Raw genomic sequence first — 54,802 nt, forward strand, 5'->3', positions numbered from 1 at the left:
TTATATATGGATTGAGAGCGATATTTGCTGAAAACAGTAAAAAGCAATTAGAAAAAGTTGAAGAACTTTATTTTGCTAAATCTAAACAAACGCTCTTTACCAAAAAAGAACTTGCAGAGAAATGGGGATGTACAGTCGTTACAGTAAGCACCTATTTGAACGCTAGTGGTGTGGAACCTGTCGACAAATCAGGAAGAAAGTTTCTGTTTGATCTTAATCAAGCAGAAGAAGCGAAGCGAGATTACACTAAAAGAACTCTTGTTAAACATAAGTTGGAAACACGAGCACGAGCAATGTAACTCATTAATAACTGCCTGCTAAAGCAGATGCGGAGGTGAACAGAATTATCGAATCAATTATTGTTATGTATGAACTATAGAAAGAGGAGGATCTTTTATGATTAATCTAGCTTTAGTCAATTTAGATGATTTAAAGATTTTGTTATCAGAGCATTCCATTCCAAATGAAGTCTGGAATTCGAAGCAAGCAGCTGATTACTTAACAGTCAGTGTTCCAACTTTGCATAAAGAAGCTGAACTTGGAAAAGTTCCTGGAGTGCGAATTGGCAAAGATTGGAAGTTTTCTTCAATCGCTTTATATCAATATGTATCTAAAAAGGAGGAATCAAAATGAAAATTACAATTGAAGCAACACCAAAGGAAGTAAAAGACTTAATACAAGGTATTGCGAGTAGCAATGAGGAAAATACTACCCAAGAAAAAAAGGGTATTACGGATGTGCTTCGAGGAGTTGACGGAGGGTTTGCGATCGGCGGGATCGAGTATGATCCAGGGACAGGTGAAGGAGCTTTGGAAAAAATGGAAAGTAAAGAGAAAGTCGAAATTACAGTGAACTCGCAAGTCGATACATTTGAAAAATCAAAAGAACTCCTAGCCGACCTAGAAGTTCTAAATGAAAAGTATGACATTGTAGCCACTGTCACTGTTAATAAAGAAGTTGATTGCGATTTTACCATAGCACAAAAATTTTAATTACTGATTTAACCAATGGTGATACTCTTCCAAGAGCCTAAGCGACATGTAAAAGGATACGCCTGCAATTTCTTGATGATTATCTTTTCTTTCTAAATTTTTTCTACCTTTTTGGAAATCATCATTAGCTTTAGTAGCGATTTCAAATCGTTTTTCGGAATTAAGAGTTGCAATAAAATCTTCAAATTGTTTCGTGTCGTCCACCCTCCTTATCAATTATTTCAGCCGACCACTGACTGATAAGGAAATTATACCAAAAATAACCCCGCACGGAAGGAAGGACCGAATATGACAGTAATCTATTTACTTATTTTAATCTTACAAATAGTCAATTTAGCTATGTTAATTAAAATTTATAGGAGGTAATTTGATGGCATACACAGTACAACAAGAACACCAGATTCTCAATCTTATAAGGCTACGTAGAAAAGAATTACAGGATGATCGTGCAGCACTCAGAAAAGCCGATGAGCTTTCAGATAGACAAGCAGAGCTGATTGCGATGGAGCTTGAAGATTTACGAATGTTAGAAATTAAAAATAGGGAGATAAGACTATGAAAAAGACAGACACGCTTTTTATCGGAGTCATCTTAGGTTTACTCGTACTAGTAGCGCACTACAGCGTAGTGGGAGGGAGTATTTTCGCAAGTTTAATGGTTTTGATGAACCTATTAGATTCCAAGGAAAGGAGAACATATGAAACGAAAAGAAGCTTTGAAAAAAGGAAAGGTGATTGCTGACCGATGGTGGTATGACAATAAGTCAACTATTTTAAGCAAACAGCTAATCAAGAAACAAAAAGAATGGATACAAATAAAAAAGTGACTCCGCCGGCAAGCAATGAGTCACATACAAAACATATCTAAGGAGATTTTAGCATATGAAGAATGAACTTTCCAGTTTAGATCAATATTTGACTAATCAGAAAACTGATTGTTCCACAGAAATTGAAGCATTTGATTGGCAAGGAGAACCTCTTTATTCGGGAGAAACGGTTTATTCAATTGATAATGAATATGTTCGAGAAGATGATTTAAAAGCGTTTATAGAAAGTAGTGTCGGAAAGCCGGTGGAAATATGAAAGAGATGAATGAAATGTCTTTCAACGAGAAAGTGATCTCTGTACAAAATGAGCTGAAAGCTCCTAAAAGTCAGTATAGTGAGTACGGCAATTATAACTATAGAAATTGTGAGGACATCCTAAAAGCTGTTAAACCATTAAATCAAAAAATGGGATTGTTACTGACACTTACAGATGAACCTGTTGTAATTGGGAATCGTTTCTATATTAAAGCAACCGCACTATTAACAGATGGAAAAGAAGTGCTAAGTATTACTGCATATGCGAGAGAGGCTGAATCAAGAACAAAGATGGATGATAGCCAAGTAACAGGATCTGCTTCTTCATATGCTCGAAAGTATGCTTTAAACGGTCTGTATTTAATTGACGATGCTAAAGATGCTGATGCACTGCCACAAGATAATCCTGAAATTGAAAATTTACATGATGAATTTGTCAAAACCTTTAATAAGTATGTTGATCAAATAGCTGAAACAACAGGTTTACAAAAGGATGTAGTCGCTGCAAATTCACTTGGTAAACATGGATTTGAAAACATAGAGCAAGTAACTAATGAATTCTATTCAGAACTAATTGGTTACTTAAAAGTTTCAGCTAAAAAAGCAAAACAAAAATTCAAAAATGAACCACAAGAAAAGTTAACGACAAAACCATCGTGGGAGGATTTATAAAATGAGCAATGAACTATCAACAGAAGTCATCTTTGATGTCAATTATCAACCAAGTGTAATTGAAATTATCAATGAAGATCAACTAGCGAATTTAATCAATGCAACTGTTAAGCGTTTTGAAAATTTGATTTTTAAAGAAGAGGATATTGCAGATGCTAAGAAAGCAAGAACGGAACTAAATCGAATTTTTGATTTGATCGATTCGAAACGAATAGAAGTGAAGAAGGAGTTTAGTGAACCTCTTACTGCATTTGAAAAACAAATTAAAGCCTACAGCGATGAGATCAAACTAGCATCTAAAGGTATCGCTGACCAAATTAAAGAATTTGAAGCTAAAACAAAGGAAGAACGAAAAACAATTGTTTTGGCATTCATCAAAAAACAAGCAAATAAGGCTGAGATTGAACCTAATGAAATCAGCCTCCAAAGTAATTGGCTGAATGCTTCAAGTTTTACAGCCAAAAACAATTTAACGAAAAAAATTGAAGAAGAAATAATTGCTGAATGCACAGCCATAAAACAAGAAAAAGAAAACTACGAACAGCAAAAATCGTTGGTTGAAAGCTATGTAAAAGCTTATGGTCTTGAGCCAATGGCTTGGATCTCTTTAATTGATGAAGGACTAACTGCAGCACAGATTTTCCCAAAGATAGATCAAGCTGTCAAAGAATTAAGAGAAAAAGAAGAGAAAGAAATAGAAAAGACAGAAAAACAGATCAAACAAACAGCAACTCCAGAAAGGGCTGTGGGAACAACAAAAGAAATAGACACCGATGAACCAAAGTATTCCTTTGCTCTAAATATTACAGGCACTGCTAAACAATTGTCAGTTATCAAACAAACGATTGAAAGCTTAGGTGTAGAGTACTCCGTTGAGATGAATTGATCAACGAATCAGAAGAAAAAGAAGTGATTTAATTGTTTAAACCGCTAATCGATTCATATTCTGCGATATTGAAGCATTTCAAAGGACAAGAAATTAGCGCAACGATCAACGAAGAAGTAAACATCGAACGACTTAAAACAATGTACGAAGGCTATGAAGGCGATCGGATTATTGAAGTACGTTTCATCGATCCACGTCGCTTCACAGCCCAACAAAGAAACTTCATCTATGCGCTCATAGGGGATATATTCATCGATACAGGCACACCAACGGACTTCTGGAAGGAATTCTTCTACTCTCGTTTTGAAGGTATCACAGGGCGAAAAATAAGCCTCAAGGACGAATCGGATACAACCGTGAGCGATGTAAATATCCTAGCAAATATCATCTTAGATTTCATCTTTGAACATCATATTCCATTCAAAGAAGGTTATGAGATTTTACCAGCGAATCAAGAATACTACTTGTACAAGTGTATTACGAAAAGAGTCTGTTGTATCTGTGGAAGAACAGGAGCTGACATTGATCATTTTGATAAAGCATTGGGTAGACGAAAACGTAAGAAAATTGATCATTCAGAATACACTTACGCAGGACTTTGCAGAATACACCACACAGAAAAACATCAATTAGGTGTAACTAATTTTAAGAACAAGTATCAAATAAAAGGGATTAAGTTAAATCAAGAGACAATCAAAAAACTTAATATAGGTGGTTAAAGTGAGCAGACGTTACGATATTGAATCTCATTTGGAAGAATTAAACAAAACCGAAAGACGGTTGCATGAAGAGATAAATACGCTAGAGAGTGAAATAGATTCTCTAGAAGAAGAATTAGAAGATTTAGAGTCAGATTATTGGGATATCCAAAAAGAAATCGATGTTCTTAAATTTGAATTAAATAACTTATCAGACGAAGAAGATGATGAAGAATATATAGCTGAAAAGTGGTTAAACCAGGAAGAAAGTTTGTTTGATAATTTTGAATTAATTAAGGAGGAATAGTCTTGGCAGAAAGAAGAATGTTCGCAAAGACGATTATTGATTCTGATGCGTTCCTAGATATGCCTTTATCAACACAGGCATTATATTTTCATCTATCAATGCGCGCAGATGACGACGGATTTATCAATAATCCTAAAAAAATACAACGTATGGTTGGTTGTGGCGATGATGACTTAAAACTGCTTATGGCAAAAAGATTCATCTTAGTTTTCGAGAGTGGTGTGATCGTAATTAAGCATTGGAAAATACACAACTATATTCGTAATGATCGCTACAAACCTACGTTATATCAGGATGAGAAAGCTTTACTAGCGGATAAAGATAACAAAGCATACACCTTTGCAGAAGAGCTTCCTAATCGAGATGAAAATCTTGGTATACCAGATGACAACCAAACGGTATACCAAATGGATACACAGGTTAGGTTAGGTAAGGATAGGTTAGGTAAGGATAGTAAAGATATAAGAGATGTAACGCCTCCGAAAAAATCGAAGGCTAAGCCCATCCGTCATAAATACGGAGAGTATAAAAATGTTCTCTTGTCAGATGACCAAATGGAGAAACTCAAAACAGAATTCCCTAATGATTATCAAGAAAGGATTGAACGGTTATCCGAGTATTGTGAATCAGCTGGTAAAACTTATAAAAACTACTTAGCCACTATTCGAAGCTGGGCAAGGAAAGAAAAATGTGAGCCTAAGAAGATGAATAGTAGCTACAAGCGCACAGGAAGACGAGAGACACTGCCTGAATGGGCAATCGACCAAGAAGCTTATCAAAAGAAAAAAGCGCTAGAACGATCAAATAAGCCCCGATGGGATGAAGCGTAAGGGGGAGAAGATTTGGATATTAATTTTGACTACTTAGGATTAATCAAAGAAATCGCTAAGTATAAAAAAGATGAGGAGTACGACATTTTAGGAATCGTACATGATCAACTGGCAGCAGTTAATCTCGAACAGATCAAAAATGATCGTAGATGTTGGGCGAAATTACGTCATTATTATGCTTTTTACATTGATCGTACAAAACTAAGGGAAACAGCTTATATGAAATTGCTTTTTTGGGAATGTATCAAAGGATTAAAAGCACATTTAAGAGAACTCGAAAGACAAGGGTACTGTCATGGAAATTAATGAGTTGAAAGCTCAAGTGGAGCTAATGCACAAAGAAGCGATGAGGCAAAGCGCTTCGTATGAAGACAAATGGTTAAATACATTTCACGGCGGACGTGAGAGTGCACTTGATCAAGTACTCAAATTATTGAAAGGAGACTGTCAGGATGGATAAGAAAGCAGCAATGAAACGAATTGCTGAATTAACCAGTACGGAATCTTGGCAAGAAGATGAAAAAATCATCGTAGAAGTACAAAAGCTTGGTAAACAGATATGGACTGAGAAGCTTAGAAGAAAAACGCCGAGGAATATTGCAATTTGGCATGGTGACAGAATTCTAGTTACAGGCACAGCTGAACAGCTAGCAGAAATTACTGGGCTAACAAAAAACATCATATGGAGCAGAGCGAAGCATATGGATATTGACTCTAAAGGTCGTCAATTTAAATACATGGAGGAAGAAAAATGAACGAACTGACAATGAATATTGAGAAATGGGCTAAAAATAAAGGATTGGATCAGGCTCAACCAGAGAAGCAGATGTTGAAGGTAATTGAGGAACTTGGAGAGGTCGGCGCTGGCATGGCTCGTGGCAATTTAGAAGCCATAAAAGATGGTATCGGAGACACGCTTGTTACTCTTATCATTTTAGCTATGCAACATGGGTTGACTGCTGATGAGTGCTTAGAACAGACTTGGAACGAAATCAAAGGACGTACTGGGCAAATGATTGATGGGGTGTTTGTGAAGTCTAGTGATCTGGAGGACAGCAAATGAAAAAACTAATTATGCTCATTGTGACTATAGGAATGGTTTTTAGTTTATCGGCATGTCGTCAAGCTACGAAAGTGTCTCATAACGTAAGCCAAGAAGCAGATAACTTCAATGTAATTCGTCGTGTCGCTGTTATGAACACATTATCTAACACAGTAGAATTTGAGGTTATTGGAAGAATTTCGGTAAATACTAGTAATTCTGAAAAGCTCGAAATACTAGTCGAAACGGAAGAAGGAGTTTATAAAAAGCATTTAATCAATATGACGCAGTTCAATATGTACGTGATAGAAGATCTTGCAGGCGCTGAAGTGAACCAATACAAATATGAAGTCAACTATATGCCTGAGAGCATTGTACCTTTCACCATGACAGAAAATAAGTAGGAGGGACAGCAAGTGGATGCACCAAAAGAATTATATTCAGATGCATTAAGAGGTGCTCGAAATCACCTAAAGGGTGCAAAAAGAGCATATAAAATACAACCTACGCTCGAAAATGAACGCAGAGTAAAAGCAATTCGTCGTAGATGTTCCATTTATGGTGAGTTACAGAAAGGGGACAGCAAATGAAACGAATATCGATCAGTAAAGCCATTCGTCGATTAAGAAGCTATCTATACGCATGCGCTACTGGCGAAGAACGAAAAGGCATAGAAAAAGCTATTGTTATTTTTGAGAGTATGGAGGAGGACAGCAAATGATACCGAAACTTAGAGCATGGGATAAACGACAGAATGTAATGAGAGACGTAGCAGTCTTACATTTTAATAAAAGCGGAAAGGTCAACTCTATTGAATATTGGAAAACTCCTTCTGAATTGAAATCGTATCATGTGAGAAATATTGAATTAATGCAATCCGCAGGACTGAAAGACAAGAACGGTGTAGAGATTTTTGAGAGGGATATTATAAAAAACTCAAATGGATTAACCGGCTATGTAACTTATCTGCAACAAGAAGCTGGCTTTGTAGTTGTATTAAAGAAAAGTGATTACAGATTAGGTCATAGAAATACTGGGGAATCATATGCAGAAGCAACTAACCATGAAGTCATCGGAAATATATACGAGAATCCAGAGTTGTTGGAAGAAGTGAAGAAATGAGATTTTTAGACTTATTCGCAGGCATCGGCGGATTTCGATTAGGTATGGAATACGCTGGACATGAATGCGTAGGCTTCTGCGAGATCGATAAATTCGCAAGAGCTAGCTACAAAGCAATACACGAAACAGAAGGAGAGGTGGAAATGAATGATATCACAACAGTATCAGATGAGTTTATTCGAGGAATCGGAAGTGTCGACGTTATCTGTGGAGGATTTCCGTGTCAGGCTTTCTCGATTGCAGGAAAGCGGAAAGGTTTCGAAGATACTAGAGGAACTCTCTTCTTTGAAATTGCAAGGTTCGCATCTATTCTCAGACCACGCTATCTATTCCTTGAGAACGTCAAAGGACTCCTCAATCACGAAGGAGGGGCTACGTTCGAGACGATCCTCAGAGCCTTGGATGAACTCGGGTATGACTGTGAGTGGGACTGTATTAACTCTAAAGACTACGTTCCACAAAACAGGGAGCGAGTATTCATTATCGGATATCTTAGAGGAGAACGTACCAAAAAAATATTTCCTTTCGAGAGAGAAAACCGAACAGCTATTGAAAACAATATAAAACCAATTAATGATTTAAAGAAAACAAGAGAACTATTAAATTTTGATAGTACAAATAGATTTTATGATGTATCAGGAATATCCCCTTGTTTGAACACGATGCAAGGCGGAGATAGAGAGCCGAAGATTGCCATTGTAGGAAATATAAATCCTAGTGGAAATGGAATGAATGGACAAGTATATTCATCGAACGGATTAAGTCCTACATTAACTACAAATAAAGGTGAGGGGACAAAAATCGTAGTTCCAGTATTAACGCCGGATAGATTTGAAAAGAGGCAAAACGGAAGACGATTCAAAGAAGATGGGGAAGAGATGTTTACTCTCACTGCTCAAGATAGACATGGAATCCTAGTCAGAGAAGCAACTACAAAAGGATACGCTGAAGCTTTACCAGGTGATAGTGTAAATATCTCTCATCCTAACTCGGAAACTAGACGTGGTCGAGTTGGTAAAGGAATAGCAAATACACTACTAACTGGTGAGGAGCAAGCAGTTGTTACAGAAAACTATCGAATCCGTAAACTTACACCTCGTGAATGTTGGCGTCTACAAGGTTTTCCAGATTGGGCATTTGATCGAGCAAAACAAGTAAACAGCGATAGTCAACTATACAAGCAAGCTGGAAATAGTGTGACGGTTCCAGTGATTGCAGATATAGCAAAGAGATTGTGAAGGAGGAACAGCGATGAATAAACAAGGTTTGATTGAGAAATTAGAAAGTTTATCGATTGTAAAATCAGGCGAATCGACCTACGATGAAGGATTTTATGATGGCGTCTATGCTTCGATTGAGTCAGCAAAACAACTAGACGAACCGCAGAAGCCAGTGGTGCCTAAGTTTGTGGCGGAATGGTTAGAAAAGATGCGTAAGCAATTAGTTTCATACCATTTTGAATCAGGCGCAAGATTTATGATGTTTATAGGTATAGACTATCACCAAAGAAGAGGGCTACTCACGCTTAATGAAAAAGTTCGACGTTGGCTTGAAAAAGATGGAAATGAAGTAAAACTATCTAACGCTATTGATTATGGCTACGAGGTCGAGCAAGAGCCATTGTATTATGTTTATTTTCCAGAGATAACTGCGTCAGCAGGCATTGGAGAAGCTTATCTAATGAAAACTCGTAATGGAGTTGAATTAGCCGATAATAATGACTTCGACGATATGAAATTCACGGAACAAGAAATCAAAACAATCGACGAGAGATACTGGGCGTTTGCTGTGCCAGTGGAAGAGGTGATGGAAGGATGAATATAGAAAATACAGCATTACCTGAAAGTGGGTATTTGGAAAAAGTGATTAATGTCGAGAGATTGCAAAATGGTAATTTTCAAGTGATGGTAAGAGCATTTCCAACTAGAAAAAGAAAAGTCCAAACTATTAAAATGGAATTTTCTCAAAACGGATTTAATGCATTAGTAGGATCACTAATGGCGATGGCGCAAGCGGAAGAGGTGGCAGAAGGATGAGTAAGCTTAAAGTTGAAGATAATGTTTTTTACAAAGGCGATGAAGGCATCATCCGAGAAGTTATGATAGATGGAAAAGAAGATTTTTATAGGGTAGATGTTAGCAAAAAATCTATACACTACCTATATGAAGACGAATTAGATTTAGTTACTCAAAAACTCAACGACAACCAGAAAGTCGTGTTGGAATGGTTGAAAGAAAAATACACATATACGGATATTGGAGCTATTGAACTATTTTGGAGACTTAAAGTCAATTCCACAAAAGAAAAATATCGCTATAGAGATGTTTATATGAGCTACAAAAACATGACGAATAGCGAACAACTGCAAATTTTAGCAGCATTCGCTCAATGGGCATTAGAACAGGAGGCCGTCAATGAGAAATAAATACCCGGGCTATTGCTATCGATGTGGCGGCTTCGTTGATCGTAGTAAAGGACATTTCGAGAGGAAAAACGGATATTGGAGGATCCAGCACGCAGATTGCGCCATCAAATATCGAGGCACTAAAGTTCAAGGGAATGGGCTACAACCTAAACAGGAGGAAGCGGGATGAAAAAATGTCCAATATGTGAAAAGGTGTTTCGTCAATTTGAGGATGTAGTAGAAATAGAAAGTAAGTTTTATCACGAGGGTTGTTTAGAAATCGTACCAGTAAAGTTTTGTGCTTATAATCCAAACGAGGATGATTACGAGAATTTTATTGGTCAATTCGATCCTGATGACAAGTCTTGGGTAAGCGATATGATGGGTGACGGTGATTATTTAAAAGAAAAACGCTTTAAGGTTTCATATACCAATGTGTTGATTGAAACAGGTGAAATTGAAACTATAGAGATCTTTGCGCTTGATGCTGAGGAAGCAAAGGAAAGATGGTCATCACCATTTCGTCAGGTTTTAAATGCAGAAGAAATAGAAGATTAATTCCACAATCGACAGAGATAAACAACTGAAGGAGGCGATATTATGTCTGGTAATGACACACATGAAGTTACACAAGAATGGTTGAATCAACATGAGTTTCTACTGGCTTTCTACTTTATCCTATGGAATCAAAGTTGGGTTTCCACTGACAAAGTATGGGAATGGACGAAACAAGCAGAACAAGATACAGGCTATAACGCAGATGGTGAAGTAGTCAGCTATCCGACGAAATAGCAGAAAGCGAGTAATGAATGTGAGTGAAGAATACAAAATTACTACAGGGAAAATCACTGGTGAGACTTTAAAGATAGATCTAGAATCGTCAATAATAATTGATGGTAAAAGCTATACTTCCAATGAATTTAATGAAGCGGTAGAAATGTTAAAACAACCGCAACTCAACGAGAATCAGCAAAACTTGATCATCTGGATGAAAGAAAATGAATGTGAAACGAATGATCCGCTAGAGTCGATATCCGACTTGTTTTTGAATGGCACACCAAGTAAGTATTTTCCTGATTTACCATTAAGTTGTTTGGAAGCAGCTTACCAAAGTTTAAACAATCAACAAAAAATGGAATTGGTAAGTGAGTATTTAAAACAGTATTCGGAACAGGAGGAGTAGGAATGGAAAAAGATAAAAGTTTAATCATATGGAATAAAAACGGATCAACCATGAAATTTGAGGAAGTAACTAATTTTCGAGATGAATGGCAAAAAGAACAAATTTCTTTTGAATATTTTGGGGTTAGCACCCAAGTCCGTCGGAAGGCAGTATTCTACACCAATAATATTGCTGGCTATGCTTTAGAGCAGGAGGAAATCAAATGAAATTTTATGTAATTGAGTTTGGTGAATATTTTTATAGGAAAGATGATCGATATATGGGTGGTGCTTCATTAAGTGTGGTTCACGCATTACAAGATGCTCGGTGGTTTCGTAATTATGAAGAGGCTGAGGAAACTACGGAAAAATTCGGTGGTGAAGTTAAAGAATGCAGTGTATCGGGATTGGAAGCGGCTGAGGAGGAAAAATGATGAATCACATTGTGGCTATCATATTTATAGTATCATTCTTATTCCCGAGCATACGTTACTATGACAAAAGTGGTAAAAATCGTTTCATGGCTGATGGAATACTAATATGTTTAATCAATTGTTATCTAGACAGTCGTGACACGGATTGAGGCGACGAAATCAAAGGATTTTACTTATTGCAACTTTAATACAAGTATAGAGTAATTTTTGCAACCGTCAAAAATGAGTGTCACAAATAAAATGGAAAAGGAGGCTTGATGATGGATCTACCAACTAAAAATCCTATAAAGCAAGAGGAATCAGAATTTAAAGTCGGCGATATGGTTCGTTGTACAGCAGAAGAGTTCATTTATCCAATCAGAGGGTATGTAGAACGTGTGTACAATCATTCAGCAGTTATTCGTATTGAGAATACGATGGACTGTGACAAAGAACTAGCGAAGAGCAAAGCGAATATTGCGGTTGCTCGATTAGTGGATATGGAAGTTATGAAAGCTTAGTTTTGCTCTTTAAACTTTCTTACAAATATGAGTATTTTTCTACAACTGGAAGGAGAAGGAACAATGGCAAACCCTTTGGAGAATATAGATGTTAAACAAACAAGAAAAAATGCAAGGGCAGTATTAAACAACTATAGAAATTTAGAACGTTTAGTCGGACCAGTGAAAGTGGACTTTTCCGTGATGATGATTACTAAGAAGTTTAAACCTATAAATGACAGTCAAAATGAAGAAATTATTGAAGCGGTAAGCATTCGAAATTCGGTTATTGATGCGTTAGTGCGGTTAAGTAAAATTCATTTTCAAGTTCTTTATTATAGCTTTTGTTTTCCTAATAAGATGACCATGTATCAAATTGGGGAAAAGTTAGGATATTCTGACAGAACTATTGAGAGAATGAAATCCGTAGCTTTGATCGAATTCGCTGAGGCATATAAATCGGGTGAACTTATTTCACGTACAAAATAAAAAAGCCGGATTCCTCCGACTTTAATTAATAATTCTGACACAATTATTATATCATAAATGGAGGAATCAATGGATGGTACTTTTCGATGTAAAGAAATATGAGACACCAGAGGCAAAAGATGTGGATATGGATAACACAAAACATAATGTTGGTGTTTTTCTTTCAGCATATCTGTCAGCTAGATGTAGGATAGGACAACCTCGGGAGCCTAAAGTAACAGCATCTTACTCCTTGGTTCCACCTTCTACAGCAAATAATACATTTGAAGCAGAACGAATGATGATTGAGAGAGAGGAAGCGCAAGAAGAATTTGAGTACTTGCACAAATTATTTGTTCGTGGCTATTCAGCAATTCAGCATCCGCATAAACCTGATGTAACAGAGAGGCGGAAAAAGATATTCTATGATCGCTATATCAACGGTATGTCAATTTATGTAACTGCTCAAAGAAATAATACGAGCGAAGAATCTGTAAAAGCAGAATCGAACAAAATCATCATTCAATTTGCTTCTTCCTTAGAACTGGTTGCTTTTAAGTAGCCAGTTTTTACACTTTTTATACCCATTTACTACCCAAATGCTTTCCTTTTTATACCTTTTTTATACCAATCAACTACCTAGAAAATGATTTATTATGATAGTGTCGAAAGATTAGTAAACAGGACATCGACAAAAACAATTTGAAGGGAGGAAATCTCCCTCATCGTTGTAATTAAGCTTCGATAGACAGCAACAAATAAACTAAAGGATGTGGGGTTCAGCTCCTGCGGATAGTTCATATGTTGCTGTCTATTAATTTATGTGTGGGAAGAAGGACAAAGAATGGAAATCACAATTAAAGCAACGCCAGAAGAAGTAAAAGAATTGCTCCAAGCTATTAGGAGTAGCAAGGAGCAAATTGATATTCAAGCGATTTTGGGTAAAAAAAGTAGTAATGACGGTTAATAAATATTTTCATTGATAAATTTCCAAGATTCTGTATAGAGCCACCCTGAATGATCGTTACCTATCTCAGTTACAAAAATCAAATCATTGTCATCAAGCGCATGTTTTTTTAAACTATCTCTCATTTGTTCTGCAGTCATACTGGTATTAATTAGCCAGAAGGATTCTAATGGCTTAATATGCCAGCAATTCCAGGACTCAATTGTTTCGACAACTTTTTGATACTTTTGGCCGGGAGAGTGTAAATCATATGATAGAACATAGGATTTCATTCGAGTTCACCACCGTTCCTTATTATTTTAGCGGACCACTCGCTAATAATTAAAATTATACACTATGTATGCTTGTTCACAATGGAATAATGTCGCTGTGGCGGAAAGGGTAGACGCTATGGATGAGTCCTATACTGCACTTTGGTGTGGTTGTGTAAGGTTCGATTCCTTGCCAGCGACTTTGGGTTTACGGTGATCCATAACTGCCAGTCAGTAAAACCGAATGACAACCGAGGAGGACGGCGAAAAGGGCGAAATAATACAAATTTTTCGTGTGTAGGTTGTTTGAAAGAGCTATAACTGCATCTCATTGCTGAGATGTAGTTTTTACATATGAGATCACTCGTTGAGTGGTCTTTTTATTTTGTGAAGAGAGGTCATATTGTGAGAGAGGGAAAAACTTTTGGCGAAACGCTAGGTGACCTTACCCAAGCTATGGATAGATTCAAAATAAGGTTTGGTATGATACTTCGCTTAGATAAATTTATGAATTGGTTAATAAAAACTATAAATATAAACTAGCAAGCAAGGAGGTTACATAATGAGAAACTACTGGTACGTTTCACTATCTAATAGATATCCACCACCAAATGAAGATGATCCATTAAGGGTCGTCCAGTCAGTTCAGATCAAAAAGAAATACTCCATTGTAGAAATGACCAGAGAAGCTACACCGAAAGAAATTGATAAGTGCAAACTTGTTTATTGTGGTCATGGTTATTGGAAAGATGATTATATCCAACAAAATATAGGGAGGTATTTATCATGAAGAATTTTAATGAAGCGGTTTTAAAAACTAATGTAAGCAAAGAGCTATCAAAAGCTTATAAGAAGGCATTGGAAATGGAGAATGGACGTAAGTGGGTAGAAAATCCAATGACTATAAATGGAGAAACTACAACTAACGTGAAACCAGTTTGGGGTGGCTGTTATGCGAATGTAGATATCACAGAAAGCCAAGAAGAAGGTAAAGCGGAATTGATCCTCACTTTAGTATCAAGGACTCTGCCGAATTTAAAAGAGGCTGTCAAAAGCTATGAGCGAGATGGATTCGAAGTTATTCAGACTAATTACTAATTTTCAAACCACATGAATTTGGAAATAGTCATTAAGAAAAAGGCTTTTAGAAAGAAGGTGAGATTGCATGACAAAAAATGACAAATACAAACCTACTCCAGCTGAGAAAAAACTATTAGAAGTCTTATTAAATGCTGAAAATGTTGGCAAGTCTGTTCAAGAGTTATGTAATCTCGCTGGTGTAAGTAGAAATAAGTATTATGATGCGATGAAGAAACAAGAATTTGTTGATTTGGTAAATAAGACGACAATGGATCTTATTAAGGGAAAGGCTGCTAATGTCTTGAATGCGGCATATAACTTCGCGCTTACTGAAAAAGGTCACCAAGACAGAAAAATGATTCTTACAATAGCTGGTATCTATGCTGAGAAACAAGAAACTAAGATTACTGGTGATATGAAAGTCAGCAATCCATTTGCTAATCTTTCCGAAGAAGAATTGCGAAAGTTGGCGAGTCGTGATGGATAAAATTGCTTTAGGTGCAAAGATTGAATTAGCGAAACGATTCTTTTTTGATTATTGCCACTTGATTATGCCTGCTTTCTATAAGACGGATAGAGAATATCTAATTTCAGTGTGCGGAGAGTTCCAATCATTCCTCTATGATAATGAACATGATGTCCTGATACTTAATATGCCACCTCGTCACGGTAAATCTTTAACATTAGGGAGGTTTGTTGAATGGGTACTAGGAAATGATCATAGCAAGAAAATTATGACAGGATCATATAACGAAACTCTATCGACAGTATTTTCCAAGAATGTGAGAAACACGATTCAGGAAGTGAAAGCTGATAAAGATATGATAGTGTACTCGGACATATTTGATGCAAATATTAAATATGGCGATGGAGCTATGAACCTTTGGAGTTTAGAAGATGGCTACAATAATTACTTAGCGACATCGCCAACAGGAACCGCTACGGGTTTTGGTGCAGATATCATCATCATTGATGACGTTATCAAGAACGCTGATGAAGCAAATAACACTACAGTTCTAGATAAGCACTGGGAGTGGTTTGTAAATACTATGCTTTCTCGATTAGAGAGTAAAGGCAAAATTATTATCAATATGACTAGATGGCATAGCAATGATTTAGCGGGTAGAGCGTTAAAAGAATTACCATTGAGTGGATATAAGGTTAAACACATCAACTTCCAAGCTTATGATGAGAAGAATGGTAGGATGCTTTGCGAAGAGGTCCTTTCTTTTAAAGATTATCAACGTAAAGTGAAGACAATGGGGGCCGACATCGCTAGCGCCAATTACCAACAGGAGCCTATCGATATTAAAGGCAGATTGTACAGAGAATTCAAAACTTACAGCAATCAATCTAATTATAAAAAGATTTGGCATTATTGCGATACTGCCGATACTGGTAAGGACTACCTTTGTTCGATCGTTTGGGGAGAAACGCTAGATGGCTATCAGGACGTTTTAGACGTCATCTATACTCAACAGCCAATGGAATACACAGAGAGTGCGGTTGCAAATCAGTTGATTAACTTCAAAGTGAATACATCACGTATCGAGCGCAACAATGGCGGTCGGTCTTTTGCTCGTTCTGTAAGAGAGAAAGTAAAAGGGAAATGTGCAACTGCTATATCTGACTTCTTCCAAAGCGCCAATAAAGAAGCGAGAATCTATTCCAACAGTCACTGGATTGAACAATATGTACGAATGCCTAATGACTGGAGAACAAGATTTCCTGATTACTATAAGGCGATGACTACTTATCAGAAAGAAGGAAAGAACAAGCATGATGATGCTCCGGATGCTACAACAGGCATCGCCGAAACAATGAACACGAACACAACAGAAAAAATAGATGTCATGAAGACAATCGACACATTCAAAAAACTAGGATTGTAGAGGTGATATAGTGGAAAAGAATATTCAGCTATTAAGTGGCAAGCGATTTGATGATGAATCGAACCTCATTTATAAAGTGCCGGTTAATCAATTACCGAAAAGAGAGATGCTGAATCAGCGTACTGGCGAAGTTGAACAGGCAATCGACTTTGAACATGAAGACGTTTGGAAGATGATCGTTGAGTTCATCAAACACCATCGAGCCAAGCAAGTGCCAAGGTTGCAGGAATTGAAACGCTATATGTTAGGCGACAACAACATCAATTATCGTCCGAACAAACCAGAAGGCAGATCGGACAATCGTATAGCGAGTGGCTTTGCAGATTTTATCGTCTCATTTAAGTTAGGTGTATTGCTAGGGAATCCATTGAAATACAGTGGGGATCAGGCGATTGCAGAAAAAATCAACACATTTGCTAGTCAATCGAACGAAGACTACCACAATCAATTGGTGGGTCGAGATATGATCGGATTAGGTAGAGCGTATGAGTGGATTGGTCGTGATGAATACGGCAAGGAAACATTAGCTAAGTTTGACGCAGAACAAACATTCGTAGTCTACGACAATACCAAAGATCGCAACTCGTTGTGTGCTGTTCATTACTACAAAGAACAGTTTCTAGATAAGTCATGGACACGAGTTGAACTATATACAAACAGCGGATTCAATTATTATCTAATCGCAGAAAATGATGATTTAGAGCATGCCAAAATTGAAGATGGTGGCAATATAGAGAGTTACTTCGACTCAGTTCAGATTAATGAATGGATCAACAACGAAGAACGTTTGAGCGACTTTGAGCGTGTACTTGATTCTATAGATGCCTATGATCTTTCACGTTCAGAGATGGCCAACTTCCAACAAGATTCATCAGAAGCTTACTTGGTTATTAAAGGAAACTCTGATACTGCTGTTGACCCGAAAGGTAAAAACAGCCAATTAGAAGTACTTCAAGCTATGATGCGAGCGAGAATGCTTGTTTTAGGTGATAAGAAAATCTATGACGGTAATATAGCAGGCGCTGAACCTGATGCATATTATCTAAAGAAAGAGTATGACGTTGCTGGAATGGAAGCTAACGATAGTCGAACAGTTGCGGATATCTTACGCTTCACATCTCTAATTGACTTTACAGACGAGAACATAGGGTCCAACCAGTCAGGCATCGGATTCCGTTTCAAGGGTTGGGGGTCAGACAACGATCGCAAAAATAAAGAGCGCATGGTCAAGAAAGCTATTATGCGCCGTCTACGATTGCTCACTCACTCATGGAGCATCAAAGATGAATTGAATAAACCTCAAGGCTTGATTGACACAGTCAAAGCCTTTTTTGTTTCCGATGAACAGCAACAAGAGCAACTTTACAACAAAGTGAACGAAATCCAAATTCAATTTACACCGAATGTCCCGCAATCAGATGAAGAAATCATGAAAGTTATTGCAGGAATGGTTGGCATCGTATCAGATCAAACGTTGTGCGAAATGGCTGAGCGCTTGACTGGGGTTCCGTTTGAAGAAGAACTGAAGCGATTGAAGGAACAAGCTGGTTCTGGTGTGTTTGATAGTGACAAAGAAACTAATACGGAGGTAGAGGAAGATGAACGAGAAGAAGATGAAGCAGATAATCGAAGCAATTGAAGCTATGGATAAAGGCGACCTAGGAGAAACGGCTGAAAAGCTCCATAACTATTTAGACGGAATATATGGGCTAACCGCAAGAGCATTGCGGGTTTTAATGGATAAGTTGGTTGAAGAAGGATTCTCAGAAGAGCAGGCCTTTCAATTGGCTTTGGTTATGTCTAAATCCTAGGAGGATATTTATGTTAAAAGATAGATTGAATCGGCTTAGTTATTCCGATGGATTTAGGGTTTTTAAACTTTTTAATTTTGCGTTAACCGTCATATTCTATCGCCTTTGTGGAATTGAGTTGGCGCTTATCTATATTTTATCTAACATCTCGGTATGCCTTATTGCGTTAGAAATTCACACGAGACCAAAGGAGGTTTCCAAAGATGAATCTCAAAGAACAGATGATCAATGAGTACCAAAAAAAAGATATTGAAAAGCTTAAAGAGGCTATCGCTGCAACGATGAAAATGGGAAAAACTGAGATGCATTATAGAGCAGATCAAATCAACGATGAGATTCGAAAAGAATTTCAAGAGGGTGGTTTTACTGTTGAAGACTATTCCGATGTACATTCAGAAAAAGCGGAATTAAAGCTAGTTAGATTTGCTTGGTAAGGAGTGATTAAGTGAAATCACAAGATTACTTCATCAAACGTGAGAAAGCTTGGCAACAGCAACAAATTAAAGATGATAAGAAACGCATGAACGAGATCAAGAAGCGCCTGCAATACGCGCAGGATGCGATACAGAAAGAGATAGACGCACAGTGGGACAGTTTTTCTAATGGACAGAAAATCACTCGTAGCGAAGCGATGAAGCGAGCTAACGAAATGGATGTAAAAGCATTTGCTCGAAAGGCTAAGAAGTATGTTAAAGAGAATGACTTCTCACCTACAGCAAACAAGGAATTAAAGCTATACAATCTTACAATGCGTGTTAATCGATTGGAATTGCTAAAAGCGAATATCGGACTTGAGCTGATAGCTACGTTTAACGATATGGACAAGTATTTTTCGGGAGAACTTACCAGTGCTGGATTGAAAGAGTTGCAACGTCAAGCGGGCATCTTAGAAATGACGATCGCTAAAAGTGGTTATGCCAAGCTAGTAGAGCAAGTAATCAATAGTTCGTTTCGAGCGGATGCTTTCGCAACGTTTAGCGAACGGCTTTGGATGTACCAAGCAGAGCTGAAAGCTGATTTGGATAAGTTGCTAGTACGTAGTGTGACTTTAGGACGTAATCCAAAACAGTTGGCACCTGAACTAAAGAGATTCCTTACTGAAAAAGGCAGAGAGAATACTCGTTTCAATACTGAGCGTTTGATGGTCACAGAAACTACTAGGGTTCAGATTGGTATCCAAGAGCGAAGCTATCGTGATGCTGATATTACAAAGTACACATTCATTTCTGAGCCTTCCGCATGCCGTTTATGTTTGCCGTTGAATGGGAAAGTTTTTGATGTTGATAAAATGGAACCAGGAACAAATGCGCCGAATATACATCCATTTTGTAAATGCAGTACGGCACCTTATGTTGATCGTATTGCTTTTGAAAAGATGTTGAAAGAAAGAGGGTTATAAAATGTCTGAACAACTGTTTGTTTGCAATAAGTGTGGCAATTATACACCGCTAGTACAAAAAAGTGACAGATTACCAGACAATGTAGAGCATCATTATGCTGAATGTCAGTCATGTGGGTATCGGTCAACTTTCTTTTATACAAATCCTAAAATCAAAGCTTTGTTGAATAAACAAAAGAACACCCCATTCCTTACGAAGAAGAAAGAACGATTAACCAAGGAAATCAAAAAGCATATGGATGAATTAAGAAATAAAATTGAATTAGAATAAGTATGTGAAAATATTTAAAGCGAAGCCTTAGTCTATTGGGGAAAGGCTTCTTTATTATCGGGGGCTTTGGTAGGTGACAGGCGGCACCTAGGTTCGAATCCTAGCATTCTCGCCCATGTACACCAGAGATAACCGCCTAATTTTTTTTAATATCAGGAAAAAGTATATAATTTTAGATTAATTAAAGCCTGAGTTTGTTAACTAAAGGCTTTTTATTATGCCCTCTACTGCTCGGGGCAATATAAATTGAGCTGTTCCGGCTGACTGGCGTAACTAGTTAAATTATCGGGTAACGGCGTAACCGTGGAGGACTAATCATGAAGGAAAAACGTTTGTTAATGCCAATGAACTTACAATACTTTGCTGGAGAAAAGGGTAATGATGGTAGTGATCAAGGTGCTGATGATTCTGGACAAGGTCAGCACAAAGAAAATATCGACAATGATAATCAAGATGGCAAAAAGGAAGAAACTGGCAAAACATTTTCTCGTGACGATGTAGCAAAAATGATCGCTGCTGAAACAAAGAAGGCAGTCACTGCTGCTGAAGAAAAATGGCGTGCTGAAAAAGACGAAGCTGCAAAACTTGCCGAAATGGACGATAAGGAAAAAGCAGATTACGAGAAGCAACAACTTGAAGCGAAGTTGGCTGAATATGAACGTAAAGAAGTGCTATCCAAGATGTCTGAACAAGCGAGTGAGATGCTGTCTGAGAAAGGCGCTAAGCCTACGAAAGAAATGCTTCGACTGATTGTGTCGGAAGATGCTGAAACTACGTCAAGTAACGTGAAGACGTATTTAGCTTCTGTTGAAGCGGAACGTGAAGCAATCAAAGCGGAATATGAGCGCAAACTAGGTGGTCGAGTACCTTTAGATGGTGGAACCGGCGGATCGGTACAAGGTGAATACGGCAAGCAATTGGCGAAAAAAGCGACAGTGGAAACGCCAAAGCAAACTTATTTTAAAAATTAGGAGGAACTAACAAATGGAAAAACGAGTTTTTGGTTCGAAAAATCAAATTTTAGCTGATGTAAGTAATTATAAGAGCTTATCAGTGGTAGTTGGATCTGCAGGAGTTACAGCAACAAATGGACAAGGAAAAAAATATATTCCAGCTGGTACGCCAGTCGGTGGTGGTAATCCTTTCACCAACGAGCAAGCAGTTGTAACAGTAACTAACACCACAGAAGCAGCTAAAGACACAAAAGGCGTCTTATTGCATGACGCTGTATTCGATACAGGTTCTACGACTGCTAATGGTACATTACTATACTTCGGTACAGTCAACGAATTCCGTTTAGAAGATACTTTAACAATTGTAGATGAAGCAAAAGAAGCGTTAGACGGCAAAGTTTACTTTGTTAAACGCAATAAATAAGGAGGAACCGAAGAATGAAAGTGAAAATCCATAAAGAAACATTAATGAAAATGAATTTACAGTACTTTGCAACGCTTAATATCTTTGACCTAGTGCAAGCACCAAACATTGCTACTTATTGGGCAGAACGAGCGAATGAGCAACAGCCTTATCTTGGTGAAGAGTTGTTCCCTGCTGATAAACAACTAGGTATGAAGTTGTCTTGGTTGAAAGGTAAGACTGGCTCACCTGTTGCTTTGCGCCCATCTGGATTAGATGCTGATGTTATTCCACGTGGACGTGCCGGATTTGAAGAATTGATCCAAAAAATGATTTTCTTCAAAGAGTCTTATTACATTGATGAAGAGTTGCGTCAAGAATTGAATATGATCAACCAAACAAACAACCCTGCATATCGTGATGTAGTTGTGAATCGTGTATTTGATGATATTACAGATTTGTTGCGTGGTGCTGCAGTACGTCGTGAAATCATGCGTATGCAACTATTAACCACTGGAGCAATCACAATCCAAGAAAATGGACAAGATCATGTAATCAAATATGACTTACCTGAAAACCACATGGGGAATGCTGATGTTGCATGGAGTGATGTGGCGAATGCTGACCCAGTAGAAGATATCGATAAAGCTATTTCTGTATTGAAAGAAGAAGGCGTGAATCCAGCTCGTGCCATTATGAATAGCAAGACTTTCCGCTATTTACGTCAAAATGCAGCGATCAAAGCGACTATTTTAGGAAACAATGCCAATGCTCAAGCGGCTAAATTGTCGAAACAAGCTTTGTTGGATTACATTTCAGAAGAGTTTAACCTAGAGATCGTTATTTACGATAAAGTTTACACTGATTCAAATGGTACGAATAAATTTATCCCAGATAATACGTTTGTTTTATTGCCAGCTCAAACATTGGGCAAAACATGGTTTGGTACTACTCCAGAAGAATCTGACTTGATGTCTAGTCCGAATGTAGCAAATGTATCAGTTGTCGATACTGGTGTTGCTGTTACGACTATGAAGAAAGCTGATCCAGTAAATGTTGAGACAAAAGTTTCTATGATCTCGCTTCCTTCTTTTGAGCAAGCAAATGCTGTGTACATTCTTGAAACAATTCCGAAAGGGTAAGGTGATTTAGTATGGCCAAGTATAAAGTAGTTAAAGTTTTCAAAGACGTTCACACGAAAGAAACTTACAAATTGGACCAAGAAGTTGATTTGACGAAAGAACGATTTGAGGAAATCGAGAAGAATCTTGAAGCTTCTGGCGGTGGATTCTTGGTACCGATTGAAACTGATGATAAACAAGAAAAAAAATCAACGAAATCATCTAAAAAGAAAGGTTAGTCACTCGGCTAGCCTTTTTATTTTTGAAAGGAGGCAGTCATGAACGAAACCTTAGAAGAAGTGAAACGGTCGCTCGAAGTTGATAACGAAGAACTGGATAAGCAACTTGCTGACTTTATCAAGCGAATTTCAAGCCAGTTATGTGTGCGTTTGGGCTTCTTAGAAAGCGTTCCTGCAGCTTTAAACTATATCGTAGTTGAATGTACGATCAAGCGATTTAACCGCAAAGGTAACGAGGGGATGAGCTCGTATGGTCAAGAGGGTGAGTCAATCTCCTATGGAAAACTTTTAGATGAGTTTGAAGATGACATATCAGCATACAAAGAGAAGCAAAGGGAGAATAGCGTTCCCCGTAGAGGAGTGGCTAGATTCTTATGAGATATGACACAGAAGTAACTTTCGTTGTCGAAAAAGATGGCTTTTATGATCCTGAATTGGGCGAACATGTCGAACCAACTTTAGTAAAAACAGTCAAACTAGGTAATGTTACCGATTTAGGAACTGACCGATCAAAGACTTTGTTTGGAGATATCAAACAAGGCGCTAAAGTCATTCGCTTGCTTAGACCTTATACAAAAGAATGGGATTACGTTTTAATCTTCAACAAGCTAAGAAGAAAAACGGAGAAGTTCGAGATTATCACTGAGCGTAACCTTCGATTGAAAAATACTTTTATCGTTCAGGAGGTGGTTTTTGGTGGTTAGGAAGAATGTATCACTTAAAGGTGTTAGCGAGCTAACTAAAAAACTAAAGGCTAATACGAATTTAAAAGATGTAAGGCAGGTTGTTAAGCAGAATACAACGGAACTGACACAAGGAGCGCAGCGTAAAGCGCCAGTTGATACCGGTAACTTGAGACGATCGATCAACATGGATTTGAGTGATGGTGGTTTAACAGGGAAGGTGAAGCCAACCGCTGATTATGCACCTTATTTGGAATACGGCACAAGGTTTCAGTCGGCTCAACCATTCATGCGACCAGCTTTCAATAAACAGAAGGCGAAGTTTAAATCAGATATGGATAAGTTGGTGGAGTAGATGAAGACAAGAGAACAATCAATCTTTGATGAAATGTTCAAACGCTCGCTTGCATTGGGTTACCCGACCTATGATTACAAGCCAGCAAGCTCTGCAAGCTATCCTTTTGTTGAATTCGAAGATACTCAAACGCTTCACTCTACTACCAAATCTCATGTCTTGGGAAATGTCGTGATTGTCATTTCTGTATGGGGTTTGCACACAAAGCGAAAACAGGTGTCTGAGATGGCGTCTGCTTTGTTTGAACAAGCGATGCAAGTGAACGCATCTGACGTTTATTCTTGGGCGTTAGACACCAATGCAAGCGACATACAGACAGTAACAGATACAAGCACAAACACACCGCTCAAACGAGCGATTATTGAAATTAATTTTAGATGTATAGGAGGAATTTAAATGGCGCTAAAAAAAGGAATTGATGTTGTCCTTTTGTATCGACTTTTGGATAAGCAATCAGAAGAAGATGCAAAAATTGTAACATATCAAACTGAACATACACTTGGAATGTCTCGAAGTACTGATGCAACGGAAACAAAAGATGGAACTGCGCAAAATATTGGAGCAATCGAATATGCTTTTAGTTCGACTGCTTTATATGAACGAGATAGCAAAACAATCAAGATGCTTTATGACGCTTTTATGCAAAATAAAGAAGTTGAAGTTTGGGCTATTGATAAATTAGATCCTCAAAAAGGGGACACAGGTAAATTCGCAGCTAAATACTTCCAAGTATTTATTTCAAATTATGAAGAATCGGCAGCTGCTGAAGACAATGTTGAAGTAAGTATCGAATACGCTGTTCAAATGGTCCATCAAGATGGATACGCAACACTTACTACTGAACAACAAAATGCAGTGCAATATGCATTTACAGACACAAAAAAACAAACACCAGAAGGCTAGGCACTCTTAATTGAGTGCTTTTATTTTTAGGAGGATGAATAAATGGAATTAACGATTAACGGAAAAGAATACAAGTTTATTTTTGGATTTGGTTTTATCCAAGAAATGAACCGTAGATATTCAGTGGTAGAGCAAGGTATGACAATGAAGCTGGGGCTAGATTCTACTTTAATCAATTTCTTTAATGAGGAAATCGAAACACTGATTGAAATGTTAAAAGTAGCAAACGCAACAGAGTCACCACGAGTAGCTGAAAAAGATTTGATTGCCTTGGTTGGTGAAATGGGCTCAGAAAAATTATTCGATCTAGTTCTTGATGAACTAAAAAAGTCGGAATTTACAAAGAAAAAGACAACAACGTTCGAAAACAAAATCAAAAACAGCAAATAGAAGAAGATTTTTACACAACTGTCCAAATAAATTGTCTACGTTATCTTGGGATTTCTGACTTTCTAGACATCGATCGAATGACAATGACGGAATATGAAACAAGGCTTATTGCCTATCGTCTTAAGAGGTTAGATGAACAAGAGCTTATACATTACCAAGCATGGGCGAATAAGCAAGTCAAAGCTACTAAAAAACGGGGTAAATACGAGGTTCCTTTCTTTGATACCTTTGAAAAATTCTTTAACAAAGAAAAGCTTGAAAACAAAATCTTGGGCAAGGATGAAAAAACACCTAGATTTGTAAACTCCTGAGGAAAGGAGGAAAACTATGGAATCATTTACAGTCGAAGCAATCCTCTCAGCAGTCGATAAAAATTTTACATCTACAATGAAGGACGCAGACAACTCGATGGGCGGTCTTAACGATAACACCAAGAAAACGAATACTTCCATCCTCGACATCGCAAAAGGTGTCGGGGTTTTTAAATTGGTCGATTCGGCAATAGGAGTTGTTACAAACTCATTAGGTGGAGCCATTGATCGTTTCGATACATTGAAACAGTATCCAAACATAATGCGGCAACTGGGATATTCAACTGACGAAGTGGACCAATCCATGACTAAATTAACTGAAGGAATCGACGGTTTGCCAACTACGTTAGACGATATTGTAAAAAATGCACAAAGTTTAACGATGACCACTGGAGATTTAGACAAAGGGACAGAATCGGCAATCGCTTTAAACAATGCGTTCTTGGCCAGTGGTGCAAGTTCTGCAGAAGCAAGCAGAGGTCTAACTCAATACACCCAAATGTTGGCTAAGGGCAAGGTGGACATGCAATCCTGGAACTCTTTAACCGATACTATGGGGCTGTCCTTAGAGCAAGTGGCAAACAGCTTCGGTTTGACAGGTGCGGCTGCAAAAAATGATTTGTACGATGCGTTAAAAGAAGGAACGATAACATTCGATCAGTTCAACGATAAGATGATTGAAATGTATGGCATTGGGACCGAAGGCGCTGAGTTGGCTAAAGCTAACTCTAAAGGTGTTGCGACTTCAATTGAAAACTTAAAAACAGCAGTAAAAAACGGAATCGCTGGTATCTTAGAAGAAATCAACCTGTTGTTAGGTGGAAGCGAGGATTTCAACGCCATTGCCGCTACGATAGACAAAGCAAAACCAGTAATAACTAATGCGTTTATAGCCATTAGGGAAGCCATTCCACCGGTTATAGAAGTTATAAAACAGCTAACCAATATTCTCAAACCCCTTATGCCCTTGATGGTTGCAGTGGGAGCGGGGTTATTAGCGATGAAGGGATACTTTATAGCTCTTCAGGTTATAGCAACAATAACCAAGATGGTTGGAATGCTTAATACAGCTCTTACTATTCTTTCAACAGTTGGACTAAAAACAACTATTGCTATGTTAGCAGGCTTTATGGGACCTGTAGGATGGATAATTGCAGCGATTAGTGCTTTAGTTGCAGCCTTTATTTATCTATGGAGTACTAGTGAAGGATTTAGGGATTTTTGGATCGGCTTGTGGGAGAGTATCAAGGAAATAGTTCGTTTTTCTGTAGAAGGAATTAAAAATATTTGGAATGGCATTTCAGAATGGTTCAAACAAGCTTGGAACGGGACGACTGAATGGTTTAGTGATCTATGGAATAGTATTAAGGATATTTCAGATAAAGCATGGACAACTATACAAAAAGCACCGGAAAACGCCGCAAATTTCGTCCGAGAAAAATGGAGTGAGCTAACTTCCTTTTTCACCGATTTATGGTCAGATATTACTCAATCGGCGTCTGAAGCATGGGAAAACATAAAGCAAAGCACCTTAAATATAGTTGATGGGATGATTTCCAGCATCAATAAACAATGGGATAACTTAAAAAATACAGCATCAAGTATTTGGAAAGCAATAGCTGATCAAATTAAAAGCGCGCTTGATTTTGTATTGAAATATATAGGGCCTTTTGTCTCAAACTTTTCTAAGGTATTTTCTAATATCATCGATGCAGTAAAGTCAATTTTTGCCGAAGTGAAAAATATCATCTTAAATGCTTTTGAAATTATCAAAGCATTGATTGCTGCACCATTGCTTTTCATTATCAACTTAATTACTGGCGACTTTCAGCAAATGAAAGATGACTTAGACATGATATGGGGAACACTGGTCGAATCGGTACAAAATATTTGGTTGTCGATAAAAAATATATTCACCGTATATATCGGGACCATCATAAATAGTGCATTACTATTGTGGGATGGATTCAAACAATCGGTGATTAACATCTGGACTGAGGTTTCTAATCAAGCAAATATTATCTGGAATCAAGTGAAGTCATTCTTCGCTAATTTATGGATAACCATAAAAGACAATGCCGTACAAATGTGGACAGGGCTGAAGCAATCGATTGTTCAAACTTGGGAAGACACTAAAAATAGTGCAATTGAGATCTGGACAAATCTAAAAATATGGTTCTTTGAAACGATTGATACCATCGTCCAAACAATTATTAATAGCTGGACTGGACTAAAACAAGGCACAATTGATTTGTTCAATAATACAGTCCAAGGGGCAAAAGATATCTGGAGTTCCTTTAAAGAGTGGATAAGTAACTTAGTGACGCAGACAAAGGATGGCGTTGTCCAAGGTTGGGAAAATCTAAAACAAGGGACCATCAACATATTTAATCTTATGGTCAATGGTGTCCAAGAAATCTGGGATAGACTTGTAAATGCTGTTAACGATACCGTTGGAAAAGTTACTGGATTGTTTGACACGCTTAAAGAAATAAATCTGTGGGAAGCTGGAAAAGCAATCATGGATAGCTTTCTAGAAGGGCTACAGAATGCTTGGAAAGCAGTTCAAGATTTTGTTGGCGGAATTGGTGATTGGATTCGAGAAAACAAAGGACCGATACAGTATGATAGAAAACTTTTGATTCCGGCGGGTAATGCGATAATGGAAGGTTTAAACAAAGGTCTCACATCGGGATTTGATGAAGTCCAAAGTACTGTTGAAAGTATGGCTAGTATTATTACGGATACTTTTGATAATTCACCGGAGATTGATTTAGCTTCCAACCTGCAAAAAGCCAATAGTAGTATCTCCACTCATGTCGAACATAATGTGAATATGGGTGGTTCAACTAAACCGGCGATATTTAATGTTAATTTAGGTAAACAATCATTCCGTCATTTTGTCGATGATATCGCGCAAGCGATGGGCGAAGGTGCAGAAATTAATTTAGAATTTTAGGAGGGAAATATGGAAAATTGGGAGAATAAGATGTATGGATTTAATGATACAACGATTAACCGAGAAAATCCTAACCGCTTCCTTCCTACCTCTGCAATGATGTATGACGGAATGTACTTAGAAGATCTTGTGGAAGGGTATCAAACACTAAAGGTTGAAGGGAGAGAGATGTTGTCTCTAGAACTTGAGCAACAAGGAATCCAAATCGGCTCAATTATAACGAATCAATCATTACCATCTAGGACAATCTCTGTTACGTATAGGTTAGTAGATAACAACCCAGAAAAGCTGCAATTCAAATTCAAAGATTTATTGAATTTTTTGTTTCGGACAAAGGATGTAGAGATCAGATTTCGAGATGAATGTGATTATTACTACTATGGTCGTTACGCAACGGCAGATAAAGTTGCAGGTGATTCTAATTCCATTATATCTACTTTTACCATCTATTGCGCAGATCCGTTAAAGTACACACGAGAAGTTGTAACGGATGGTTATATTGGAAATACGATGCGATTTCCAATAACGCCAACCAAGATAAAGGTTACTTTAGAAAAGAATAATGCTATAAGAATTACAAATGGGGAACAAACAATTAGTGTGACTAATGCAGCGATAAAACCAGGAGATCAATTAGTATTTGATTTTGCGGATGAAAAACTAATGGTTAACGATGAAGACTGGACATCTGTCATTGATTTAGAATCTGATTTTGAGAATTTTGTTTTGCGACAAGGTCAAAAAGTTGTCTGCAACAATGGAAAACTTAAAGTTTTTTACAGGGGGGCGACAATTTGAGCGAAACAGTCTATTTTTTTGATCATCTACAAAAAATGATTAAAAGAAAAAACAAAAATAAACTAATTGAAGTCACTCAAGAAAAGGAAATAACGAAGGATCAAAGTGAGCTAATGAAAGACGTTCTATATGTAACAGTGGCTTACGATAAAGAAATTGAAGATGCTCGTTTTATGGCGGTTCGTGAAAGCAAATCGTCATTTTCGTTGTATCGAATAATTAAAACAAATGATCCGAAGGAAATGTTGGAATTCACGGGGATTGGGTTTGCTCCTGATGAGCTAGATGGCTATATTATCAGAGATATTAGGCCAAGTGGACAGCCAGTATCCTTGTTGCTAAATCGGTTAATGGAATTTACTGATAATAATTGGCGTGTTGAATATGTAGCCCCCACATTACCAGTAATCACTACCAATTTTTACTACGTTTCTGTGCGAGAGGCTTTGAAAGAACTACAAACATTCGGAATGGAATTTTCTTTTCGTTGTTCTCTAAGCTCACACGGAATTAAAGATAAATGGATTGAAGCGCATAAGCAAATAGGCAAGCATTCGAATATGCGGTTTACTTATGGAAGTAAAGCACTCTCTGTTGTAAAAGAAGTTGACAGAAGCTCAATTGCGACTTCTATTATTGGCAGAGGACGTGGAGAAGAAGTCGGCGATGGTTATGGTCGAAGAATCGAATTTGCGGACATAGAATGGAAAAAATCAAATGGCGCACCTTTAGACAAACCGTTAGGAGAAAATTGGATTGAAGATCCGGAAGCAACAGTAAAATTTGGTATTCCACAGCCTGATGGAACGATGAGGAAACGAGAAACAGTAGTGATTTTCGATGATATTGAAGATCCAACAGAGCTACTACAAAAAACTTATGAGACATTGGAGGATGCTTCTAGACCTTTGGCCCAGTTTAAAGCTGAGGTGACAGGAAGTGATGTCATTGGAAATACAGTGACGATTCATAGACATGATCGTAATTATCACTATCGTACTAGAATCTTCAAAGTGAGAATTAACCGTTTGTCTGGCCAGACTTCAATCGAGTTGGGTGACAATTTAACCAAAGATGCACGCAGACAATCAGCGCAGATTTCGAACAGTATTTCTAATCTGGAATCAAATAAGATGACTTTCTACGAATCAACCGAAATTGGTAAATTTCAAGATGACATCATGCGTGGCGCAGGGAAAAACGGTGGTTCAATCCTTTTGATGAATGGTCAAGAAACTGGCAAATCAGATGGTAGAGAGCCTTATCAGATGGTTTTTATGAATGGTAAAAGTATTGATACATCTGACCATTTTTTAGTCATGAACTCAGATGGGATTGGTTTTATCGAAGGTGATTTCTGGACCGATGAATTCAAAACTGCATGGACGATTGCGGGTGTGTTTAATGCAAACTTTATTCAAGCAGGAAAAATTAGGGCAGATATCTTTGAAACTTCGTTCAACGGTGCTGGTGATCAATTGAGAATGGCTAATGGAATTATCCAAGCCATCAACAATGGCGCAAAAATTATGGAGTTGACGAAAGCTGGTATGCAATTCTGGAATGATTCGAAATCGTTGGGGAGTATAGGTACCCGCGGAGGTCGTTTAGGTGGTATAGCGTATCCTGATACAGGAGATTACTTAAAAGTTTCCCTTGATGATGGGGAAGCTATTCTCCTAATGAATAAGCAACCAAGTTCAACGAAAGGTGCTTCTGGAATTGCTATTGATAAAAACGGACAGATTCAATTTTCGGCCTCTGGTGATCTATGGATACAAGAAGGAATCTTTCACGGTAGAGAAGGAAGATTTGAAAAGCTATATATCGGAGGTAAAGAAGTCATACCAGGTGGTAGTGGTGGCGGGAATGGCGGTAGTTGGAATGGACAGTATCCACCAGAAATTACTTCGGATCGTGATAAACGCTATTGGCAAATTTGGGCGATGGCGATTGGCGCAGGTTTCACACAACAAGCCGCTGCTGCTCTTTTAGGGAACGCTCAGGGAGAATCTGATGCAAACCCTACTGCCGATGAAGGAAATGGTAAACCAGGATTCGGTTATGGCGTATGGCAGTGGACAGATAGTACAGGGGCGAGTAGTGGTCGTGTATATATGATCAATTTAATGACTCAAGCAGGAATCACTGAAAATCCTGATACAATCACTGCGCAATTTCAATTGTTAATGTGGCATGCACCAAACGGTCAATGGATTGCGACCAACGCCTATCCTTATACATGGACACAATTTATGGGCCTCACAGATATCGCAACCGCAACAAGAGCGTTCGAAAAGAACTTTGAACGACCATTAAATGATCACCCCGAAAGAGTCGGTTGGTCAACTAATTGGTACAACCGATTTAAAGATTTATCTATCCCACAATCAGCTGGATATATTACGCCAATTAGCGCACCAGTTCGAGTGACTAGTGAATTTGGTTGGCGTACAAGCCCTATCACCAATGCACAAGAATTCCATAATGGCATCGACTTAGTGAATAACAATCCGAATACACCTATCTTTGCTTCGAGTGAAGGAGAGGTCATTGTTGCGGGGGCAGAATATTTTAGTTGGTACGGTAATTATGTAGTCATCAGACACTCAGATGGTATTTACACGGGTTACGCCCATTTAAGTCGTGTAGACGTTTCTGTGGGGCAAAAGGTTTCGCAAGGACAACAATTAGGATTGATGGGAACAACTGGTCCGTCTACAGGAGAACATCTTCATTTTCAATTTATGGATGAATTTTATCCCTCGTCAAACGCTCGATTCCATAATCCGCGTAATTATATTGATTTTTGAGGAGGACACACATGGCAGAGACAAAACATAAACTAATTTTATCTACAACAGAATCGAACTACGGGATTAATCTAATCCGCATACGTCAAGGGGATGTGCAAACTCAAAAGCTAGTGGTAGAAATCGTTGAGCATAGTACGTTAAAAACATTCGATGGCCTAGTGCCGTTTTTCATTAATACAACAAAATTCAGCGAGAACCAACCGGTTGAACAAAAAGTTCAAGAATACAGTCCGTCACAAGCAAGGCTGGTTTACACGTTAAGCGAACCGGACTGGCAATGGGGAGGTGAAAACACCGCTCATTTTAGTTTTCGCTCATTAAATGGGGATGGGACGTGGAGTGAGCAATTCAGCACGCAAGATTTTACTTATCGTGTGATTTCTGGAATAACTAGAAGCAATCTTCGGGATTCAGGTTACGTTTGGACTTTTGAAGATCTTCTAAGAAAGTTTAGAGACTACATGAGTCAAGGAGAAAAGGATTGGGAACGATGGATTGAAGCCAATCGAGAGATACTGGAGAGCGTGGATCCTGGCGGGACGATCATTACTATTCTGAATGATGCTAAAGGTGATTATGACAGTTTATCAGCTCGTTTAGAGGAGATACAGTACAAGATGTTCTCAGTTCCAACAGGAAGTGATCAAGTCCTTAGCGGATTAGCCGATAATCGCTTCAATCTTCTTACCGGGGAATACGACAAAATTATTCCCTCGAGATTAGAAACAGTGATTAGAAATGTAAATCCTAAACATTTCAATGTGGCGTTTATTACTGATACACATGTCGAAAAACAAGCTTTAAGTATTGAAGGAATTGATCCGAAAAATTTCGAACTGGCAAGACGCTGGAATAGTATTCGACGCTTTCAAGAATTGGGGAAGGTGTGTGATGTATCTGTTTATGGTGGAGATAATGCGAATTGTCATAGTGGACGAATTCATATTCAAGGGGATGTAACAATCCCTGAAGGAAGGACGCATGCACTATCTCTACAGAAACGATTTGTCGCTTTAGCGACGGTAGGAAAAAAGAATGTGATGTTGTGTCGAGGGAATCATGACACCGGAAAAATTCCTTATGCTTGGTACGGGCACAACCCACAAACTTGTTTAAATGGTGCGGATATGAAGAAATTGTATAACGGCACTTATGGCGGAAAAATTTTTGAAGAGAAAGGTGTTGCCATCTATCGTATCGACACGGATGATTATAGCGATGCGTTAGATGGAGAGGGAAATTATATTGAATTCTCTGGTGCTATTCAAAATGGAGCAGTAGGGAAAATCAGTGGCGCTCAGCTAAAAGATTTAGGAGAATTTTTGTTGCATTTAGACCGTAGGCATCATGTGTTACTAGTTGGACATATTCCTTTAGAAAATTCTGCGACGGGGGTTTGGAATACAGATGCCTTGCAACAGTTATTAGATGGGTTTAAGCAGGGGAGCGCTGTCACTATTGATTACGATCAATTGAAAGGGGAGCCAGTTCCTGGTTATACAGGACGGCAAACATTTGATTTTAGTCAAGGAAAGGAGAGCTGTGGCGGGACAATTATTGGTTATGTTTGCGGACATTGGCACTATGACACAGCGAGGGATTTAGGAACGACAAAAATAATTGTTTGCACTTGTGCCTTTTCTTCAGATGAGACTGTTTCACCTGAAGATTATTCTGCTTTTTGCCATATAGCTATCGATAAAGATAATCGTAGACTTCGAATAAAGGGAGTAGGTCGATCGACCGATCGAACATTTACGTATTAGGAGGTGAATTTTATGGAATTGACAGACAAGCAAAGAGACAAAGCCATTTTATTTATTTTAGAACAGCTAGCGATCCACCTAGATGGAGATGAGCAAAATCCACATGCAATTGCGACGGAAATGGGGGCAGGGTTAGCTTCCCCAGAAATTGTTTCCTTAGCAAGGGGGCATTTAATTAAAGATAATTACATCGATTTGAAATACCCCTTCTTTGATTTACCCTTCGGTCGATATGCAACAGTATGGAATGGTAGTGGTGGCTGGGATAGCATTGATACGCCCGATACAGTTAGCAAAGGGGACTTAATTCAGCTACATGTATTAGGTGAACATGCAGCTAGAAAAGTTTTTTTGGTGATATCAGTTACCAATGGATCTATTTGGTACATGAACACAAGCGAAGTTGGCGGTGGAGGCAATTACAATTCGACTGTATGGAAGAATATTAGACAAACGACGATTCTTTGGAAGGGTGAAGCTGGCATAAATGACGATATGAGACTTGTCGAGAGTACAAGGCGGTTTAGGACGCTAAAAGTAACTGTCTCAGGAATCATCGGACAGACAGTTGAGATTCCCGCTGTTGATAACCCAGTCCTATCACTTGCAACGGTGGCGAACACAGCAAACGAAGCCTATACCGTGCGAATTAATTTGACCGATATGCAAAATCAACGGGTATTAAGAATGACAAAGTGTCGTTTAGTAACGTTTCGACCGACTGGTAATCCAACATTTACTGATGATACAGGTTTTAAAATCACTTCTATTGAAGGAATCTATTAAAATTAAGGACGGTGAGTAGATGGCGAGAAAAATAGGAAAAGTGATTGTTCCAACAAAGCCTGTCAGCAGGGCTACCGAAGTTACTGGTTTTACGTTCAAGTCATACGATAAGAATGCTGGTGTACTAAGATTTGAAATCAAGAATCAAGATGGAAGTCCAACAGATTTGCTTGGTGCAACTGTACGACTTTTTATGTACATTTATCAAGGGGTAGAAAAAAAAGAGTTCCCGATTTTTGAAAATCAAATCATTACCGAAAGCTATATGCAAGGTATTGTTAAGTATCCTATTCCCGACATGTTGCTTTCTTACGAAGGGAAAGTGGATGCGAACATTTACATTGATTTTCCTGATGGTAGTCATACGGATAATTTAGCTTTTACGTTTAATATTGAAAAATCTGTTATTGATGGCGATGTTCAATTGAATGGGGAATATTACTTCAAAGATTTCAAACAATTACTTGAAGGCGTGGAACAAGAAGCAACTGATGCAGTAAATACAGCATTGGAAAATGTAGATAAAACGATTCAAACTGCAAATGAAAAAATTAATAATTTTGTCACGCGAGCTACTGAGGATATTGAAGAAACTGTGGAAGAAGTCACAGTGCAACTTCAAGAAACTAAAGATGACATGGACAAAATCTCTAAAAACACTGCTTCTTTACAAGAAGGCTTAACTGTACTAGAAGGAAAGATGAATGAAACTAACCAACAACTCGGTGACTTAGGTAATCTAAAACGGATGTACTCAAACAGTATTGATTTTGGGGACTATGACTATTCTGGTAATCCTAACTTATTACCGCCTGTTAGTGCTCAGAACTTCACCCTAGGAACTGGAGGGACAGCTACAGATGGCGATGAAGGAGAAATTATATTCACATTAGATGGATCAAATACCTTTATCCGACATAATACTACCCTGAGAATGCCTGCGGTTTTACCAGGGGAAACCTATACTATTAGTGCAGAAATCAAGTTTCACTCTGATATCGTAGGTGATGTTAGCAACCTGAGATTTACACTTAATTACCTACCTGGTGGAGCAGTATCTTTAGAAACGGCAAGACCTATTGCAGATACTAGTCGTGATAAGTGGATACAAATCTCACGTACTCAAATCCCCAATTTTTCAACAACACCACCTACCCAATGGTATCTAGCACTGCAAGACGTTGTAACAGCAAATCGAATCACTGGTACGATTTCGCTTAGAAAATTAAAAATAGAAAAAGGTTCTACAGTTACACCGATACAACCTAATTTATTACTAGCACCTTATGAGATTAGTAAAGTAACACTCAAACCTAATTTAGCGGACAAGTCAAAGATTTTTCCTATTACGAATAGTAACTACCTTGTTTACGATAGTAGGCGAGAAGGGCGATGGGAACTTGGAAAAACTTACACAATAAGCATAAAAGGTACGAAACCTAATGTTCAACGTTTTGACATTTATCTTGGAGCTGGGACGATTAGAGTTGGTGATATGAAGCCAGTTGAAGGTTTGTCTGACATATGGCAAATAACATTTACTATAACAGAAGCAAATGTCAATGCAGGGGCAGTTGATATTTTACGAGTCTATCAACATCCGTCTGCTTCGGTGGGGAGCTGTGTAATTGAATGGCTAAAACTCGAAGAAGGCGCTACAGCAACACCAAATATTTTACAATACAAGTACTTTGGTGAAGGTTTGAAAGACAGTAATAATCCATACGACTATAGCTGGGATGTTACACCCGAGTACACTGAAACTGAATTGAACGACTCTGTAACACTTTCGGATCCGCAAGAAATTCCTGCTTTGAAAAACTTTACAGGCGGTTTACAGACTGAAGGTAAAGAAGTGGCAACTAAAGAAGATACGAGAGAAATAACTTACTCCGGAACAGCAACAGTACCTACCAATCTTACAAATAATATAAGTGAGATTGTCTACGTATTTAGACGAAAAGGATCTATAGTGACATTTTTTGCTCGAGTAAATGTCACGAGTGCAAACGAGCTAACCAGTTTACCAAATATATTGGCATTGCGAAACGGCTTTAAGATGTCACAAGAAATCTCTACTGGCGTTCGAATGGTTCCGATTGATGTTCAACCACTGTATCTACATGAAACTAATCGTAGGGATTGCGCTGCTTTAGTCGAAGGAACAAACCTGCGTTTTGGTTCGCTTAGAGGAGGAAATCATTATCTAAGCGGTGTTTGGCTAACTGATGATGATTGGCCAGAAAATTAGAAAGGAGGAAATATAGTGAAAAAGATCTGGAAGTATGGAAGAACTGGCGGAGAATATGCTGGTGAAGTAGTAGATGACTTACTTGTAACAGTGCCGTTTACGGAGGTTGCGCCACTTGAAGGAACACGTGAAGATGGCGAGCCTTTATCGATTGAGGACCAAACATTTGATCCAAAAGAAAATCGTTGGATTGTCTTAACGAATGTTTTAGATCATAACAAACTAAATAATTTAGAAGCAATGTACCATGTTTTAGAGTCAGAGAATGACAACCTAAAGCATTTAAATAGTAAATTGATGCTTAATGACGTAGTGATTAAGCAAGACAATACGGCTTTAAAAGAAAAAGCAGATAGTTTAGCTCAAATAAACTCGAAAACAATGCTTGCTGTAAATCAATGCACACAAGACATTACAAATATAAAAGAGCAATTGAATCCTGAAACCGAAGGAGGAGAAGAGAATGTTTAGTTTTGATGACGTGAAAATGATGTACGATTGGGGTTGTTTCACTGATGAACAAGTTCGACAATTTGTTCCGTTGTGTATTACAGATGATGAAGCAGATAGAATTGTAAATAAAGAAAGTTAGAAAGGCGTACTCAAAGGAGTGCGCTTTTTGTGTGTAATAAATAGAGAGAAGGGTGGAAACATGGTGATTATTGATAATTTGGTTTTGTTATCAGAGTTTAAGAATTTAGTTAGCAATGTCTATATTCAAATTTTTGTCTGGATTGTTATTGCAGATATTATTACAGGTATTTGTAAAGGAATAGCTGGAAAAGAAGCGAATAGTACAAAGGGGTTAATGGGTGTAGTGAAGCACTTATTAGTGGTTGGGCTTGTTCTGGTTGCTTATCCATATCTGAAAATAATGAATTTCGAAGGTGTCGCAACAGCATTCGTTATATCTTATATAGCTGTTTACGGTATCTCGGTCATTGAAAATTTGGGACAGTTAGGGATTCCAGTTCCTGACTTTGTAAAAGCTCGATTCATTAAGTTAAAAGATTCTACTGAACAACAAGGAAATGGAGAACCAAAAAGAGGGGAAGAAAACAATGCGGAATAAAGAAAAATTTATCGCTGACTACAACGAAGTAGTTAAACCAGAATTTCAATACAACGAAAATGTTATTGAAGACGCTGCGCATACTTTGAATCATTCGACCGAACCTAAACTAACGATTACTGCTGAATTCACTAAGACAGATAAAGATGAAATATTTTTATTTGAGCAGAAGGAACGCCCTAAAACGGACAATCCAGAAGAGATGATTTCAGATTGGTTCTACGTAGGAAGAGGTGGCGAATAATGACAATTAGATCAAATGGTGGCGGTCACGGCGGACGACAAAGCGGGAGCAACTGGATGGATCCAGGAGCAGTTGGAAATGGTAGACGTGAAGCGGATGTAGTTCGTACGATTACACAAAAGATGCAAGCAATCGCTTCAGTAGCGAATACAAGCGATCAATCAGCAACTAATGTGAATCAAAATTTACAGAATCAAGTGAACATGATGAATAATGCTGGTAGTGGTTGGGCGATCACGAACCACCTGAATGCGTTCAATGGACAAGCAACTGGTGCAGAAGTTTGGTATTGGGCAGGAAATGAAGAAGCACGAAAAAAAGCTGCCGAAGTATCCGCTGCAATTGCAAAAGCGTTAGGTATTGTGGATAGAGGAGCGAAAGCAACGACTAGTTTATTCGTTCATAGAAACACGAATAGTGGTGTAAATGTGTTATTAATCGAGTGGTGCTTTATCGATAATGAAAATGACATGCGCCGGTTAGATCAGAATATGGATCAAGCAATCCGTGCGGTGATGAGTGTGCTTGGCTACAATTCGAGTTGTGGTAATTCAAATACCGGTTCAAGCAATGCAACTAATTCAAAATTTAAAACGCATGATGAACTAGTTGCCGCCAGTGCGCCAGTTAGACAAGGAAATGCGATTGCCAAGCTTGATAAGTTCAACGTGTTCGAAAAAGGAAAGGCGCGTGTCGCTGGCTGGTTAGTACCTAACTCACCACGAGGACCAATCGGAGCAAGAGCATGGGTTTTGATCATGGAGCATGGCACGACTAATGAATTGACTAGATACGAGTCTAAGGGTATTTCACGGCCTGATGTCAAGAAGGCTTACGGTTATCAAGGTGGAGATGCGCTAGGGTTTGATGTAACTTTCAATACTGACTGGTTAAAAGGTAAGAAGATCGATATTATCTTACGAAGAGCAAATCGAGCGAAAGGTGAAGGTGTAGTCAACGATGTTCGTATCTCAGATATTTTCTTAACACTATAAAAAATAGCCCCTCCTTGAGGGGCATTACATAAACAAATTATACACTTCCAAGAATAAAGCCCTTGTGTTAAAATTTAACTTGTTATTTTAGGAGGTTAAACTTATGGGGATGGAGAAAGTCTTGATCGCTGATTTAGATTTTGGCAAAGCAGATGGGAAGAAAGAATCTAGAAAGATGAACTTTGAGAGTTTATTTTATGATGGTGATGGTTATTATCAAAGATTATGTGAAGATGACGTTTATTTAGTCACTGGTAGAAAAGGAACGGGTAAGTCTTTATTAACTAGATATTTTAAGAAAGTAAAAGAAAAAACTTCATTTAATTACTGTGAAATTATAGAAACAAATAAATTTATGCGTAAAAAGCTAAAAACATTCAATTACGAAAAAATCCAAAATCAAGAAATGACAACGTTTTGGAGATATGTTTTTTTTACAGAATTTGGTAGGATGATTAATAGTAAAAATAAATATCTTTTATATGATATGTCAACAATGGAAGAAAAAAAATTTACTACAGTAGCTATCAAGGAAGAAGATGTGGAAGAATTGAATGGAAAAATTAGTGCAGGTCTTTCGGCTCTAAATGCTTCAATTTCTATCACAGAAGGAAAAAAAGTAACTAAGGAGCTAACACCCGAACCATATTATGAAAAAATTGATACTTTAGCCGAATTAGTGATTGAATATATGAATAAAACAAATACTAGTTTCTATTTGATATTTGATGATATTGATGAATTGGAGAATATGTGTAATTCAAGAGAAGAATTCATAAATCTAGCTAAATCTTTTTTACAAGCTTTAGAAGAGCTCAATGATGAGTTATATGAAAATGATACGCAATCTAAGATTATTTCGACTTTTCGAACAGATATTTTAGATGAGTTGAATGAAAAATCTAATAATTTAAATAGAAGTATGTACGATAGTACTATAAAAATAGATTGGTATTCTAGTTTAGTTAAAAATAGCCCTGATCAGACTCCCCTTATTAAAATGCTATTACACAAAATAAGAAATTCCAATATAGACATTTTAAAAAATTATGATGATTCAGAGCTGTATACGCATTTCTTTCCTAACGACAAAGATGGTGTAAATAATCATGCAGAATATCTTTTACGCCATAGTTTCGGAAGACCTAGAGATATTATTATTTTTCTACAAACGTACCAAAATTTATATGGTAAAGAACAGGTATTTGATTATTCAAAATTTGATTTATGTAAGAAAAGCTACTCATCATGGTTATTCGCTGAAATAAAAAATGAAATAAATATTTCAGCAAACAGAGAAGAAATTAATTTGGGGATTGAAGTAGTCAAGCAAAATCAAAAAAGAAAATTTAAATTTAAAAATTTTGAAAATAAATATAATGAATTAAAGAAATCGAATAATAACATACTTTTATCTGCAGAGGATGTAGCTACAGAATTGTATACTTTAGGTATAGTTGGAAATGTTTCCTATAGAAAAAATAATAATAATAGATACTGGTTTTCCTATAGAGATGGTTCATCACCAAAACCAGATTTTAACAAAGATTTCATAGTACATTTTGGGTTACAGAATTACCTTTCATTATAAAACAAAAGCAGCAGAGAAATTCCCTGCTGCTGCGTCTAATACGCTATGTCTAAAAATCTAATATTTTTAGCTCACATTTGCTATTCTTAATTAAAGAATATCTATATACGTATGTTTTGTCAATAATATTGTTTAAAAATAAAGTGCTTATTTTATCCCATGCTGATTCAATTGGTAGTTTTTAGTATAGAATTGTAAGTTTAACAAAGGTTCGCTTAATCTCTGGCAATGTCTTTTTTTCGTTCTGCAATCAACTGTTCTAATTCTTGTAAATCTTCAAGAGTAGCTTACTTCCGAATAAATGATCGATATAAAGTATTTAGATGACTGTATTGACAATAGTAAAAAATCTTCGATAGTTATCGCATATTCATTATCACCCATTGCTAATCACAATCTAAGTTACTGCGATAATAGTTTTGTTGCCGCCATCTCTTTCTTAACGAATAAGCGAATAAATGGTGGTAATAATCTGTACCCTTAGCTCAGTTGGTCAGAGCAGACAGCTCATAACCGTCCGGTCGTAGGTTCGAATCCTACAGGGTACATAGTAAAAGACTCAGTCAATCATTCTTGGCTGAGATTTTTTATCAGTTGTATAAATTAGTCTAGATCCTCCAGCATAGCTTTGCTATTAATAAACAATTGAACTGGTAATCTTAATGGTGGTGGTCTTGATGTTAAGTGGGATGAATTTGCTTCGACAATGTCGAAAAGAAACAAAAAAACTCTGTTAGAGGGGAAGTACATAATTATTTAAATTTACATTGTGATGAACGAGATTTATACTCGTCCGTTTCAGTGTATTTTTTGTCCTCTTTTACTTCAGTTCTTGACTCGAAATAATATCCGTACGCTTTAGGTTCAGGTACGTAGTCGCTGCTGGTCGAACAATGAATGACGTTGCTGAATCTGGGTAATTCAGACTTAAAAAAAAGTTTTACATTTTTCAAAGAAAGTTTTCTAAATCCTTTCTCAAAAAATAAAAAATTAGTTCCTTTGGGATCTGCTATTGAAGTATATGCTAAACAATCTGGTTTTTCATGAGTAATCTGTTCGATTATATCAACTTCTTTTGAGTCTAGATCAATGTCGTTCTCAATTTTGTTTAAAATCTCAGCAAAACCTATTTCATTTCCATCAACAATAGTTAATGGTGATGGATCAGCAATAGTTGGAAAAGCACTAGAAGCATCATCATAGGCTTCAAATTGAATATAATCATCACCAGCACCATGCCTTTTTATTTCTTTAAAAGCTGTTTCAGGATCACTAGCCCAATAAGAAATTTTTTGTTTTGGAAATAATTTTGAATGTCTTCCTTTATTATCGTTTTCTCGTAAATTACCTCTATGTAATTTACTTACAGTTTTATTATAAACCCAGTCTTCCAAGAAAACTGAACGATAAAATGTAAAATCACTTGTTTTAAGTACAGGCAGGTAATGATGTTCATAAGTACTTGATAACAAAGAACGATTCTGAAAATTTCTAGTCATACTTAAGTTCCTCCAAGCTTTTGTATTCTAATATATTATAATCCTTTTATATAGGATAAAAAACTTATTTTTTTATTACGATAATTCGAAAACATGGGATCATGCTAGATCAATTAATTCCGGATTTATAAATAGACACTTCTTATAATCATATCGGCAATGTTCTATTTGTGTTAACGGAACATCTGTGACAATATCAAATAAAAAATATACGTTCATATTATTATTTGTCTTAGAAGCAGGTAGCATAAAATAGTTTTTCTTTGATTCGTATAAGTGGACTAACAGCTTGTTTTCGATAAGTTTAAAATCAATTTTGGAATTCCAGTATTTATATAGTTCTTTTTCGAATTTTTTCTTTGGATCATGAAAGAACCACAGCATTACATTTTTATGGATTATCATTTCTCTCCCCCTTGTTTGATTTTAAGAACTTACGTTCTTTTTGTAAAGCGAACAGGGGGTAAAGAAAAAAGCCTGCTGTGCAGACTTTATCAATTTTTATATACCTAATAATTCCTTTTTCTTGAAATCAAATTCTTCTTGAGTAAGAATTCCATCGTCTAATAACTCTTTGTATTTTCTTATTTCGTCAGTTGATGAAGTAGGTGATACTGCTTCTACAGATAATGCTAAATTTTGCTTAATGATAGATTCAATTTTAAGAACAGTTTCACGGAATTGCGGTTCTAAAGTTTTATAGGTAAAAGATTTAACTTTTGTTTTTGTAGAAATAAAACCAATTGTTTTTGTTTGACCATTTTTCATTTTTAAAATAACTTGCAACTTTTCAACATATTCTTTTCCTTTTTTGCCTTTTCCAATGACAGCGCCAGCAATAGCTCCTGCAGGACCAAAAAGTACTCCTCCGCCTATAGCGGTGCTTAACCCACTCTTTACAACTTGATTATTGTCTTCAATAATTTCAAAATCTACTATATCTTCGTATGCTAAAGCGGAGTTTGGTTTAAGAGATATTCCATTTTGAAACTTTAAGACTTTATTTATATCATCGAAATGTACTAAATTACCTACCTTCTCAGTAGGAGAATAGGCAGAAAATCTCTTTTCTCTATCTGAGGTAGATTTATTTTTTTCTCTAGATCCATCTAGATATTTTTGGTCCAAAGCGTACGCACTAGGTGACGTTCCAACTTCTTTTGTGAAAAATTTAAACTCCTGTTTTGTAAATTCTTCTTTTTGCACTGCTTTTTTTTTCAGAGTTTCAATATTGAATTCATTTTTTTTACCAAATAAACCCATACTCGTTCCTCATTTCATTAATTTTGTATCTATATTGTATCAGAAAAGAAAAAATTGTGCCTTTAAAAAAATCTGTAGTTAGACGACTTATACACGTACTTTTTGAGCAGGTGTTTTCTTGCTATAAATTGCCCCGCTTTTGCCCCGCCATTTTTTTATAATTATAATTTATTATATTTACTTGAATGCGTGAACGTTGTAAAATCAGCTAGTAGAGCTTATTATATATAAATATACTGGCGTGTTTTAGATTGACTTGATCACAACGAAAGTTGCTAGTTTTTTGAATCACCAGTAAAAAGATAAGAACAGGTGTTAGAACTGAAGTAGCCGTTATGCCTATCTTCTAAAACCAAATAAACGGCGTTTTATAAGTAACTTCTGCGGGTAATCAGCCATAAAGGAAGTGCTCAAATCCGAGAAATAAGCGTGAAAAACCGAAAATTTTTCTTCAAATTTTTGGGATTTCACGCTTATTTCTGAAGGAGCTACTTCACGTTGTTTACTCGGGCTTAGAAGGCACAAGAGGATCAAGCTTCTGTTGCTCGAAGTTGCATACGACGATTTTGTAGTTGTTCATTACTTGTTCTTTTATGAAACATAGAAAAATGAAAAGTGTAGGAGAAGCGTATGGTTGAGAAGAAAACATGGGTACATAGAACCATCCAAGTCGCACCACTCGTTGGATTAAGTATTTTTTTCATATTGATCATGTATGGCTATCGACATGGAATCTTTCAATCAGCAGATTCTTTGCAACAATTCATGCAACAGTTTGGGAGCTATGCGATCATTTTATTTATTCTTATCCAAATCATCCAAGTGATCATTCCGATTCTGCCAGGAGGGATTTCTTCTGTTGCAGGGATGTTGATGTTTGGAAATGTCTTTGGGTTGCTGTATAGTTGTATTGGCTTGATTATTGGTGAAGCAATCGGTTTTTTATTCGTGCGTTATTATGGTACGAGTTTTGTCCGTTTTATCTTATCACCAAAAAAATTCCAAAAATTTGAACAGCTAGTCATTGAAAAAACAAACAATATCAAAAAGGTATTGATCGTTACTTTACTTTTACCTTTTGCGCCAGATGATTTGATTTGTCTCGTCGCTGGATTGACGAAGCTTTCATTTAGAGAATACATGCAAATTGTTATTCTTTTAAAACCTTGGTCGGTCGCTGTATATAGTATGATCATGTTGTTTTTATTCCAGCAAGCACAAGGGCATTTTTAGTTCATTGAATGGAGGAAGTAAAATGTTGGAGAAAGTAGTAGTAACTGAGAAAGAACTCGATGAACTCGTGACAGTTATCCATGAAGTATGGCCCGAAGCCTTTACGCCGATTATCGGTCAAAAGCAAGTCGCTTATATGTTGGAGACGTATCAATCGAAAGAACAGATCGGAAAAGAATGTGCAGCAGGGGTCAACTATTTCTTATTGAAGTTAGAGGGAAAAACGATTGGCTATACTGCTTATGAAAAGATGGGTTCTTCGATCTATTTAAGTAAACTCTATATTCTTCGAGACGTACGAGGGAAAGGTTTGACCTCAGAAGTCTTTCGTTGGTACGAACAATTAGCAAAAGAAACAGAAGCACAGGAGATTTTCTTGCGTGTCAATCAAGGAAATCAACAAGCAATCGCAGTCTATCAACATCAGGGATTTGTCATTGAGGGAGAATTGATCAGCGATATCGGCGAAGGATTTCAAATGGTTGATTATAAAATGAAAAAAAGACTCGCATAAAATGGTAGCTTGTGTTAAAGTATACGTTATGCGACGGGTCGAGAAGATCTCTGAACGTTAGAGGTCTAATTGATTTTGGCGGCACATGATCCACCGATCACCTACCGGATGTAGGCGTGCTGGACAAGACTTTTGTGGAGAAGGACTTGTCTGTCTGATTCTTTCAGGCACCAGTGAGTGGCGAACAGAAATGTTCAGCACTCAAAAATAAGCAGGGATTCCCAAATTTGCTAGTCAAATTTTGTGGAGTTCCTGCTTTTTTGTCTATCGGTTGGCTGCGGATCAGTGGGCTGCTTTCACAACCTCTATAGGGTGTTGGCTGCTTTGCTCCTATGGTATAATCAGTTTTGTACCTACAGACATATGGGTATGCCTATAGAGATGATGCGTTGACATGACAAGTAACTCATGTTTAACACGTAAGGAGTTTTTATATGATTGATAATATCAAACGATTTGGGCGGAACTTTACCCAGACGACACCTTTTATTTTGAGTAATACGGTTATCTTGGTGCCGTATCTTTTATTTTTAAGTTTGAGTGATGGGAACCAATGGTTGTCGATTTTACCCTTCACTTTGTTCTATACCTTTCGAATGACAGGTCTGTTTTTAGTTAGTAGTATTCGCTTTGGTCTGGATAGTTATACCTTGTTGATGATTTCTTTATTGATGGGTGGCGCAGGTTCGTTGATCGGGATTTTTGGCGTCCTTTATTTCCCGCTGTATTATCTGTCAAGTGTACTTTTAGGACTAAGTGCGGCATGGCTGATCCCCACAAATATCACAGTGAATTACCATGAAAAACAACAGGGATTCACGAACATGTCAGCAAATAAATTTCCATTTGCGATCCTGTTGTTGCTTGTTTTGTTTCGGGTGATCGAGCTTCCCGGGTCGACGCAAGTCGTGATGACGTTAGCGTTATATACATTGTTCTACATTATGGCATACCATACGATCAGTCATTATCCTCGCTATGAATTGGATTTTAAAGAGATGAAGTCGAATGTGGTAGTGACCAAAGAGTTGCTTTTATTTATCGGCTTTTTCGTTTTGTTGTTTCTTTTGAGAAATGCTCGTTTGTTGATTGATCCTGCATTATTTGACGTAGCAATCTATGGATTTATGCTGTTGTTTCTATTTGCAGCTTTTTATCTTGGAAGGGCTAGAAAGCAGTGGAAATTACCTACTTGGTTAAATAGTTTTACTTTTCTGAATGGCATGTTAGGTAATTTTCTTTTTTTATTCGGGACACTTTATATCGGCCGCGTCTATGGTTTCGACTATTTAGGCGTATATATGTATTTACCTTATATTGCAGGCATGGTGTTAGCCAAAATCATTGGCAATCAAGCAATCCAGATTCCCACGATCGAACCAGTCCTCATTCAATTAGCTGGATTATTTAGTTCGTTGATGGTTCTGTTACTTCCACAAATCGGCTTTGTGGTTGGTTTATTCTTATTAAGTTTTTGGCACGCGGTAGTAGGTAGTTGGTTGAATCGTACGTATTATGAGATCGATACAGAAATACCGATGGATAATCGTGTGATCAAAAAGTTTACGACACAAAACAAAGGAAGTGTGACCCATCAATTTTTATTGATGTCATTGCTGTTGGTGACGGCACGATGGTTGGACGAACCTGTGAGTGTATTGCTCCAATTGACTGGTAGTCTGAGCGTACCAAAAGCGATGATCCAATTGTTAGTTTACGTAAAATGGATAAATGTCAGTGTATTGATCCTGGGAGTAATCGCTGTTTATCTTTTATGGAGGAAAGAACATGCAAAAAATATTCATTGATGGTGACGGCTCCCCAGTGAAAAATGACGTGATTGAAATTGCGGCATCTTTTCAATTAGAGGTGATGATCGTGACAAGTGTCGATCACTATACCAATAAAGAGTATCCAAGCTATGTACAGTTTGTATACGTCGATAAAGGGGCAGACAGTGCAGATTATAAAATCGTCGGGCTGATCAAAAAAGGTGATTTTTTGATCACTCAAGATTATGGCTTAGCTTCATTGGTCTTACCTAAAGGTGTTCGAGTCTTTCATCAATCGGGGAAGGAATTTGATACCACGAACATTGATGGATTATTAGAACAACGTTATCAAAGCAGTAAGTTGAGAAAAGCGGGCATTCGGACGAAAGGGCCGAAGCCTTTCACTCATGAAGATCACCAAAGGTTCAAAAAAGCGTTGATCCGAGCGCTTGCAGAAATTTGAATAGAATATAAAATAGGTGAACATTGTTTCTAACTAAACAGAAGCGGTGTTCCTCTTTTTTATTACTAAAAAAGTACGATATCTTTGATTGATTCTATAACAAAAGATATAATTATGAAGATTATTTAATTATATAATCATATATTTTTAACCAAAAAAGAAGGGAGTGCAGAAAATGAAACATGTGAAGGCGTTGGTGGTAAAAGCAATCATGATTTGGGCAATTTTGTGGATCGTTTTAACGGGACTGTATGGTGTTAGTTTCATGGATTCAACGATTGTCGGAGTAATCATTGTTGTCATGATCTATGTATTAGGTGATTTATTGATTTTACGAAAAGTAGGAAATATCGCGGCTACAATTGCAGATGCTGGTTCAGCTGCAGCCATTCTATGGTTATATCTTTATTTTATGAACGATATGACGGATATTTGGATGAAGGTTTTAGTACCGGCGGTATTGATCGGGATCGCTGAATGGTTCTTCCATAAGTGGTTGCTCTCGCAAAGAATCGTACCAGATGAACGAAAAATGAAATAATCAAACCAAAAAAGCTAAAATTATCAAATAGATAGCGAGTAAAAGGCTACAGACTAAAAAACAGGAATAGTCGTATCCGCAACTCTAATCATCAAGCAATGAGGTTGTGTCAAAAGTACACAGCTAAAAAAATAAACGAGAACATCCGAAAATAGTTTCATATTTTGGGATGTTTTCGTTTATTTTCGTCTTTTTTTATAATAGTTGATCAGTGTATCAATGGCTAAAAAGAGAATGACCACAGCTGCGATCGTATACGTGAATATACCTAATAGTGTAATAAAATTGATTTGATCGTCTGGTGCAGCTTGGACAAGCAACGAAGAGCCGACGATCAATGCGGCGAGTATCACACCAAATACTAAACGGTTCACCATACTTTCGATCCGGTTCATCAGTTGGTCTTGTTTTTTTAGTTCCAAATTGATTTTTCCTTGTCCAGAACGCCAAGTTTCTAGAAGGTGATAGACTTGTTGCGGGATTTTCGGTACGGTTTTGATACCATCGAGTATATCTAAGCCCGCTTGCTTCAAGGTATCTTCGACAGAGAGATGTGCTAAGAAATATCGTTGTGCAATGGGCGTAGCGACTTCCATCAAAGATACTTCAGGATCAAGGACACGAATCACTCCTTCTAATGTGCTAAACGCTTTAAGCAATAACGTGATATCACGATCGATTTGTAAGTTGTTCTGGTGGCAAATCGAGACGATCTGCGCAAAGACTTCTTGCAAGTCGATTTCTTCAATGGGGAGGTCTAAATATTGCGTCAAAAAGCTAGCGAGTTGTTGATGGAATTCACTTTCATCAAAAGGCCCTTCTTGTTGACATAAGTTGATGACGGCTTTTTCAATACGGTAAATATCTCGTGTATAAATCGCTAAAACGATTTCCATCAGCTTTTGTCTTAGCGAAGCAGAGAGACTACCCATCATACCGAAATCAATATAACTGATTGTATATGGTTGCAATGGTTCAGTGACAGTAGCAGTCGTTTTGAAAGAAATCGAGCCTAGTTGTTTTTGGTGTTCTTTTGTGTCTGTCGTTACATTTTCTGAAAGTTCTTCAACGCTTAAAGGATGGAACAATAAATTCCCAGGATGTGGATCGGCATGAAAAAAGCCATCGTCAAAGATTTGCTTCATAAAATGTTCGATCAATCGTTTAGCCACTTGTTGTTTCAATTGAGTATTCGTAAGTGTCTCAATGAGGCGTTCATCCGTTTCTTCAAGATTCATCAATTGGTTGAAGTTCTTTCCAGACATTTCTTCCATCACAATAACTTTTTTTGTGCAAAGTGCCTCATAGATTTTAGGGGATCTAATTTCATACCAATGGTTGTTTAGATTATAGAAAAGTGCACCATTTTGACTTTCTTTGTAGAAGTCCAATTCGTTTGTCAATGAACGTTTGACTTCTTGCAACACGCCTTTTAAATCGATGACGCTTGTTTCAGGAATATATTTGATCAAAGGAATCGCCCGTTCGAATAACTGTAAGTCCATCATGATTTCCTTCGCAATATTTGGATGTTGGACTTTTACAACGACTGCATCGCCATTCTTTAACGTTGCACGATGCGCTTGACCCATAGAGGCAGAAGCGAAAGGTGCTTTATTGAAGCTAGTAAAAATCGTTTCTAAGGATGCGTCTAATTCCTGTTCAATCGTTTTTTTCGTCGTGACAAAGGGATCACTTGGTACATTGTCTTGCAATGTTTTGAATGTCTTAGTAAACTCAGCAGAGAGTAAGTCATCACGGACAGAAAGCATTTGCCCAATTTTTATAAAGGTTGAGCCAAGTTCTTCAAAGGCTTTTTTTACTTGTTCAGGATTTTTTTGTTGGATCAGATTAGGCAGAACATTTTCTTTGATGAATACGTGAATGATTTCTGTTAACCGGCTTCGAGAAGTAGTTTTGGTCATAACTATGCCTCCTTTCTCTTATCATAACGATAAAGAAAAAAAGCGACAACTATTCCGCTGTTTTTTGAATAAAATGACATGTACCTCACCTTTTTTCAAATAAGCTGTTTGCATCTTTTGTTTTTGTGCTAAAATATGAAGTAAAAATGAATGATATCGAATACAGGAGGAAAATCTTTTGAAGATTACTTTATTATATGGTGGACGCAGTGCGGAACACGAAGTTTCGATTCTTTCAGCGTTTTCCGTTTTAAATGCTATTTATTATGCTTATTATCAAGTACAGCTCGTATTTATTAGTAAAGACGGACAATGGGTCAAAGGCCCGTTGTTGACTGAAAAACCTACAAGTGAAGAAGAATTGCACTTGACGTGGGACCCAAGTGGGAAAATGACAGAAGGATTTACGGGTACTGTCATCAATCCAGGAGAGATCAAAGAAGAAGGAACCATCGTCTTCCCAGTTCTTCACGGTCCAAATGGCGAGGATGGCACGATCCAAGGATTCTTAGAAACCTTGAATATGCCTTACGTCGGTGCGGGTGTACTGACAAGTGCTTGTGCCATGGATAAGATCATGACAAAATATATTTTACAAGCAGCCGGTGTACCGCAAGTACCTTATGTTCCAGTTTTGAAGAATCAATGGAAAGAAAATCCTAAAAAGGTATTTGACCAATGTGAAGGCTCATTGCTTTATCCGATGTTCGTGAAGCCAGCAAATATGGGATCAAGCGTGGGGATCACTAAGGCTGAAAATCGAGAAGAATTACAGAATGCCTTAGCAACAGCTTACCAATACGATTCACGTGCCATCGTTGAACAAGGAATCGAAGCACGGGAGATCGAAGTCGCTGTTTTAGGGAATGAAGACGTCCGCACGACCTTGCCTGGTGAAGTGGTAAAAGACGTGGCATTTTACGATTATGATGCGAAGTACATCAATAATCGCATCGAGATGCAGATTCCAGCAGAAGTACCAGAAGAAGTCCATCAAAAAGCACAAGAGTACGCAAAATTAGCGTATACGATGTTAGGTGGAAGTGGCTTGAGCCGTTGTGATTTCTTCTTGACGAATAAAAATGAATTATTCCTTAATGAATTAAATTCAATGCCTGGATTTACAGCATTCAGCATGTACCCCTTGCTATGGGAAAATATGGGCTTGAAATACGGTGACTTGATTGAAGAGTTGATCCAATTAGGCTTGAACCGTCATAATCAAAGACAAAGTTTCTTTGACTAATTGAAACGTAATCAGCACAAGTATGAATGTGTCGAAGTAGTATGTATAGCAAAATAAAGGTTGTGGATGATCATCTGGTACTGATTGAAAGCGAAAGATTTTTACTATTCGACGCTATCAGTATTGGCGATTTTCACCACCTTTTTTGTTCCTATTCCTATAGGACTACTGGTCTAAATCGAAAGGACAGAGAATGGATGAACATAACAATACAAGAAATTGCTCAAGCAGTTGGCAGTCATCATGAGTCAACCCAATCAATCACAGGAGTAGAATTTGATAGCCGCAAAATCAAAGAAGGCGATTTGTTCGTTCCTTTAGCTGGCACAAGAGATGGGCATGAATTTATTGAACAAGCTATCGCAAATGGGGCAGTTGCTTCTTTTTGGAGTTGGGCAGCCGAAAAGGCACCAGAGGGGATCGAGATCATACCAGTTTCTGATCCTTTAAAAGCAATGCAAGAGTTGGCGCAGTATTATTTAAAAAAAGTTGGGGCGGATGTAGTGGCTGTTACCGGTAGTAATGGGAAGACGACCACAAAGGATCTAACAGCTTCTGTCTTAGCGCAAGGATATAAAACTTATAAAACACAAGGAAATTACAATAATAATATTGGCATGCCTTATACGATCTTGCATATGCCTCAGGATACTGAAAAAATCGTTTTAGAAATGGGAATGGATCATGCCAATGAAATTACGGAACTCTCGTTGCTGGCACAACCAAAAGTTGCAGCAATCACGATGATCGGTGAGGCTCATATCGAGAATTTAGGGTCACGAGAAGGTATCGCCAAAGCAAAAATGGAAATTGCTGACGGGTTGCTACCAGACGGATTATTGATCGTACCGAATAATGAACCATTGTTAGAACCGTTGGTTGCTCCATTGTCTCAAAAAATCAAGACGTTTGGAATCGAACAAGGCGATATTTCTGCACAACAAATCATCGAAGAAAAGCAACAAACGACATTTATCGTTGAAGGCGAATCATTCACGATCCCTTTACCTGGTAAGTATAATGTGACGAACGCGCTGATTGCTTATGCGATCGGGCAGTTTTTCGGGTTGTCTCTGTCGGAAATCCGACGAGGTCTAGCAACTGTCTCAGTGACACAAAATCGAACAGAATGGCTGACTGCTGGAAATGGGGCAGCGATCTTAAGTGATGTTTATAATGCCAATCCTACAGCCATGGGATTAGTCTTAGATACTGTAGCAAGCCTCCCAGCAGCGGGACGAAAAATTGCCGTTTTAGCCGATATGTTGGAGCTAGGAGTAGACTCGCCTCTCATGCATGCTTCAATGAGTGAACATATTTCTTCAGACATCTTCTCGATGATCTTTTTGTATGGAAAAGAAATGCAGGCGTTAAAAGATGCTTTGGCTCAGAAATATCCTGATTTGCCGGTTTATTATACCGAAGAAAATAAAGAGCAATTGATTGCAGCGGTGATTGCTGAGATCCAGCCAGATGACACGATTGTACTAAAAGGTAGTAATAGTATGGGCTTGATTGAAGTGGTCGAACGACTACAAGAAATGAAATAAAAACTGTAAACTTGCAGAAAACAATAAATTATGCTAGAATAACCTATTGCCGAAAGATGAAGAGAAATTGGACTGGCTTGATGATGAAATGCGAAAGCCAGATGTCATAACAATGATAAAGCTGAACGCGACCCGTTTGGCTTTTCTAATGCCTAAACTTCGCAAAGTGATTTTTCGGTGGTGCCACAGGGGCTAAGAATGGATGGGAAACGTGCGTGGCCACTGTCAAAAAAGCAACAGACACTTTGACCGAACAAAAGACGGGGTAGCAAACTATAGCTACATCCTCAGTTAACAACCATATAGGAGGATTCATTTGAAATTTAAAGAACTAGAATTATCACCAGAATTATTAAAATCAGTAGAACGTGCAGGATTTGAAGAAGCAACACCGATCCAATCAGAAACGATCCCACTAGCCTTGGAAGGCAAAGATGTGATTGGACAAGCACAAACAGGAACAGGTAAAACTGCTGCGTTTGGCTTACCGATGTTAGAGAAAATCGATGCAAATCGTCAAGAACTACAAGGATTGGTTATTGCACCAACACGTGAATTAGCGATCCAAACACAAGAAGAACTTTATCGTTTAGGACGTGACAAACGTGTCCGTGTCCAAGCTGTCTATGGTGGCGCCGATATCGGTCGCCAAATCCGTGGATTGAAAGACCGTCCACATATCGTCGTTGGTACACCGGGTCGTATGTTAGACCATATCAACCGTCACACATTGAAACTTGGAACAGTTGAAACATTAGTATTAGATGAAGCAGACGAAATGTTGAACATGGGCTTCTTAGAAGATATTGAAAGTATTATCTCTAAAGTACCAGACCAACGTCAAACACTATTGTTCTCAGCAACAATGCCACCAGCAATCAAAAACATCGGTGTGAAATTCATGAAAGATCCAACACACGTGAAAATCAAAACCAAAGAAATGACTGCTGATTTGATCGATCAATACTATGTACGCGCAAAAGAATACGAAAAATTCGATGTGATGACTCGCTTGCTCGATGTACAATCACCAGAATTAACGATCGTCTTCGGACGTACAAAACGTCGTGTAGATGAATTAGCTCGTGGCTTAGAAGCTCGTGGCTATCGTGCAGAAGGTATCCATGGCGACCTTTCCCAACAAAAACGTATGAGCGTATTACGTTCATTCAAGAGTGGTCATTTAGATATTTTAGTTGCTACAGACGTAGCTGCACGTGGTTTAGATATCTCAGGAGTTACTCATGTATACAACTATGATATCCCACAAGACCCAGAAAGCTATGTTCACCGTATCGGTCGTACTGGTCGTGCAGGTAAAGGTGGTATGTCAGTAACTTTCGTTACACCAAACGAAATGGGTTACTTACATGTTATTGAAAACTTAACGAAAAAACGTATGACAACTTTACGTCCACCGACTGAAAAAGAAGCATTCAAAGGACAACTAGGCGCTGCTATTGAACAAATCGAAGAAAAACTTGAAGAGAATGGCTTAGATAAATATCTGCAAACTGCGGATAAATTATTGGAAGAATACTCTGCTCAAGATTTAGTCGCTTTATTGTTGAAAACAATAGCCAAAGATCCATCAGATGCAACACCAGTAAAAATCACACCAGAACGTCCATTGCCTATGCAGAAAAAAGGCTACAACAAAAATGGTAAACGTGGTGGCGGAAGTGGCGGCGGAAACAACCGTAATCGTCGTGATAATGGCAACTACCGTGGCAACAAAAATTCAAAAGGTAGCGGTAGCTACAGCAAAAACCATAACAAACAAAAAGACAATGGTGGAAAACGCACAAACGACAAAAAACGTGGTTTCGTGATCCGCACGAACAACGACTAATCCACATGTAAAGTGGTGGTCTTAGAAGGACCATCCGAATAAGCCCGTCAGATCCAAAAAT

Annotated in this window: 78 protein-coding genes and 1 tRNA gene (1 of these 79 running past the window's edge); 73 read left to right on the top strand and 6 right to left on the bottom strand. The window is 37.7% G+C overall.

What is annotated here, in order from left to right:
* The 3 genes from HZ311_RS08555 to HZ311_RS08565 form a co-directional block, all read left to right on the top strand.
* Positions 1-299: the 3' portion of a MarR family transcriptional regulator gene (locus HZ311_RS08555; RefSeq protein ID WP_178946585.1), read on the top strand. Its footprint begins 37 nt before the window's first position; the window shows 299 of its 336 coding nt (coding positions 38-336); its start codon lies off the left edge, out of view; its stop codon occupies positions 297-299.
* 97 nt (positions 300-396) lie between these two features.
* On the top strand, positions 397-633 hold the full coding sequence (locus tag HZ311_RS08560; RefSeq protein ID WP_077152146.1) for a MerR family transcriptional regulator: 237 nt from the start codon (positions 397-399) through the stop codon (positions 631-633).
* Positions 630-992, top strand: a complete 363-nt coding sequence (locus tag HZ311_RS08565) for a hypothetical protein (RefSeq protein ID WP_178946586.1) — start codon at positions 630-632, stop codon at positions 990-992. The genes HZ311_RS08560 and HZ311_RS08565 overlap by 4 nt, the downstream gene beginning before the upstream one ends.
* Here the strand turns inward: HZ311_RS08565 and HZ311_RS08570 are convergent, their stop codons facing one another.
* On the bottom strand, positions 993-1,196 hold the full coding sequence (locus tag HZ311_RS08570; protein ID WP_178946587.1) for a hypothetical protein: 204 nt from the start codon (positions 1,194-1,196) through the stop codon (positions 993-995).
* A gap of 166 nt (positions 1,197-1,362) precedes the next feature.
* Between HZ311_RS08570 and HZ311_RS08575 the strand changes: the two genes are divergently transcribed.
* From HZ311_RS08575 to HZ311_RS15935, 29 genes are all read left to right on the top strand, one after another.
* Positions 1,363-1,551 carry a hypothetical protein gene (locus HZ311_RS08575; protein ID WP_077151697.1) on the top strand — a complete coding sequence of 63 codons (189 nt, stop codon included), beginning with the start codon at positions 1,363-1,365 and terminating at the stop codon, positions 1,549-1,551.
* Positions 1,552-1,689: 138 nt separating this feature from the next.
* Positions 1,690-1,818 carry a hypothetical protein gene (locus HZ311_RS15925; RefSeq protein WP_269153463.1) on the top strand — a complete coding sequence of 43 codons (129 nt, stop codon included), beginning with the start codon at positions 1,690-1,692 and terminating at the stop codon, positions 1,816-1,818.
* Positions 1,819-1,873: 55 nt separating this feature from the next.
* Positions 1,874-2,074 (top strand): hypothetical protein, encoded by a 201-nt coding sequence (locus HZ311_RS08580; protein WP_066025423.1) that lies wholly within the window; start codon positions 1,874-1,876, stop codon positions 2,072-2,074.
* Positions 2,071-2,745 carry an ERF family protein gene (locus HZ311_RS08585; protein WP_066025422.1) on the top strand — a complete coding sequence of 225 codons (675 nt, stop codon included), beginning with the start codon at positions 2,071-2,073 and terminating at the stop codon, positions 2,743-2,745. The genes HZ311_RS08580 and HZ311_RS08585 overlap by 4 nt, the downstream gene beginning before the upstream one ends.
* Before the next feature lies 1 nt (position 2,746).
* On the top strand, positions 2,747-3,631 hold the full coding sequence (locus tag HZ311_RS08590; protein WP_178946588.1) for a DUF1351 domain-containing protein: 885 nt from the start codon (positions 2,747-2,749) through the stop codon (positions 3,629-3,631).
* Positions 3,632-3,663: 32 nt separating this feature from the next.
* Entirely contained in the window at positions 3,664-4,350 is a 687-nt protein-coding gene (locus HZ311_RS08595) for a putative HNHc nuclease (protein WP_178946589.1), read from the top strand.
* Between the two features lies 1 nt (position 4,351).
* Positions 4,352-4,636: a hypothetical protein gene (locus HZ311_RS08600; protein WP_178946590.1), complete on the top strand. Its 285-nt coding sequence runs from the start codon at positions 4,352-4,354 to the stop codon at positions 4,634-4,636.
* A gap of 2 nt (positions 4,637-4,638) precedes the next feature.
* Complete coding sequence (locus HZ311_RS08605; RefSeq protein ID WP_178946591.1) at positions 4,639-5,466, top strand: replisome organizer; 828 nt, start codon at positions 4,639-4,641, stop codon at positions 5,464-5,466.
* Between the two features lie 12 nt (positions 5,467-5,478).
* A complete protein-coding gene (locus tag HZ311_RS08610; protein ID WP_229078077.1) occupies positions 5,479-5,772 on the top strand; it encodes a hypothetical protein in 294 nt (97 codons plus the stop codon).
* Positions 5,762-5,926, top strand: a complete 165-nt coding sequence (locus tag HZ311_RS08615) for a hypothetical protein (RefSeq protein ID WP_010733960.1) — start codon at positions 5,762-5,764, stop codon at positions 5,924-5,926. Before HZ311_RS08610 ends, HZ311_RS08615 begins: the two co-directional genes overlap by 11 nt.
* The gene (locus tag HZ311_RS08620; RefSeq protein WP_178946592.1) at positions 5,919-6,221 is read left to right on the top strand and encodes a hypothetical protein; all 303 of its coding nucleotides are present in this window, start codon (positions 5,919-5,921) and stop codon (positions 6,219-6,221) included. Before HZ311_RS08615 ends, HZ311_RS08620 begins: the two co-directional genes overlap by 8 nt.
* On the top strand, positions 6,218-6,529 hold the full coding sequence (locus HZ311_RS08625) for a MazG-like family protein (protein WP_178946593.1): 312 nt from the start codon (positions 6,218-6,220) through the stop codon (positions 6,527-6,529). The genes HZ311_RS08620 and HZ311_RS08625 overlap by 4 nt, the downstream gene beginning before the upstream one ends.
* A complete protein-coding gene (locus tag HZ311_RS08630; RefSeq protein ID WP_034687964.1) occupies positions 6,526-6,912 on the top strand; it encodes a beta-sandwich lipoprotein in 387 nt (128 codons plus the stop codon). Before HZ311_RS08625 ends, HZ311_RS08630 begins: the two co-directional genes overlap by 4 nt.
* A gap of 12 nt (positions 6,913-6,924) precedes the next feature.
* Positions 6,925-7,098: a hypothetical protein gene (locus tag HZ311_RS08635; RefSeq protein ID WP_167347576.1), complete on the top strand. Its 174-nt coding sequence runs from the start codon at positions 6,925-6,927 to the stop codon at positions 7,096-7,098.
* On the top strand, positions 7,095-7,229 hold the full coding sequence (locus tag HZ311_RS15930) for a hypothetical protein (protein WP_269153464.1): 135 nt from the start codon (positions 7,095-7,097) through the stop codon (positions 7,227-7,229). The genes HZ311_RS08635 and HZ311_RS15930 overlap by 4 nt, the downstream gene beginning before the upstream one ends.
* Positions 7,226-7,630 carry a YopX family protein gene (locus HZ311_RS08640; RefSeq protein ID WP_178946594.1) on the top strand — a complete coding sequence of 135 codons (405 nt, stop codon included), beginning with the start codon at positions 7,226-7,228 and terminating at the stop codon, positions 7,628-7,630. The genes HZ311_RS15930 and HZ311_RS08640 overlap by 4 nt, the downstream gene beginning before the upstream one ends.
* Positions 7,627-8,868, top strand: a complete 1,242-nt coding sequence (dcm, locus tag HZ311_RS08645; RefSeq protein ID WP_178946595.1) for a DNA (cytosine-5-)-methyltransferase — start codon at positions 7,627-7,629, stop codon at positions 8,866-8,868. Before HZ311_RS08640 ends, dcm begins: the two co-directional genes overlap by 4 nt.
* 13 nt (positions 8,869-8,881) lie before the next feature.
* Positions 8,882-9,448, top strand: coding sequence for a DUF1642 domain-containing protein (locus tag HZ311_RS08650; RefSeq protein WP_062805981.1), 567 nt, complete (start codon positions 8,882-8,884; stop codon positions 9,446-9,448).
* On the top strand, positions 9,445-9,666 hold the full coding sequence (locus HZ311_RS08655) for a hypothetical protein (protein WP_023519308.1): 222 nt from the start codon (positions 9,445-9,447) through the stop codon (positions 9,664-9,666). The genes HZ311_RS08650 and HZ311_RS08655 overlap by 4 nt, the downstream gene beginning before the upstream one ends.
* Complete coding sequence (locus HZ311_RS08660) at positions 9,663-10,055, top strand: hypothetical protein (protein ID WP_178946596.1); 393 nt, start codon at positions 9,663-9,665, stop codon at positions 10,053-10,055. The genes HZ311_RS08655 and HZ311_RS08660 overlap by 4 nt, the downstream gene beginning before the upstream one ends.
* Before the next feature lie 165 nt (positions 10,056-10,220).
* Complete coding sequence (locus HZ311_RS08665) at positions 10,221-10,592, top strand: hypothetical protein (RefSeq protein ID WP_178946597.1); 372 nt, start codon at positions 10,221-10,223, stop codon at positions 10,590-10,592.
* 42 nt (positions 10,593-10,634) lie between these two features.
* On the top strand, positions 10,635-10,826 hold the full coding sequence (locus tag HZ311_RS08670; RefSeq protein WP_066025412.1) for a hypothetical protein: 192 nt from the start codon (positions 10,635-10,637) through the stop codon (positions 10,824-10,826).
* A 13-nt stretch (positions 10,827-10,839) separates the two neighbouring features.
* Entirely contained in the window at positions 10,840-11,217 is a 378-nt protein-coding gene (locus HZ311_RS08675; RefSeq protein WP_178946598.1) for a hypothetical protein, read from the top strand.
* 2 nt (positions 11,218-11,219) lie between these two features.
* Positions 11,220-11,423: a hypothetical protein gene (locus HZ311_RS08680; RefSeq protein ID WP_178946599.1), complete on the top strand. Its 204-nt coding sequence runs from the start codon at positions 11,220-11,222 to the stop codon at positions 11,421-11,423.
* The gene (locus HZ311_RS08685) at positions 11,420-11,629 is read left to right on the top strand and encodes a Rossmann-fold NAD(P)-binding domain-containing protein (protein WP_178946600.1); all 210 of its coding nucleotides are present in this window, start codon (positions 11,420-11,422) and stop codon (positions 11,627-11,629) included. Before HZ311_RS08680 ends, HZ311_RS08685 begins: the two co-directional genes overlap by 4 nt.
* Positions 11,630-11,886: 257 nt before the next feature.
* Positions 11,887-12,129 (top strand): hypothetical protein, encoded by a 243-nt coding sequence (locus HZ311_RS08690; RefSeq protein WP_178946601.1) that lies wholly within the window; start codon positions 11,887-11,889, stop codon positions 12,127-12,129.
* Between the two features lie 63 nt (positions 12,130-12,192).
* Positions 12,193-12,597 carry an ArpU family phage packaging/lysis transcriptional regulator gene (locus tag HZ311_RS08695; protein ID WP_232092472.1) on the top strand — a complete coding sequence of 135 codons (405 nt, stop codon included), beginning with the start codon at positions 12,193-12,195 and terminating at the stop codon, positions 12,595-12,597.
* Positions 12,598-12,670: 73 nt separating this feature from the next.
* Positions 12,671-13,138, top strand: a complete 468-nt coding sequence (locus tag HZ311_RS08700) for an ArpU family phage packaging/lysis transcriptional regulator (protein ID WP_178946603.1) — start codon at positions 12,671-12,673, stop codon at positions 13,136-13,138.
* Between the two features lie 282 nt (positions 13,139-13,420).
* Entirely contained in the window at positions 13,421-13,543 is a 123-nt protein-coding gene (locus HZ311_RS15935; RefSeq protein ID WP_010733974.1) for a hypothetical protein, read from the top strand.
* Here HZ311_RS15935 and HZ311_RS08705 read toward each other — a convergent pair.
* Positions 13,540-13,815: a hypothetical protein gene (locus HZ311_RS08705; protein ID WP_010733975.1), complete on the bottom strand. Its 276-nt coding sequence runs from the start codon at positions 13,813-13,815 to the stop codon at positions 13,540-13,542. The two genes, HZ311_RS15935 and HZ311_RS08705, sit on opposite strands and share 4 nt — an antisense overlap.
* A 541-nt stretch (positions 13,816-14,356) precedes the next feature.
* Between HZ311_RS08705 and HZ311_RS08710 the strand changes: the two genes are divergently transcribed.
* The 33 genes from HZ311_RS08710 (at position 14,357) to HZ311_RS08870 (ending at position 41,431) form a co-directional block, all read left to right on the top strand.
* Positions 14,357-14,584, top strand: coding sequence for a hypothetical protein (locus tag HZ311_RS08710; RefSeq protein WP_178946604.1), 228 nt, complete (start codon positions 14,357-14,359; stop codon positions 14,582-14,584).
* Entirely contained in the window at positions 14,581-14,892 is a 312-nt protein-coding gene (locus HZ311_RS08715) for a hypothetical protein (RefSeq protein ID WP_178946605.1), read from the top strand. Before HZ311_RS08710 ends, HZ311_RS08715 begins: the two co-directional genes overlap by 4 nt.
* Before the next feature lie 67 nt (positions 14,893-14,959).
* Complete coding sequence (locus HZ311_RS08720) at positions 14,960-15,361, top strand: phBC6A51 family helix-turn-helix protein (protein ID WP_086334541.1); 402 nt, start codon at positions 14,960-14,962, stop codon at positions 15,359-15,361.
* Positions 15,354-16,766, top strand: coding sequence for a phage terminase large subunit (gene terL / locus HZ311_RS08725; protein WP_178946606.1), 1,413 nt, complete (start codon positions 15,354-15,356; stop codon positions 16,764-16,766). Before HZ311_RS08720 ends, terL begins: the two co-directional genes overlap by 8 nt.
* A gap of 10 nt (positions 16,767-16,776) precedes the next feature.
* Positions 16,777-18,405 carry a phage portal protein gene (locus tag HZ311_RS08730; RefSeq protein ID WP_178946607.1) on the top strand — a complete coding sequence of 543 codons (1,629 nt, stop codon included), beginning with the start codon at positions 16,777-16,779 and terminating at the stop codon, positions 18,403-18,405.
* Complete coding sequence (locus HZ311_RS08735) at positions 18,365-18,577, top strand: hypothetical protein (RefSeq protein ID WP_142433183.1); 213 nt, start codon at positions 18,365-18,367, stop codon at positions 18,575-18,577. Before HZ311_RS08730 ends, HZ311_RS08735 begins: the two co-directional genes overlap by 41 nt.
* Positions 18,578-18,780: 203 nt before the next feature.
* Positions 18,781-19,011, top strand: coding sequence for a hypothetical protein (locus HZ311_RS08740; protein WP_178946608.1), 231 nt, complete (start codon positions 18,781-18,783; stop codon positions 19,009-19,011).
* Positions 19,012-19,022: 11 nt separating this feature from the next.
* The gene (locus HZ311_RS08745) at positions 19,023-19,976 is read left to right on the top strand and encodes a minor capsid protein (protein WP_178946609.1); all 954 of its coding nucleotides are present in this window, start codon (positions 19,023-19,025) and stop codon (positions 19,974-19,976) included.
* A gap of 1 nt (position 19,977) precedes the next feature.
* On the top strand, positions 19,978-20,247 hold the full coding sequence (locus HZ311_RS08750; RefSeq protein ID WP_137072268.1) for a hypothetical protein: 270 nt from the start codon (positions 19,978-19,980) through the stop codon (positions 20,245-20,247).
* Positions 20,248-20,564: 317 nt separating this feature from the next.
* Positions 20,565-21,218 carry a DUF4355 domain-containing protein gene (locus HZ311_RS08755; protein ID WP_034687923.1) on the top strand — a complete coding sequence of 218 codons (654 nt, stop codon included), beginning with the start codon at positions 20,565-20,567 and terminating at the stop codon, positions 21,216-21,218.
* Between the two features lie 13 nt (positions 21,219-21,231).
* Positions 21,232-21,624: a hypothetical protein gene (locus tag HZ311_RS08760; RefSeq protein WP_178946610.1), complete on the top strand. Its 393-nt coding sequence runs from the start codon at positions 21,232-21,234 to the stop codon at positions 21,622-21,624.
* Positions 21,625-21,638: 14 nt separating this feature from the next.
* Positions 21,639-22,745, top strand: a complete 1,107-nt coding sequence (locus HZ311_RS08765; protein ID WP_178946611.1) for a major capsid protein — start codon at positions 21,639-21,641, stop codon at positions 22,743-22,745.
* Positions 22,746-22,756: 11 nt separating this feature from the next.
* A complete protein-coding gene (locus HZ311_RS08770; RefSeq protein ID WP_100495088.1) occupies positions 22,757-22,963 on the top strand; it encodes a hypothetical protein in 207 nt (68 codons plus the stop codon).
* 39 nt (positions 22,964-23,002) lie between these two features.
* On the top strand, positions 23,003-23,341 hold the full coding sequence (locus HZ311_RS08775) for a phage head-tail connector protein (RefSeq protein ID WP_178946612.1): 339 nt from the start codon (positions 23,003-23,005) through the stop codon (positions 23,339-23,341).
* Positions 23,338-23,667, top strand: a complete 330-nt coding sequence (locus tag HZ311_RS08780; protein WP_178946613.1) for a hypothetical protein — start codon at positions 23,338-23,340, stop codon at positions 23,665-23,667. The genes HZ311_RS08775 and HZ311_RS08780 overlap by 4 nt, the downstream gene beginning before the upstream one ends.
* A complete protein-coding gene (locus HZ311_RS08785; protein WP_178946614.1) occupies positions 23,660-24,001 on the top strand; it encodes an HK97-gp10 family putative phage morphogenesis protein in 342 nt (113 codons plus the stop codon). The genes HZ311_RS08780 and HZ311_RS08785 overlap by 8 nt, the downstream gene beginning before the upstream one ends.
* The gene (locus HZ311_RS08790; protein WP_178946615.1) at positions 24,002-24,397 is read left to right on the top strand and encodes a phage capsid protein; all 396 of its coding nucleotides are present in this window, start codon (positions 24,002-24,004) and stop codon (positions 24,395-24,397) included. It abuts the gene before it with no gap.
* Positions 24,398-24,904 carry a phage major tail protein, TP901-1 family gene (locus HZ311_RS08795; RefSeq protein WP_100495085.1) on the top strand — a complete coding sequence of 169 codons (507 nt, stop codon included), beginning with the start codon at positions 24,398-24,400 and terminating at the stop codon, positions 24,902-24,904. It abuts the gene before it with no gap.
* Between the two features lie 42 nt (positions 24,905-24,946).
* Positions 24,947-25,294, top strand: a complete 348-nt coding sequence (locus HZ311_RS08800) for a tail assembly chaperone (protein WP_161643234.1) — start codon at positions 24,947-24,949, stop codon at positions 25,292-25,294.
* A gap of 77 nt (positions 25,295-25,371) precedes the next feature.
* Positions 25,372-25,605 (top strand): hypothetical protein, encoded by a 234-nt coding sequence (locus tag HZ311_RS08805; protein ID WP_232092473.1) that lies wholly within the window; start codon positions 25,372-25,374, stop codon positions 25,603-25,605.
* Positions 25,606-25,621: 16 nt separating this feature from the next.
* The gene (locus HZ311_RS08810) at positions 25,622-28,564 is read left to right on the top strand and encodes a tape measure protein (RefSeq protein ID WP_178946616.1); all 2,943 of its coding nucleotides are present in this window, start codon (positions 25,622-25,624) and stop codon (positions 28,562-28,564) included.
* Positions 28,565-28,573: 9 nt separating this feature from the next.
* The gene (locus HZ311_RS08815) at positions 28,574-29,362 is read left to right on the top strand and encodes a distal tail protein Dit (RefSeq protein ID WP_178946617.1); all 789 of its coding nucleotides are present in this window, start codon (positions 28,574-28,576) and stop codon (positions 29,360-29,362) included.
* The gene (locus HZ311_RS08820) at positions 29,359-32,175 is read left to right on the top strand and encodes a phage tail spike protein (RefSeq protein WP_178946618.1); all 2,817 of its coding nucleotides are present in this window, start codon (positions 29,359-29,361) and stop codon (positions 32,173-32,175) included. Before HZ311_RS08815 ends, HZ311_RS08820 begins: the two co-directional genes overlap by 4 nt.
* Positions 32,176-32,186: 11 nt before the next feature.
* Positions 32,187-33,944 carry a BppU family phage baseplate upper protein gene (locus HZ311_RS08825; RefSeq protein WP_178946619.1) on the top strand — a complete coding sequence of 586 codons (1,758 nt, stop codon included), beginning with the start codon at positions 32,187-32,189 and terminating at the stop codon, positions 33,942-33,944.
* Between the two features lie 12 nt (positions 33,945-33,956).
* Complete coding sequence (locus HZ311_RS08830; RefSeq protein ID WP_178946620.1) at positions 33,957-34,730, top strand: hypothetical protein; 774 nt, start codon at positions 33,957-33,959, stop codon at positions 34,728-34,730.
* 19 nt (positions 34,731-34,749) lie between these two features.
* Positions 34,750-36,981: a BppU family phage baseplate upper protein gene (locus HZ311_RS08835; RefSeq protein WP_178946621.1), complete on the top strand. Its 2,232-nt coding sequence runs from the start codon at positions 34,750-34,752 to the stop codon at positions 36,979-36,981.
* A 15-nt stretch (positions 36,982-36,996) separates the two neighbouring features.
* The gene (locus tag HZ311_RS08840; protein ID WP_178946622.1) at positions 36,997-37,452 is read left to right on the top strand and encodes a hypothetical protein; all 456 of its coding nucleotides are present in this window, start codon (positions 36,997-36,999) and stop codon (positions 37,450-37,452) included.
* Positions 37,445-37,573: an XkdX family protein gene (locus tag HZ311_RS08845; protein WP_178946623.1), complete on the top strand. Its 129-nt coding sequence runs from the start codon at positions 37,445-37,447 to the stop codon at positions 37,571-37,573. Before HZ311_RS08840 ends, HZ311_RS08845 begins: the two co-directional genes overlap by 8 nt.
* 60 nt (positions 37,574-37,633) lie before the next feature.
* Positions 37,634-38,053, top strand: coding sequence for a phage holin family protein (locus HZ311_RS08850; RefSeq protein WP_178946624.1), 420 nt, complete (start codon positions 37,634-37,636; stop codon positions 38,051-38,053).
* Entirely contained in the window at positions 38,043-38,297 is a 255-nt protein-coding gene (locus HZ311_RS08855) for a hypothetical protein (RefSeq protein ID WP_178946625.1), read from the top strand. Before HZ311_RS08850 ends, HZ311_RS08855 begins: the two co-directional genes overlap by 11 nt.
* Positions 38,297-39,292 (top strand): N-acetylmuramoyl-L-alanine amidase, encoded by a 996-nt coding sequence (locus HZ311_RS08860; RefSeq protein ID WP_178946626.1) that lies wholly within the window; start codon positions 38,297-38,299, stop codon positions 39,290-39,292. Before HZ311_RS08855 ends, HZ311_RS08860 begins: the two co-directional genes overlap by 1 nt.
* 103 nt (positions 39,293-39,395) lie before the next feature.
* Positions 39,396-40,883: a P-loop ATPase, Sll1717 family gene (locus HZ311_RS08865; protein WP_178946627.1), complete on the top strand. Its 1,488-nt coding sequence runs from the start codon at positions 39,396-39,398 to the stop codon at positions 40,881-40,883.
* A 474-nt stretch (positions 40,884-41,357) separates the two neighbouring features.
* Positions 41,358-41,431: transfer RNA gene (locus HZ311_RS08870), tRNA-Ile, on the top strand.
* A gap of 204 nt (positions 41,432-41,635) precedes the next feature.
* Here HZ311_RS08870 and HZ311_RS08875 read toward each other — a convergent pair.
* From HZ311_RS08875 to HZ311_RS08880, 3 genes are all read right to left on the bottom strand, one after another.
* Complete coding sequence (locus HZ311_RS08875; protein WP_178946628.1) at positions 41,636-42,382, bottom strand: hypothetical protein; 747 nt, start codon at positions 42,380-42,382, stop codon at positions 41,636-41,638.
* Positions 42,383-42,481: 99 nt separating this feature from the next.
* Complete coding sequence (locus HZ311_RS15760; protein WP_232092474.1) at positions 42,482-42,787, bottom strand: DUF5960 family protein; 306 nt, start codon at positions 42,785-42,787, stop codon at positions 42,482-42,484.
* Positions 42,788-42,883: 96 nt separating this feature from the next.
* Positions 42,884-43,645 carry an SHOCT domain-containing protein gene (locus HZ311_RS08880; RefSeq protein ID WP_178946629.1) on the bottom strand — a complete coding sequence of 254 codons (762 nt, stop codon included), beginning with the start codon at positions 43,643-43,645 and terminating at the stop codon, positions 42,884-42,886.
* A 630-nt stretch (positions 43,646-44,275) separates the two neighbouring features.
* Between HZ311_RS08880 and HZ311_RS08885 the strand changes: the two genes are divergently transcribed.
* From HZ311_RS08885 to HZ311_RS08905, 5 genes are all read left to right on the top strand, one after another.
* Positions 44,276-44,878, top strand: coding sequence for a TVP38/TMEM64 family protein (locus HZ311_RS08885; RefSeq protein WP_023518945.1), 603 nt, complete (start codon positions 44,276-44,278; stop codon positions 44,876-44,878).
* Positions 44,879-44,903: 25 nt separating this feature from the next.
* A complete protein-coding gene (locus HZ311_RS08890) occupies positions 44,904-45,392 on the top strand; it encodes a GNAT family N-acetyltransferase (protein WP_175401354.1) in 489 nt (162 codons plus the stop codon).
* A 434-nt stretch (positions 45,393-45,826) separates the two neighbouring features.
* Positions 45,827-47,200 (top strand): hypothetical protein, encoded by a 1,374-nt coding sequence (locus HZ311_RS08895; RefSeq protein WP_023518946.1) that lies wholly within the window; start codon positions 45,827-45,829, stop codon positions 47,198-47,200.
* Entirely contained in the window at positions 47,181-47,627 is a 447-nt protein-coding gene (locus HZ311_RS08900; protein WP_010734359.1) for a YaiI/YqxD family protein, read from the top strand. Before HZ311_RS08895 ends, HZ311_RS08900 begins: the two co-directional genes overlap by 20 nt.
* A 175-nt stretch (positions 47,628-47,802) precedes the next feature.
* Entirely contained in the window at positions 47,803-48,168 is a 366-nt protein-coding gene (locus tag HZ311_RS08905) for a DUF2512 family protein (protein WP_010734357.1), read from the top strand.
* A 179-nt stretch (positions 48,169-48,347) separates the two neighbouring features.
* On the opposite strand, the gene HZ311_RS08910 is transcribed toward HZ311_RS08905, so the two are convergent.
* Positions 48,348-50,093: an ABC1 kinase family protein gene (locus HZ311_RS08910; RefSeq protein ID WP_178946630.1), complete on the bottom strand. Its 1,746-nt coding sequence runs from the start codon at positions 50,091-50,093 to the stop codon at positions 48,348-48,350.
* Positions 50,094-50,271: 178 nt separating this feature from the next.
* Between HZ311_RS08910 and HZ311_RS08915 the strand changes: the two genes are divergently transcribed.
* The 3 genes from HZ311_RS08915 (at position 50,272) to cshA (ending at position 54,741) form a co-directional block, all read left to right on the top strand.
* A complete protein-coding gene (locus HZ311_RS08915) occupies positions 50,272-51,339 on the top strand; it encodes a D-alanine--D-alanine ligase (protein WP_023518947.1) in 1,068 nt (355 codons plus the stop codon).
* Positions 51,340-51,536: 197 nt separating this feature from the next.
* Positions 51,537-52,889 carry a UDP-N-acetylmuramoyl-tripeptide--D-alanyl-D-alanine ligase gene (locus HZ311_RS08920; RefSeq protein WP_023518948.1) on the top strand — a complete coding sequence of 451 codons (1,353 nt, stop codon included), beginning with the start codon at positions 51,537-51,539 and terminating at the stop codon, positions 52,887-52,889.
* A gap of 316 nt (positions 52,890-53,205) precedes the next feature.
* Positions 53,206-54,741 carry a degradosome RNA helicase CshA gene (gene cshA, locus HZ311_RS08925; RefSeq protein ID WP_010734353.1) on the top strand — a complete coding sequence of 512 codons (1,536 nt, stop codon included), beginning with the start codon at positions 53,206-53,208 and terminating at the stop codon, positions 54,739-54,741.
* Positions 54,742-54,802: the final 61 nt, after the last annotated feature.

It is taken from the genome of Enterococcus mundtii (assembly GCF_013394305.1).
Taxonomy (GTDB): domain Bacteria; phylum Bacillota; class Bacilli; order Lactobacillales; family Enterococcaceae; genus Enterococcus_B; species Enterococcus_B pernyi.

What these genes read in the sequence shown, in the direction of transcription:
- HZ311_RS08560 (WP_077152146.1), top strand. Translation starts at nt 397, where the DNA reads ATGATTAATCTAGCTTTAGTCAATTTAGATGATTTAAAGATTTTGTTA.
- HZ311_RS08565 (WP_178946586.1), top strand. Translation starts at nt 630, where the DNA reads ATGAAAATTACAATTGAAGCAACACCAAAGGAAGTAAAAGACTTAATA.
- HZ311_RS08575 (WP_077151697.1), top strand. Translation starts at nt 1,363, where the DNA reads ATGGCATACACAGTACAACAAGAACACCAGATTCTCAATCTTATAAGG.
- HZ311_RS15925 (WP_269153463.1), top strand. Translation starts at nt 1,690, where the DNA reads ATGAAACGAAAAGAAGCTTTGAAAAAAGGAAAGGTGATTGCTGACCGA.
- HZ311_RS08580 (WP_066025423.1), top strand. Translation starts at nt 1,874, where the DNA reads ATGAAGAATGAACTTTCCAGTTTAGATCAATATTTGACTAATCAGAAA.
- HZ311_RS08585 (WP_066025422.1), top strand. Translation starts at nt 2,071, where the DNA reads ATGAAAGAGATGAATGAAATGTCTTTCAACGAGAAAGTGATCTCTGTA.
- HZ311_RS08590 (WP_178946588.1), top strand. Translation starts at nt 2,747, where the DNA reads ATGAGCAATGAACTATCAACAGAAGTCATCTTTGATGTCAATTATCAA.
- HZ311_RS08615 (WP_010733960.1), top strand. Translation starts at nt 5,762, where the DNA reads ATGGAAATTAATGAGTTGAAAGCTCAAGTGGAGCTAATGCACAAAGAA.
- HZ311_RS08620 (WP_178946592.1), top strand. Translation starts at nt 5,919, where the DNA reads ATGGATAAGAAAGCAGCAATGAAACGAATTGCTGAATTAACCAGTACG.
- HZ311_RS08625 (WP_178946593.1), top strand. Translation starts at nt 6,218, where the DNA reads ATGAACGAACTGACAATGAATATTGAGAAATGGGCTAAAAATAAAGGA.
- HZ311_RS08630 (WP_034687964.1), top strand. Translation starts at nt 6,526, where the DNA reads ATGAAAAAACTAATTATGCTCATTGTGACTATAGGAATGGTTTTTAGT.
- HZ311_RS15930 (WP_269153464.1), top strand. Translation starts at nt 7,095, where the DNA reads ATGAAACGAATATCGATCAGTAAAGCCATTCGTCGATTAAGAAGCTAT.
- HZ311_RS08640 (WP_178946594.1), top strand. Translation starts at nt 7,226, where the DNA reads ATGATACCGAAACTTAGAGCATGGGATAAACGACAGAATGTAATGAGA.
- dcm (WP_178946595.1), top strand. Translation starts at nt 7,627, where the DNA reads ATGAGATTTTTAGACTTATTCGCAGGCATCGGCGGATTTCGATTAGGT.
- HZ311_RS08650 (WP_062805981.1), top strand. Translation starts at nt 8,882, where the DNA reads ATGAATAAACAAGGTTTGATTGAGAAATTAGAAAGTTTATCGATTGTA.
- HZ311_RS08655 (WP_023519308.1), top strand. Translation starts at nt 9,445, where the DNA reads ATGAATATAGAAAATACAGCATTACCTGAAAGTGGGTATTTGGAAAAA.
- HZ311_RS08660 (WP_178946596.1), top strand. Translation starts at nt 9,663, where the DNA reads ATGAGTAAGCTTAAAGTTGAAGATAATGTTTTTTACAAAGGCGATGAA.
- HZ311_RS08665 (WP_178946597.1), top strand. Translation starts at nt 10,221, where the DNA reads ATGAAAAAATGTCCAATATGTGAAAAGGTGTTTCGTCAATTTGAGGAT.
- HZ311_RS08670 (WP_066025412.1), top strand. Translation starts at nt 10,635, where the DNA reads ATGTCTGGTAATGACACACATGAAGTTACACAAGAATGGTTGAATCAA.
- HZ311_RS08675 (WP_178946598.1), top strand. Translation starts at nt 10,840, where the DNA reads ATGAATGTGAGTGAAGAATACAAAATTACTACAGGGAAAATCACTGGT.
- HZ311_RS08680 (WP_178946599.1), top strand. Translation starts at nt 11,220, where the DNA reads ATGGAAAAAGATAAAAGTTTAATCATATGGAATAAAAACGGATCAACC.
- HZ311_RS08685 (WP_178946600.1), top strand. Translation starts at nt 11,420, where the DNA reads ATGAAATTTTATGTAATTGAGTTTGGTGAATATTTTTATAGGAAAGAT.
- HZ311_RS08690 (WP_178946601.1), top strand. Translation starts at nt 11,887, where the DNA reads ATGATGGATCTACCAACTAAAAATCCTATAAAGCAAGAGGAATCAGAA.
- HZ311_RS08695 (WP_232092472.1), top strand. Translation starts at nt 12,193, where the DNA reads ATGGCAAACCCTTTGGAGAATATAGATGTTAAACAAACAAGAAAAAAT.
- HZ311_RS08700 (WP_178946603.1), top strand. Translation starts at nt 12,671, where the DNA reads ATGGTACTTTTCGATGTAAAGAAATATGAGACACCAGAGGCAAAAGAT.
- HZ311_RS15935 (WP_010733974.1), top strand. Translation starts at nt 13,421, where the DNA reads ATGGAAATCACAATTAAAGCAACGCCAGAAGAAGTAAAAGAATTGCTC.
- HZ311_RS08705 (WP_010733975.1), bottom strand. Translation starts at nt 13,815, where the DNA reads ATGAAATCCTATGTTCTATCATATGATTTACACTCTCCCGGCCAAAAG.
- HZ311_RS08710 (WP_178946604.1), top strand. Translation starts at nt 14,357, where the DNA reads ATGAGAAACTACTGGTACGTTTCACTATCTAATAGATATCCACCACCA.
- HZ311_RS08715 (WP_178946605.1), top strand. Translation starts at nt 14,581, where the DNA reads ATGAAGAATTTTAATGAAGCGGTTTTAAAAACTAATGTAAGCAAAGAG.
- HZ311_RS08720 (WP_086334541.1), top strand. Translation starts at nt 14,960, where the DNA reads ATGACAAAAAATGACAAATACAAACCTACTCCAGCTGAGAAAAAACTA.
- terL (WP_178946606.1), top strand. Translation starts at nt 15,354, where the DNA reads ATGGATAAAATTGCTTTAGGTGCAAAGATTGAATTAGCGAAACGATTC.
- HZ311_RS08735 (WP_142433183.1), top strand. Translation starts at nt 18,365, where the DNA reads ATGAACGAGAAGAAGATGAAGCAGATAATCGAAGCAATTGAAGCTATG.
- HZ311_RS08740 (WP_178946608.1), top strand. Translation starts at nt 18,781, where the DNA reads ATGAATCTCAAAGAACAGATGATCAATGAGTACCAAAAAAAAGATATT.
- HZ311_RS08750 (WP_137072268.1), top strand. Translation starts at nt 19,978, where the DNA reads ATGTCTGAACAACTGTTTGTTTGCAATAAGTGTGGCAATTATACACCG.
- HZ311_RS08755 (WP_034687923.1), top strand. Translation starts at nt 20,565, where the DNA reads ATGAAGGAAAAACGTTTGTTAATGCCAATGAACTTACAATACTTTGCT.
- HZ311_RS08760 (WP_178946610.1), top strand. Translation starts at nt 21,232, where the DNA reads ATGGAAAAACGAGTTTTTGGTTCGAAAAATCAAATTTTAGCTGATGTA.
- HZ311_RS08765 (WP_178946611.1), top strand. Translation starts at nt 21,639, where the DNA reads ATGAAAGTGAAAATCCATAAAGAAACATTAATGAAAATGAATTTACAG.
- HZ311_RS08770 (WP_100495088.1), top strand. Translation starts at nt 22,757, where the DNA reads ATGGCCAAGTATAAAGTAGTTAAAGTTTTCAAAGACGTTCACACGAAA.
- HZ311_RS08775 (WP_178946612.1), top strand. Translation starts at nt 23,003, where the DNA reads ATGAACGAAACCTTAGAAGAAGTGAAACGGTCGCTCGAAGTTGATAAC.
- HZ311_RS08780 (WP_178946613.1), top strand. Translation starts at nt 23,338, where the DNA reads ATGAGATATGACACAGAAGTAACTTTCGTTGTCGAAAAAGATGGCTTT.
- HZ311_RS08790 (WP_178946615.1), top strand. Translation starts at nt 24,002, where the DNA reads ATGAAGACAAGAGAACAATCAATCTTTGATGAAATGTTCAAACGCTCG.
- HZ311_RS08795 (WP_100495085.1), top strand. Translation starts at nt 24,398, where the DNA reads ATGGCGCTAAAAAAAGGAATTGATGTTGTCCTTTTGTATCGACTTTTG.
- HZ311_RS08800 (WP_161643234.1), top strand. Translation starts at nt 24,947, where the DNA reads ATGGAATTAACGATTAACGGAAAAGAATACAAGTTTATTTTTGGATTT.
- HZ311_RS08805 (WP_232092473.1), top strand. Translation starts at nt 25,372, where the DNA reads ATGACAATGACGGAATATGAAACAAGGCTTATTGCCTATCGTCTTAAG.
- HZ311_RS08810 (WP_178946616.1), top strand. Translation starts at nt 25,622, where the DNA reads ATGGAATCATTTACAGTCGAAGCAATCCTCTCAGCAGTCGATAAAAAT.
- HZ311_RS08815 (WP_178946617.1), top strand. Translation starts at nt 28,574, where the DNA reads ATGGAAAATTGGGAGAATAAGATGTATGGATTTAATGATACAACGATT.
- HZ311_RS08825 (WP_178946619.1), top strand. Translation starts at nt 32,187, where the DNA reads ATGGCAGAGACAAAACATAAACTAATTTTATCTACAACAGAATCGAAC.
- HZ311_RS08830 (WP_178946620.1), top strand. Translation starts at nt 33,957, where the DNA reads ATGGAATTGACAGACAAGCAAAGAGACAAAGCCATTTTATTTATTTTA.
- HZ311_RS08835 (WP_178946621.1), top strand. Translation starts at nt 34,750, where the DNA reads ATGGCGAGAAAAATAGGAAAAGTGATTGTTCCAACAAAGCCTGTCAGC.
- HZ311_RS08845 (WP_178946623.1), top strand. Translation starts at nt 37,445, where the DNA reads ATGTTTAGTTTTGATGACGTGAAAATGATGTACGATTGGGGTTGTTTC.
- HZ311_RS08850 (WP_178946624.1), top strand. Translation starts at nt 37,634, where the DNA reads ATGGTGATTATTGATAATTTGGTTTTGTTATCAGAGTTTAAGAATTTA.
- HZ311_RS08855 (WP_178946625.1), top strand. Translation starts at nt 38,043, where the DNA reads ATGCGGAATAAAGAAAAATTTATCGCTGACTACAACGAAGTAGTTAAA.
- HZ311_RS08860 (WP_178946626.1), top strand. Translation starts at nt 38,297, where the DNA reads ATGACAATTAGATCAAATGGTGGCGGTCACGGCGGACGACAAAGCGGG.
- HZ311_RS08865 (WP_178946627.1), top strand. Translation starts at nt 39,396, where the DNA reads ATGGGGATGGAGAAAGTCTTGATCGCTGATTTAGATTTTGGCAAAGCA.
- HZ311_RS08875 (WP_178946628.1), bottom strand. Translation starts at nt 42,382, where the DNA reads ATGACTAGAAATTTTCAGAATCGTTCTTTGTTATCAAGTACTTATGAA.
- HZ311_RS15760 (WP_232092474.1), bottom strand. Translation starts at nt 42,787, where the DNA reads ATGATAATCCATAAAAATGTAATGCTGTGGTTCTTTCATGATCCAAAG.
- HZ311_RS08880 (WP_178946629.1), bottom strand. Translation starts at nt 43,645, where the DNA reads ATGGGTTTATTTGGTAAAAAAAATGAATTCAATATTGAAACTCTGAAA.
- HZ311_RS08885 (WP_023518945.1), top strand. Translation starts at nt 44,276, where the DNA reads ATGGTTGAGAAGAAAACATGGGTACATAGAACCATCCAAGTCGCACCA.
- HZ311_RS08895 (WP_023518946.1), top strand. Translation starts at nt 45,827, where the DNA reads ATGATTGATAATATCAAACGATTTGGGCGGAACTTTACCCAGACGACA.
- HZ311_RS08900 (WP_010734359.1), top strand. Translation starts at nt 47,181, where the DNA reads ATGCAAAAAATATTCATTGATGGTGACGGCTCCCCAGTGAAAAATGAC.
- HZ311_RS08905 (WP_010734357.1), top strand. Translation starts at nt 47,803, where the DNA reads ATGAAACATGTGAAGGCGTTGGTGGTAAAAGCAATCATGATTTGGGCA.
- HZ311_RS08910 (WP_178946630.1), bottom strand. Translation starts at nt 50,093, where the DNA reads ATGACCAAAACTACTTCTCGAAGCCGGTTAACAGAAATCATTCACGTA.
- HZ311_RS08920 (WP_023518948.1), top strand. Translation starts at nt 51,537, where the DNA reads ATGAACATAACAATACAAGAAATTGCTCAAGCAGTTGGCAGTCATCAT.